Annotated in this window: 48 protein-coding genes and 1 riboswitch (1 of these 49 running past the window's edge); of the genes, 29 read left to right on the top strand and 19 right to left on the bottom strand. The window is 50.5% G+C overall.

Annotated elements, in window-relative coordinates:
* From BZG72_RS02715 to BZG72_RS02730, 5 genes are all read right to left on the bottom strand, one after another.
* Positions 1-374, bottom strand: a 374-nt coding sequence (locus BZG72_RS02715; protein ID WP_077666015.1) for an Hcp family type VI secretion system effector, incomplete at its 3' end; no start/stop codon positions are given.
* Positions 375-658: 284 nt separating this feature from the next.
* Positions 659-1,012: a hypothetical protein gene (locus BZG72_RS16190; protein ID WP_131828018.1), complete on the bottom strand. Its 354-nt coding sequence runs from the start codon at positions 1,010-1,012 to the stop codon at positions 659-661.
* A gap of 9 nt (positions 1,013-1,021) precedes the next feature.
* On the bottom strand, positions 1,022-1,279 hold the full coding sequence (locus BZG72_RS02720; protein ID WP_025744429.1) for a glutathione S-transferase N-terminal domain-containing protein: 258 nt from the start codon (positions 1,277-1,279) through the stop codon (positions 1,022-1,024).
* Between the two features lie 185 nt (positions 1,280-1,464).
* Positions 1,465-1,983, bottom strand: a complete 519-nt coding sequence (locus BZG72_RS02725) for a GNAT family N-acetyltransferase (RefSeq protein WP_077666016.1) — start codon at positions 1,981-1,983, stop codon at positions 1,465-1,467.
* Positions 1,984-1,995: 12 nt separating this feature from the next.
* Entirely contained in the window at positions 1,996-2,397 is a 402-nt protein-coding gene (locus BZG72_RS02730; RefSeq protein WP_077666017.1) for a GFA family protein, read from the bottom strand.
* Positions 2,398-2,761: 364 nt separating this feature from the next.
* Here BZG72_RS02730 and BZG72_RS02735 point away from each other — a divergent pair, with 364 nt between their 5' ends.
* From BZG72_RS02735 to BZG72_RS02750, 4 genes are all read left to right on the top strand, one after another.
* Complete coding sequence (locus BZG72_RS02735; protein WP_077666018.1) at positions 2,762-3,442, top strand: hypothetical protein; 681 nt, start codon at positions 2,762-2,764, stop codon at positions 3,440-3,442.
* A 92-nt stretch (positions 3,443-3,534) separates the two neighbouring features.
* The gene (locus BZG72_RS02740) at positions 3,535-3,867 is read left to right on the top strand and encodes a hypothetical protein (protein ID WP_077666019.1); all 333 of its coding nucleotides are present in this window, start codon (positions 3,535-3,537) and stop codon (positions 3,865-3,867) included.
* Positions 3,868-4,004: 137 nt separating this feature from the next.
* On the top strand, positions 4,005-4,469 hold the full coding sequence (locus tag BZG72_RS02745; RefSeq protein WP_108743013.1) for a CreA family protein: 465 nt from the start codon (positions 4,005-4,007) through the stop codon (positions 4,467-4,469).
* A 50-nt stretch (positions 4,470-4,519) separates the two neighbouring features.
* Complete coding sequence (locus BZG72_RS02750) at positions 4,520-5,074, top strand: DUF1415 domain-containing protein (protein ID WP_077666021.1); 555 nt, start codon at positions 4,520-4,522, stop codon at positions 5,072-5,074.
* Here the strand turns inward: BZG72_RS02750 and BZG72_RS02755 are convergent.
* On the bottom strand, positions 5,035-5,730 hold the full coding sequence (locus BZG72_RS02755) for a fumarylacetoacetate hydrolase family protein (RefSeq protein ID WP_077666022.1): 696 nt from the start codon (positions 5,728-5,730) through the stop codon (positions 5,035-5,037). The two genes, BZG72_RS02750 and BZG72_RS02755, sit on opposite strands and share 40 nt — an antisense overlap.
* Positions 5,731-5,884: 154 nt before the next feature.
* Between BZG72_RS02755 and BZG72_RS02760 the strand changes: the two genes are divergently transcribed.
* Positions 5,885-6,577: an HAD-IA family hydrolase gene (locus BZG72_RS02760; RefSeq protein WP_077666023.1), complete on the top strand. Its 693-nt coding sequence runs from the start codon at positions 5,885-5,887 to the stop codon at positions 6,575-6,577.
* Here the strand turns inward: BZG72_RS02760 and BZG72_RS02765 are convergent.
* Positions 6,533-7,252, bottom strand: coding sequence for a GntR family transcriptional regulator (locus tag BZG72_RS02765; RefSeq protein WP_077666024.1), 720 nt, complete (start codon positions 7,250-7,252; stop codon positions 6,533-6,535). The genes BZG72_RS02760 and BZG72_RS02765 overlap by 45 nt on opposite strands.
* A gap of 269 nt (positions 7,253-7,521) precedes the next feature.
* On the opposite strand from BZG72_RS02765, the gene BZG72_RS02770 reads away from it, so the two are divergent.
* Positions 7,522-10,368, top strand: coding sequence for a ligand-binding sensor domain-containing protein (locus BZG72_RS02770; RefSeq protein WP_158075437.1), 2,847 nt, complete (start codon positions 7,522-7,524; stop codon positions 10,366-10,368).
* Between the two features lie 78 nt (positions 10,369-10,446).
* On the opposite strand, the gene putP is transcribed toward BZG72_RS02770, so the two are convergent.
* The 4 genes from putP to BZG72_RS02790 all read right to left on the bottom strand — a co-directional run bounded on the left by putP (position 10,447) and on the right by BZG72_RS02790 (position 16,854).
* Positions 10,447-11,943 carry a sodium/proline symporter PutP gene (gene putP, locus BZG72_RS02775; RefSeq protein WP_046075580.1) on the bottom strand — a complete coding sequence of 499 codons (1,497 nt, stop codon included), beginning with the start codon at positions 11,941-11,943 and terminating at the stop codon, positions 10,447-10,449.
* 47 nt (positions 11,944-11,990) lie between these two features.
* Positions 11,991-12,701: an aldehyde dehydrogenase family protein gene (locus BZG72_RS02780; RefSeq protein WP_046075581.1), complete on the bottom strand. Its 711-nt coding sequence runs from the start codon at positions 12,699-12,701 to the stop codon at positions 11,991-11,993.
* Positions 12,702-12,732: 31 nt separating this feature from the next.
* Positions 12,733-15,846, bottom strand: a complete 3,114-nt coding sequence (putA, locus tag BZG72_RS02785) for a bifunctional proline dehydrogenase/L-glutamate gamma-semialdehyde dehydrogenase PutA (RefSeq protein WP_077666026.1) — start codon at positions 15,844-15,846, stop codon at positions 12,733-12,735.
* A 231-nt stretch (positions 15,847-16,077) separates the two neighbouring features.
* Positions 16,078-16,854, bottom strand: a complete 777-nt coding sequence (locus BZG72_RS02790) for a helix-turn-helix transcriptional regulator (protein WP_077606648.1) — start codon at positions 16,852-16,854, stop codon at positions 16,078-16,080.
* Between the two features lie 582 nt (positions 16,855-17,436).
* Between BZG72_RS02790 and BZG72_RS02795 the strand changes: the two genes are divergently transcribed.
* Positions 17,437-19,290 carry an SUMF1/EgtB/PvdO family nonheme iron enzyme gene (locus tag BZG72_RS02795; RefSeq protein ID WP_046075584.1) on the top strand — a complete coding sequence of 618 codons (1,854 nt, stop codon included), beginning with the start codon at positions 17,437-17,439 and terminating at the stop codon, positions 19,288-19,290.
* A gap of 516 nt (positions 19,291-19,806) precedes the next feature.
* Positions 19,807-20,505, top strand: a complete 699-nt coding sequence (locus BZG72_RS02800; RefSeq protein WP_077666027.1) for a helix-turn-helix transcriptional regulator — start codon at positions 19,807-19,809, stop codon at positions 20,503-20,505.
* Between the two features lie 96 nt (positions 20,506-20,601).
* Here the strand turns inward: BZG72_RS02800 and pdxH are convergent, their stop codons facing one another.
* Complete coding sequence (gene pdxH, locus BZG72_RS02805; RefSeq protein WP_046075586.1) at positions 20,602-21,240, bottom strand: pyridoxamine 5'-phosphate oxidase; 639 nt, start codon at positions 21,238-21,240, stop codon at positions 20,602-20,604.
* A 244-nt stretch (positions 21,241-21,484) separates the two neighbouring features.
* Here pdxH and BZG72_RS02810 point away from each other — a divergent pair, with 244 nt between their 5' ends.
* The 6 genes from BZG72_RS02810 to BZG72_RS02835 are packed head-to-tail and all read left to right on the top strand — an operon-like array spanning position 21,485 to position 29,565.
* Positions 21,485-22,885, top strand: a complete 1,401-nt coding sequence (locus BZG72_RS02810) for an HlyD family type I secretion periplasmic adaptor subunit (protein WP_077579440.1) — start codon at positions 21,485-21,487, stop codon at positions 22,883-22,885.
* Positions 22,886-22,901: 16 nt separating this feature from the next.
* Entirely contained in the window at positions 22,902-24,230 is a 1,329-nt protein-coding gene (locus BZG72_RS02815; RefSeq protein ID WP_077666028.1) for a TolC family outer membrane protein, read from the top strand.
* On the top strand, positions 24,227-24,835 hold the full coding sequence (locus tag BZG72_RS02820; protein WP_077666029.1) for an OmpA family protein: 609 nt from the start codon (positions 24,227-24,229) through the stop codon (positions 24,833-24,835). Before BZG72_RS02815 ends, BZG72_RS02820 begins: the two co-directional genes overlap by 4 nt.
* Before the next feature lie 13 nt (positions 24,836-24,848).
* Entirely contained in the window at positions 24,849-25,514 is a 666-nt protein-coding gene (locus tag BZG72_RS02825) for a transglutaminase-like cysteine peptidase (protein WP_046075590.1), read from the top strand.
* A gap of 6 nt (positions 25,515-25,520) precedes the next feature.
* Positions 25,521-27,455, top strand: coding sequence for an EAL domain-containing protein (locus BZG72_RS02830; RefSeq protein ID WP_077666030.1), 1,935 nt, complete (start codon positions 25,521-25,523; stop codon positions 27,453-27,455).
* Positions 27,448-29,565, top strand: coding sequence for a type I secretion system permease/ATPase (locus tag BZG72_RS02835; protein WP_046075592.1), 2,118 nt, complete (start codon positions 27,448-27,450; stop codon positions 29,563-29,565). Before BZG72_RS02830 ends, BZG72_RS02835 begins: the two co-directional genes overlap by 8 nt.
* A gap of 22 nt (positions 29,566-29,587) precedes the next feature.
* On the opposite strand, the gene BZG72_RS02840 is transcribed toward BZG72_RS02835, so the two are convergent.
* From BZG72_RS02840 to BZG72_RS02855, 4 genes are all read right to left on the bottom strand, one after another.
* Positions 29,588-31,252, bottom strand: a complete 1,665-nt coding sequence (locus BZG72_RS02840) for a DUF342 domain-containing protein (RefSeq protein WP_077579445.1) — start codon at positions 31,250-31,252, stop codon at positions 29,588-29,590.
* A gap of 364 nt (positions 31,253-31,616) precedes the next feature.
* Positions 31,617-33,644, bottom strand: coding sequence for a GNAT family N-acetyltransferase (locus BZG72_RS02845; protein WP_077666031.1), 2,028 nt, complete (start codon positions 33,642-33,644; stop codon positions 31,617-31,619).
* Between the two features lie 101 nt (positions 33,645-33,745).
* A complete protein-coding gene (locus tag BZG72_RS02850) occupies positions 33,746-34,717 on the bottom strand; it encodes a ParB/RepB/Spo0J family partition protein (protein ID WP_046075595.1) in 972 nt (323 codons plus the stop codon).
* 9 nt (positions 34,718-34,726) lie between these two features.
* Positions 34,727-35,935: a ParA family protein gene (locus BZG72_RS02855; protein ID WP_046076018.1), complete on the bottom strand. Its 1,209-nt coding sequence runs from the start codon at positions 35,933-35,935 to the stop codon at positions 34,727-34,729.
* 1,357 nt (positions 35,936-37,292) lie between these two features.
* Here BZG72_RS02855 and BZG72_RS02860 point away from each other — a divergent pair.
* The 3 genes from BZG72_RS02860 to BZG72_RS02870 all read left to right on the top strand — a co-directional run bounded on the left by BZG72_RS02860 (position 37,293) and on the right by BZG72_RS02870 (position 41,212).
* Positions 37,293-39,272, top strand: a complete 1,980-nt coding sequence (locus tag BZG72_RS02860; RefSeq protein WP_077666032.1) for a replication initiator protein RctB domain-containing protein — start codon at positions 37,293-37,295, stop codon at positions 39,270-39,272.
* 278 nt (positions 39,273-39,550) lie between these two features.
* Positions 39,551-40,423 carry a DMT family transporter gene (locus BZG72_RS02865; protein WP_046075597.1) on the top strand — a complete coding sequence of 291 codons (873 nt, stop codon included), beginning with the start codon at positions 39,551-39,553 and terminating at the stop codon, positions 40,421-40,423.
* Between the two features lie 159 nt (positions 40,424-40,582).
* The gene (locus BZG72_RS02870) at positions 40,583-41,212 is read left to right on the top strand and encodes a GNAT family N-acetyltransferase (RefSeq protein WP_077666033.1); all 630 of its coding nucleotides are present in this window, start codon (positions 40,583-40,585) and stop codon (positions 41,210-41,212) included.
* Here BZG72_RS02870 and BZG72_RS02875 read toward each other — a convergent pair.
* Positions 41,180-43,438 (bottom strand): bifunctional diguanylate cyclase/phosphodiesterase, encoded by a 2,259-nt coding sequence (locus tag BZG72_RS02875; protein ID WP_052708109.1) that lies wholly within the window; start codon positions 43,436-43,438, stop codon positions 41,180-41,182. The two genes, BZG72_RS02870 and BZG72_RS02875, sit on opposite strands and share 33 nt — an antisense overlap.
* Before the next feature lie 478 nt (positions 43,439-43,916).
* Between BZG72_RS02875 and BZG72_RS02880 the strand changes: the two genes are divergently transcribed.
* The 5 genes from BZG72_RS02880 to thiD all read left to right on the top strand — a co-directional run bounded on the left by BZG72_RS02880 (position 43,917) and on the right by thiD (position 49,772).
* Entirely contained in the window at positions 43,917-44,699 is a 783-nt protein-coding gene (locus BZG72_RS02880) for an HAD-IA family hydrolase (protein ID WP_052708110.1), read from the top strand.
* A gap of 18 nt (positions 44,700-44,717) precedes the next feature.
* Positions 44,718-44,981, top strand: a complete 264-nt coding sequence (locus BZG72_RS02885) for a DUF3081 domain-containing protein (protein ID WP_046075599.1) — start codon at positions 44,718-44,720, stop codon at positions 44,979-44,981.
* Positions 44,982-45,057: 76 nt separating this feature from the next.
* Positions 45,058-46,947 (top strand): sensor histidine kinase, encoded by a 1,890-nt coding sequence (locus BZG72_RS02890; RefSeq protein ID WP_077666034.1) that lies wholly within the window; start codon positions 45,058-45,060, stop codon positions 46,945-46,947.
* A complete protein-coding gene (locus tag BZG72_RS02895) occupies positions 46,944-48,701 on the top strand; it encodes a putative bifunctional diguanylate cyclase/phosphodiesterase (RefSeq protein WP_077666035.1) in 1,758 nt (585 codons plus the stop codon). Before BZG72_RS02890 ends, BZG72_RS02895 begins: the two co-directional genes overlap by 4 nt.
* Positions 48,702-48,755: 54 nt before the next feature.
* A riboswitch (TPP riboswitch) is annotated at positions 48,756-48,856 on the top strand.
* A 61-nt stretch (positions 48,857-48,917) separates the two neighbouring features.
* A complete protein-coding gene (gene thiD / locus BZG72_RS02900; RefSeq protein ID WP_077579453.1) occupies positions 48,918-49,772 on the top strand; it encodes a bifunctional hydroxymethylpyrimidine kinase/phosphomethylpyrimidine kinase in 855 nt (284 codons plus the stop codon).
* 115 nt (positions 49,773-49,887) lie between these two features.
* Here the strand turns inward: thiD and BZG72_RS02905 are convergent, their stop codons facing one another.
* Positions 49,888-50,913, bottom strand: coding sequence for a potassium channel family protein (locus BZG72_RS02905; RefSeq protein ID WP_077666036.1), 1,026 nt, complete (start codon positions 50,911-50,913; stop codon positions 49,888-49,890).
* Between the two features lie 174 nt (positions 50,914-51,087).
* Between BZG72_RS02905 and BZG72_RS16505 the strand changes: the two genes are divergently transcribed.
* On the top strand, positions 51,088-52,188 hold the full coding sequence (locus BZG72_RS16505; protein ID WP_274532473.1) for a methyl-accepting chemotaxis protein: 1,101 nt from the start codon (positions 51,088-51,090) through the stop codon (positions 52,186-52,188).
* 80 nt (positions 52,189-52,268) lie between these two features.
* Positions 52,269-53,171: a homocysteine S-methyltransferase family protein gene (locus BZG72_RS02915; RefSeq protein WP_077666038.1), complete on the top strand. Its 903-nt coding sequence runs from the start codon at positions 52,269-52,271 to the stop codon at positions 53,169-53,171.
* Positions 53,172-53,270: 99 nt separating this feature from the next.
* Here the strand turns inward: BZG72_RS02915 and BZG72_RS02920 are convergent, their stop codons facing one another.
* Positions 53,271-54,059, bottom strand: coding sequence for an alpha/beta fold hydrolase (locus tag BZG72_RS02920; RefSeq protein ID WP_077666039.1), 789 nt, complete (start codon positions 54,057-54,059; stop codon positions 53,271-53,273).
* 363 nt (positions 54,060-54,422) lie between these two features.
* Between BZG72_RS02920 and BZG72_RS02925 the strand changes: the two genes are divergently transcribed.
* The 5 genes in view from BZG72_RS02925 to BZG72_RS02945 are tightly spaced (each overlapping or abutting the next) and all read left to right on the top strand, a layout consistent with a single transcriptional unit that may run on beyond the window.
* On the top strand, positions 54,423-55,190 hold the full coding sequence (locus tag BZG72_RS02925; RefSeq protein ID WP_197075778.1) for a DUF3450 domain-containing protein: 768 nt from the start codon (positions 54,423-54,425) through the stop codon (positions 55,188-55,190).
* Positions 55,187-56,536, top strand: coding sequence for a MotA/TolQ/ExbB proton channel family protein (locus BZG72_RS02930; protein WP_077666040.1), 1,350 nt, complete (start codon positions 55,187-55,189; stop codon positions 56,534-56,536). Before BZG72_RS02925 ends, BZG72_RS02930 begins: the two co-directional genes overlap by 4 nt.
* Positions 56,533-57,081: a MotA/TolQ/ExbB proton channel family protein gene (locus BZG72_RS02935; protein WP_077666041.1), complete on the top strand. Its 549-nt coding sequence runs from the start codon at positions 56,533-56,535 to the stop codon at positions 57,079-57,081. Before BZG72_RS02930 ends, BZG72_RS02935 begins: the two co-directional genes overlap by 4 nt.
* On the top strand, positions 57,081-57,485 hold the full coding sequence (locus BZG72_RS02940) for an ExbD/TolR family protein (protein WP_046075609.1): 405 nt from the start codon (positions 57,081-57,083) through the stop codon (positions 57,483-57,485). The genes BZG72_RS02935 and BZG72_RS02940 overlap by 1 nt, the downstream gene beginning before the upstream one ends.
* Positions 57,485-57,671 carry the start of an energy transducer TonB gene (locus tag BZG72_RS02945; RefSeq protein ID WP_077666042.1) on the top strand. It continues 446 nt past the right edge of the window, so 187 of the gene's 633 nt are visible here — the first part of the coding sequence; it begins with the start codon at positions 57,485-57,487; its stop codon lies beyond the right edge, outside the window. Before BZG72_RS02940 ends, BZG72_RS02945 begins: the two co-directional genes overlap by 1 nt.

Consider the following 57,671-nt stretch of genomic DNA (forward strand, 5'->3'; position numbering starts at 1 on the left):
CAGTGAATGTCCACAATCGAGGCGCTTTCCAGCTTGGTGGTAAAGAAGTTTTCTTGTTTGCCTTCAATCGAGGTGCGGTACCACTTCAGCTCGACCGTTGACATCTTCTCACCTGACGCCAGTGCGTTATAAAGCAATGGCACCGCTTTGTTGAGCGCAACGGTAAATTGGAAAGGCTTGTGCACACGTTGGCCTGATGGCTGACCTGACTGTGGGTCCGTCGGCACGGTCACGTTGTGGTTAAACTGTTGTACCAGCATCTCGTCTTCGTGCCCTTCCACAAACGCATCACCGATAGAATCGGCGGTGCAGGCACCGGCAGTAATCAAACCCTGAGTTTCACCTTCAATCGAGATATAACATGGCGTTGGCATAATCGCTCCTTTGTATGTCATGGAAGACACATCGCCACCGTGGCGGTGTGCCTGCTCGCTGTCTTATCTTGCGAAATGCATGCCAAGTTTTTTATCGCTATAAATCAGCACTTTAGAATATAGCTGACCAATTTTTTGCACGTGCCAAGCAACTTCTTGCCAAGCCAAGCAAAAAGTTGCTTAGCCAGCAGGCTAACGAGTTGGTATTTGTGTTGTCATTTTCATCGCTATTTTTTTGAACCCACTTGGCATTGTTAGTGGGTCATCGCACACTTATTACTTCGTTACGATCGCTGTTTGCGTGCCCAGTGGATGTAGTTTTGGATCACAGGCTCAGCGAGTAAAAGGTCGAGGCTGTGTAATACGCGACCCAGGTGTTTTTCACTGAATTGGCGATGAATAAAAGCATGGCAAGGCCGACATACCCAAATACCGTGCTCACGCATGTAAGGTCGGGAAAAGCGCTTGGTGAACCATTTGTTGTTATGACAAGTTTTGGGGATCAAGTGATGGAAGGTCAGCGGCCTTGAGTGCTGACACAGTGCACAGGGCGTTGAAGAAGGCGGAGAGGCAGGCATACAGGTAATAATACTTAAAAAGAAGGTCGCATCGATAACTGCGACCCTCGTAACCAGCATCTGGTTCAATTACGCGAAGTTGTCACGCAAGTATTCAATAATGTCGTCCGATTCATACATCCACTGTGTTTCGCCGCCTTGGTCAATACGCAGACAAGGCACCATGCCTTTGCCGCCTTCGGTCTGTAGGCGTTGCCATTCTTCGGCGTTAGCGTTCATATCCACCAGCGGAATATCTAACTTGAGCTCTGTCATGACTGCACGCACTTTATGGCAAAATGGGCAGTGCTCTTTGTGATACAAGCTTAGTCCGTTCAAATCAGCCATTATGTTTCCTTTTGGGTCATCAGGGCGGATTTTCAAATGCCGCCATATGTGTGAATTCATTCCACGTAATGATGGCATTGAACTTGGTCCCAACGCTAGTCGTTAGCCTGTTTTATTGGCACCAAATAAGCAACCGAGTGCATAATGGAGATTAACCCATCACCTCAAGGTCGCTTGCTCATCACTCAAACACTGGATAATGTGTTCCGGTAACAAAGACAGTCAATCACTTCGCCAGCCACGTGTGCCACGTTGAATTTTTTATCGCATAGGTTAAAACCATTCCGCTCTAACACCGTTTGTGATGCAATGTTGGTCGTAGACGCCATGGCGTTGAGTGTCACAAGTCCGTGCTCGCGCGCGATCTCTAACGCATACTTTACCGCTCGAGAGGCAACCCCCTTCCGGGTATGTTGCTCTGCAATGCGATATCCTAACGAACCTGATGCAGATACCGCATCAATTTGGCTAATATTAACCCGCCCCAAAAGTTGCCCCTCGGCATCCGTGATCAACATCGGTACGTGTTGTCCTTTCTGATGTAAGGCAAGTAATTCGCAGATGTGATCATAAACGCCTGTTCGGCGATAAAACGCCTCACCGCGCGATTCAATATAGGTTTCAAAATAAGCACGGTTTTGTTGTTCAAAATGGAACAACAAGTCCGTATCAGCCAGGATAAGAGGGCGGATCAGTAACTGCATCACACGACCGAATTAATCCGGCCCATGTTCAAACTGTTTTAATGACTCATTGGGCGTATGCCATGGTGCCTTCGACGCCGTGTGAATGTGAAAATTTGGCGCGCATTGTGGGGCGGTATCCAAAATTCCCAGACGAATATTGAACACTCCCTTATTGATTTTATGAGAGAAAAGGCTCGACCCACATTGCCCACAAAACGCGAGAACCGTTTCGGCACTCTTTTCATAATAGCGAAGATGATCTTGGCCCGCGGTAACGGCCACTTTTTCAGCCTCAATACCACCGACTGACGAATAATCTGCCCCGGTGAATTTACGACATTCAGAGCAATGGCAATTACCCATATAAAGGAAGGTATCTGGCAATGTAAGACGGACACCACCACATAGGCAGCTAGCAGAGAGCGTGGACATGAGCATATCCCTATCTAAAGTATCAGACTTCATTGTCTACTCTTGCCTAGTAAAAAACAATTAAAATGTTTGATTTCATAGGCATAACTGTCAGTTAATCTGCGCCAAAGATGTTTCCTTATCTCGTCGTCAAAGTATTTACAGTGTAAATACTTTGACACTGCGTCGATCCAACTAGACGCTTGACGAGCAAACGCTCACAATCCTGACGCCACCCTGAACATATAGTGACATTAGTCACATAAATTATTGCAGTTTATGAAAGCGCCCCGTAATATCATTGTCATAAAATTTGGGATAAAGATCACATATACGTGACGAGATCTACGGACGGGCTGATCGTTTTTATCAAGTTGAGGGTGATATGACACTACCACGATCTTCATGTGCTGCTCGTGCCGTGCTCAAAGGGGCAGGCAAGTTTTTTGCTGTCGCGTGCTATCTCGCCGGTATTGCCGGCATTATTCATTACAGTGTGGCCGCGCATAATGTCGCATCAGAGTCTTCACTTATTGAGCTCTCACAGTTGCTCCTGCTGATCCTCACCGTATTCACGTTTCGCCGCGTCGCCAAGTTCAACCCTACGCTTTGTCACGCAGCAAAGCTTATGAGTGGTTTTTTCTTAGTGCTGATGATCCGTGAGCTCGATGCCACACTCGATATCGTAATGCATGGTTTCTGGAAGGTACCCGCATTGTTGGTCACCGGATTAACTCTTTGGCCAGCGATCAAACACGGCCGTGACACATTCACCAGCCTTGCCCATGCGCTGAGTGCCAAAAGCAGTACGATGCTGATTGTGGCATTGGGGCTACTGCTGGTTTACTCACGCTTATTTGGAATGGGCGAGCTGTGGGAGCAAGCCATGGGAGCCATGTATGTGCGAGACGTTAAAAATATCGCCGAGGAAAGCACAGAATTAGTGGCATACTCACTCATTTGGCTCTCGGCACTGGGTTATTGGTTAGAGTCGGTAAAGCCAGGCCATATTGCCACTCCCGCCTCACTCACGCACTCGGCGGAGCATGATTTACCCGCTCAGTAACGCTTCAATTTCGTTCACAATTGTTCGGCGTCGCCAGTAGGCGGCGTCGTGGCTTGATGCTATCATTGGGGGAAAGAGCAGCAGGAGCCAAGATGATGGCGCGGACGTTTGTTTTCCTTTTAATTGTTTTTTCTACGTTTTCTCATGCAAACTCGGTTGACTCATCTCAATCCGACAAAGTCATAACCCACAAAAACGAGAAGATTTGCAAATCGACCTTTAGCCAAGAAATGATTAGCCAGCAAATGACGTTTAGTAATCAAGCTAATGCGCAAGACGTTAGGCGCATTGCCGAGCGTAAAATTGCTGCAGCCCGAAAAAAATTCGCCGATACCGGCAGCTACTGCGATGCCGCCCAAGTATTAATGACGTTCGAGCCTAAATCCCTAGCAGGTCAAGACGGAGATGCGCAGTTTCGCGAGTAATAGCGAACAGCCTGCCATTGACTTACATCTTTTTGTCGGCGACCAACAATCATAGGCCTTCTTGGTCAACGCACACTTTTCCTCCTCCCGCCTAGGCTGTGATACACTCCCGCCACGGATAAACAAGGGCTTTGATGATGAAAAAAATGCTATTTGCAGTCGCGCTCGCCGCGGCGCTGGCTGGTTGTGACAACGATGAAGTTGGGGACGTAAGCTTGGGGATGTTTACCATGAAAGACATCAAGCTTAACCATCTTGTCGATCCTGTGGTGAGCGGGGTAACGTGCCATGTCGCCTCTGTTGAAGCTGACTTAAGCTTTTCTGATCCCAGTGATAGTGCCATCTCTTGTCGTCAAACCGGTGAAATTACGCCAGAGATGATTGCCAATATCGATAAAAGCGCATCGGGCGAAGTGGTATTTAGAAAATCAAAAAGTATTTTCTTCAAGTCGATGAAGATTCGTCGGATCTTTGATGTAAAAAATCAAACCTTGATGTATCTCTCTTACTCAACAAAAGAAACATCCGGCAGCTTTAAGCATAGCTTGTCCACGGTTCCTCTTTGGGGCACCAAAGCCTATCAATCACAGTCACAACAATAATCGTCGCTGCGTGCCTTTTAGGTGCATGTGCTGATTTAGGCAACAACTCGATGAATACAGTAGAAACACACATAAACGCGTGGCTAGATGACGTGGTGATCGGGCTAAATCTTTGCCCTTTCGCTGCTAAGCCCCGTCGCAAACAACAAATTCATATTGATATTTGTGACGCCCAAGATGATACCGAGATTTTAACCGCGATTTATCAGGCTTTAGTCCATCTTGATCACACCGATCCTGCCATCACTGATACCACGGTGGTCGTGGTGCCCAACGCACTCGCTGACTTTGATCACTACCTCGACTTAGTCGATGCTACCGAGGCGATGATTGACCACTACCACTGGCGGGGAGTTTTCCAAGTTGCCAGTTTTCATCCCGACTACTGTTTTGAAGGCTGCGCCCCTGAAGATAGCGAGAACTTAACCAATCGCTCACCCTATCCATGCTTTCACTTAATCCGTGAGGCCAGTATGTCGCGCGCGCTCGCCCATTATGGCCAAGACCCAGAACAGATCCCCGCGCGTAACATTGCCCGTGTTTCAGCGCTGACCCACGAAGAGCGTCAAGCACTCTTTCCTTGGGTAAAAGCCTCATCAGACTGAACCACTACCTGGGTTTGAGCAAGGAGTTGCCCTTCAAGCGACAGCGATAAAAGGTCGCCGTTTTCCAGCACACCAACCCCTTCGGGGGTGCCCGTCAACACAATGTCGCCTGGGTTCAACCAAAATGTTTGGCTTATATGCTGAATAAGCGTGATCACGGGCATTAACATGGTCGCGCTATTTCCCTGCTGCCGCATCTCGCCATTGATGGACAATGAAAAGGCCACCTCACGCCAATCATCAGGCACCGCCACAAAACGTCCAACCGCTGCGCTCCCCGCGAACGCTTTCGCCCGCTCCCAAGGTAACCCTTTTTGTTTTAAGCGGCTTTGCGTTTCACGACGGGTCAAGTCCAGCGCCAGTGTCATCCCGCCCAAGGCGTCTTCAACGGCTTGCTTAGTGGCATGAAATAAAGGTTTGGTGATCAGCACCGCCAACTCGGTTTCGTAGTGAACGGGGGCAAATGACGCCACTATCGCCAGCTTGTCATCCAGAGGTTGGATTGCACTCGGCGGTTTCATAAACAGAACCGGCTCATCCGGAATAGGATTGTTAAGCTCTCGCGCATGGGCAGCATAATTACGTCCTACACACACCACCTGTCCAACGGGCAAATCGATCGCCCCACTCTTTAACCATTGATGTTGATAACGCATCGGTTTTGCCCTTGCTAATGAAAAGTCGATCCCTGACTAATTTTGATAACGAAAAAGGCAAGAATGCAAGACACAGTTGGCATTTCCCGTGTCACTGACTTGTTGATTTTTCTATCTCGTCCAAGGATACAAAGAGAGATTGAAGGGAGCACCTATGCCGCAACATCCATTTGATCCCCCCATTCATTGCGTCATTTTTGATTGCGAGGGAACCTTAGTTGACTCAGAGAGATTATCCCACCAAGCCTTGGTAGAAACCTTCTCTACCTTTGGTGTGCGTGTTGACCTGCAAGACTCGCTCGATCATTTTGAGGGCGGAAAACTGACCGATGTCCTCCAGCAAACCTGCGAGCGAAGCGGCGCACATATTCCTATTGATCAACTCGAGCCACGTTTTCGCCACTTATGTCGTCAGTATTTCGAGGCTGAGTTAGCGCCAGTAAAGGGCATCGAAACCGTCTTACAGGCGCTTGAACAGCAAGGGATTGATGTTTGTGTCGCATCAAATAGTCCGGTAGAAAAAATGGCCCATGCACTTCAACTCACCAAGCTGTTGCCCTATTTTGAGCATCGCTTATTCAGTGCCTTTGATACTAACAGCTGGAAGCCGGCCCCAGATCTTCTTCACTACGCTGCGATGAATATGGCATGCCCCACTGCCCAGTGTGTGTTCATCGATGACACCAACAAGGGCATACAAGCGGGGATCAATGCCGAGATGCGTACCATCCACTTTAACCCCAACCCCAATGTACCCACTACGGTGCACCCTTTGGTGACGCGGCTGTTTAAAAGTGAAGACTTACTCTCGTTTTTTCACAGGGCCAGCCTGAGCATCACGCGCTGAGCAACCACAGAGTGTCACCGCATGCTGCCGCCACCACTCCGTATCAATCCGGATAGTCTGACCCCCGTGGGCGTGCTGGATGTGCCACTCTCGGGTCACCATTAACACTGGCGTACCAGCAGGCACGGCCAATACACTAGCACGATCACTGTCTAGCGCTTCCCATGTGCTCGACCAATACACATCCGCATCGGCTGGCGTGTTTAACAACGTTGCTTGGTCGCCAGTTTGCCAGATGCTGGGGAAATAATCAGGATGGAGATACGTACGCACAAAGCCAACAGGGAGCTGTGCGATCTGAATCAGTCCCTCTCCCTCGAAGACCTGAGCAAATGGAGGCAGTTGCATCTGATCACTCACCGACGCCGACGCCATGGGCGTCTTTTGCGATAGCCAAGCAAATTGGCCACCGTGTTGAGAGAAATTGTGCTGCCAATCGACGAGTTGGCTGGGATCATACGCACAAGGGGTGGGCGCCACAAACCAGCCACGTCGCTCTCGCCGATATATGCGTCCTTCCGCCTCAAGCACTGCAAGTGCCTCTCGCAAGGTGACACGGGTAGTGGAAAAGGTGTCTGCAAGCTGGCGCTCACCTGGGAGTTTTTTGTCCGGCGCCAATAAACCGCGATCAATTTGCGCTAATAACTGCTGGCGAATCACCATAAATTGCATCATGAGCTGTCAGGCCTGCGTGATCTTTGTATCGCTAGTGTGATCTTTCTCAATTTGCTGTCAAAACCTGTCCATTATGTCCAAGAAATAAACAGTGATTAAGATAGAATCGCCAGTCTACTCGGAATCGGAGCAAAGAACAAAAGATGCACTTAAGGAACACGCTGAGACATATTTCCCCACAACTAGGCCGACGTCTCGTGTGTATTACGCTTTTTTGTTGGTTAGGTTTGGCAGGGCATATCACGCCCAGTTATGCCAAGGATAACCAATTGTCTGATTATTTTATTGAAACCTGGACCTCTGCCAACGGATTGCCGCATAACAGCATCAATGCCATTGCCCAAACCTCGGATGGCTACTTGTGGTTTGCCACCTGGGAGGGCGTGGCACGTTATAACGGTTTAGAGTTTGTGCGCTTTGACCGCGGCCCTGACACACAAATGAAAGATTCAGGGACGCGCGCCCTGGCGACAGGGCCTGACAATCAACTTTATGCCGGAGGGGCACGAGGCAGCTTAGTGATGCGACAAGGCTTTTCGTGGCAGGGCCTTCCCACAGCCCCCAGTCTCATTAATGATGCGCTTCATGACCAAACAGGTGGCTTGTGGTTAGCCGTAGAGGGAATGGGGATTGCTTACTACGCCCCTGAACAGCTCTCGCAACCCGATCCCACCCCACAGACATTTATCGATACCCTCAGTAGCTATCACTTGACCCAGACCGCCGATGGTCAAGTCTATGCGGCCACCGAAAAAGGGGTCTACCAACTGTCTTTGCAAAACGGCGCGACGCCTCTCTCTTTTCACAACCTGTTTCGCAAAGCCTTTTATGTCTCGAGTGGTCAGGATGGGAGCCTCCTAGTCGGCTCCGAAAATGGCGCTTGGCGCTATAAAAACAGTCGCTGGACGCCACTGGCGAGTGAGCTACTCCACCAAGCGATTACCATGGTTGAACAAGACAGCCGTGGCGCCTATTGGTTCGGGACCCTTAGCCACGGTATTGCTCACATGAAAGACCAACATATTGATTTTCTCGACGATCACCGCGGCCTGCCCAACAACCGGATATTATCCTGGTTTGAAGACAATGAGGGCAGCATTTGGATAGGCACTAACGGCGGTGCAATGCGGCTTAGATACGCACCTTTTGTGACGCTGACTAAAGACAATGGGCTAGCCGGTGACTATGTGCGCACCGTACTTGCTGACGATAAAAATACGGTGTGGGCAGGGGCCAGTGAGGGGTTAAGCCAAATTGATATCGTACAAGGTAATGCCAAAGTACTCGCCAAGGACATATCGGTGCTCAGTCTCGCGCCTCGAGCACAAGGTGGGGTATGGGTGGGGACCTACCAACAAGGCCTCTACTACTGGCACCAAGGCGCGCTCACTCCCGCCGAAACACTGAACGATCAATTGCCTGACAATGAAGTCAGGGCGATTGTCGAACGTGATGGTGCATTATGGGTGGGCACACCACGTGGCTTGGTCACGTTTTCGTCTCTCCCAGGCAGTCAATCCGCGCACTCGTCAACCGTTTATCAAAAGCGTGCACGCTACAATAGTCAAAATAGTGCCCTACCCGGTAACTATGTTATGTCGTTAACGTTCGATGAAACGGGCAAGCTATGGATAGGCACCGGCAGCGGAGCCGGGTATCTGATCAATGAGACCATCACGCCGCTCGATTTCACCGATCAAGAGCAAGCGCAGTATGTTTTTGGCTTTTTTCACGAGCCTGGCTACGTATGGATGGCCACTGATCGGGGTATTGTCCGTTATCGACAATCTGATAGCCAACTCGCGTTAGTCGGCCGACCACATGGTCTACCGATTGATAAGTTCTTTCAAATCATCAAAGGCGATGACCAAAGTTTTTGGTTGTCCAGTAACCGAGGGATCTGGCGGGTCAACTATCATCACGCGCATCAAGTGGCGGATAAAACCCGCGCGCGTATTGACTTTGAGCATTATGATCAAAGCGATGGCATGCTGAATAGTCAGGCTAACGGCGGCTCTAATCCTGCGGCGACAAAAACCGCGGCAGGCGACATTATCTTCGCCACCGCTCAAGGCGTGACGAGTGTTAAACCAGCGCGATTGTCACAGATGCTCAGCCAGCCCTTGCCGATCGTGATGCAGAACGTGCACTTTGATGGCCAAGCGATTAACCCAGAGGCGAGCAACAGAGCCCCTGCTGGTACCAATCGCGTCTCCTTTTCCTATGCTGCGCTTGGCTATACCATGCCAGAACAAATCCAGTACCGCACCCAACTAGAGGGCTTTGAGTCTGAATGGGCCTACCGTCACGAAAACCATATTGCCGAATATACGAATTTACCACCGGGTGACTACACCTTTAAAGTCAGTGCTCGCTACCCCTATAGCAACTGGAGTGATGATGTGCTTAGCTATCGCTTCAGTGTGACTCCCTCGCTTTGGCAACGGTCAGATATACGTGCGCTGGGGTTCTTGGCCTTAGTCACCCTCGCCTACGGCGCCTTTATGTGGCGAATCCGCCGAATGCAACAAAAAGAGGCGCAGCTAAAAGCGCTGGTGGAAGAGAAAACACACGCGCTACAAGCGCAAGCTGACGATTTTGAACGTATGTCGAAAGAGGATGCATTAACCGGCCTTGCGAATCGACGCGCCTTTGACGAATACTGGCACCTGGCCTTTGATGAAGCCAACCAGTCGGGGCAGCCCTTGCAAGTAGCGATTCTAGATATTGATCATTTTAAGCGCATCAACGATCAGCATTCACACCTGGTTGGCGACCAGATTATCCAACGAATCGGAAGCTTTTTAGATAAAGAACGCGAGCACTTAAGTCATATCGCCCGCTGGGGCGGCGAGGAATTTACGTTACTGTTTGCAGGGACACCGGCCGATGGTTATCGCTACTTTGATGGATTACGCCGTCGTATCGCGGCATTGACCCTTGACGACATTGCGCCGTCATTAAAAGTGACGGTCAGCATTGGTGTGGCTGGCAATCATCAGGCTACCGATTATGTCGATGGCCTCAAGCAAGCTGACCAAGCCTTGTACCGTGCCAAGCGTGACGGACGGAACTGTGTGCGCCAACGTAGCGGACACGAGTCACAGCCATCCTAAACGTGAACGCCAAAGAAAAAAGGAGCGCGAATGCGCTCCTTTATACGATGCTTTGAATAGAGGCTTTATGGCCAAGGCTTAGGCCATGGTTTCTAAGCTCTTTTCATAAGACTCGTATTGTTTTGATACCGACTCGCTTGGGCCACCGGTTGCTTTACTCACCACAATCGCGCCCAATCCCGCAAAGATAAAGCCAGGAACAATTTCATACAAATCGAAAATACCGCCTGAAAGCTGTTTCCATACCACAACTGTCACGCCGCCGACCAAAATCGCCGTCAGTGCACCGTTACGGTTCATGTCACGCCAGAACAGACTGAGCAGCAGTGCTGGGCCAAAGGCAGCCCCAAAGCCTGCCCATGCATAAGACACGAGGCCGAGGACTGAGCTTTCTGGATCCATCGCTAAGCCAAGCGCAATCGCCGAGAGTAAGATAACAGCGCCGCGACCCACCATCACCACTTCTTGCGTAGAAGCATCAGGACGGAACACTTGCTTATAGAAATCTTCCGCTAACGCAGACGACGAAACCAGTAGCTGTGAATCCGCGGTACTCATGATCGCAGCCAAAATGGCGGCAAGCAGGATACCTGCGATAACAGGGTGGAATGCCGCGTTAACGAGAAGCATGAAGATTTTCTCGCCATCCTTCAGATCGGCTGTCATGTCGTTTTGTACGTACAAAATGCCCACCAGCCCGATAAGCACCGCACCAAACATTGACAGCGCAGACCAACCAACGGCAATACGGCGCGCGGTAGTGATGTCTTTGTTTGAACGGGTGGCTTGGAAACGTGCCAAAATATGTGGCTGTCCAAAGTAACCCAGTCCCCATGCGGCCAGCGATACAATGCCGATCCAAGATAGCGGCTCGCCCTCAACATCACGCCAAAGCGTCATCAACTCAGGGTTAACAGCCGCCACATCGCTGCCAAGCTTAAAGATGCTCCCGTCCATGATCACGAAAGGCACAATCAGCAGGGCTGCCGCCATCAACAAACCTTGTACCAAGTCAGTCCAAGATACCGCCAAGAAGCCGCCGAACAAGGTGTAAGACACAACACAGATGGTGCCAATGACCACCGCAGTGGTGTAATCAAACCCAAACACCGTGGTGAAGAGTTTGCCGCCTGCAACCAAGCCGGAGCTGGTGTAGAAAAGGAAGAAAAGCAAAATGAAGAAAGCAGAGATGGTTTGCAGCAGTTTTGATTTATCTTCAAAACGGCGGGCAAAAAACTCCGGTAACGTCAATGCGTTATCTGCTTCAATACTGTATGTACGCAGGCGTTTGGCACAAATTAACCAGTTCAGGTAAGTCCCTAACAGCAAACCGCCTGCTAACCAAAGTGATTCCATTCCCGCAGCGTAGGCATAGCCAGGAAGGCCAAGCAGCAACCAACCACTCATATCTGATGCACCCGCTGACAATGCAGCAGGCCATGGGCCTAAAGAACGCCCCCCGAGGAAGTAGTCTTCGGAGTTGGATGTGCGTTTGTAGGCATATACACCAATGGCAAGCATCATGATGAGATATGCCAGAAAGGTTGCACTGATGGCATAGCTATTGTCTATCATATCTGTCCCTCAATTACATGGCCCCAACCGGGGCCATTTCTGGAAAGTTAATGTTCACCACTGCCGAGTTCCAGAAGCGTGGCATTACCACCTACAGCAGTGATATTTATGGTTCGGGTGCATTCGGTCACAAAACGCAACACATAGTCAGGCGTGCCGATCACGGGATAGTCAGCCGTGTCAGTTTCCGCAACCAGTGTGGCAATCACACCCTTACGTTGTGCGAGCTGGCGATTGACATGCCGCACATGTGCGTCCTCCCCTGTCGTTGCCAACCCGACGATATGCGGATGAACCAGCAGATCGCTGAGCGCGTCAATACCAACGCGAACCGCCACACGGTCTGGGCATCCGGCTTTAATGAGGTCGGCCAGTACAGCGTCGACCATATCAGCGTGAGTGCCCTCAACACTCACTACCACACAATTACCAGCGACCAAGGCGGCGGCTAACTGGCCACATAAGGCAACGGACGTCAGCGAGGCATCGCCCGTCACCGCGACGGTGCCACGCCCGGCGGTATAGAGCTCGTTAGTTTCCCCCGTTGGCCCTGGTAATTCATGTACTTTGTTGAGCAGCCGCTCTGCGCTGTCGCACTGAAAACGGATCATGCTCGCCGCTTGGGCAAAGTCATCGCCCCGTGCGGCAACGGTTTCAGACCACCGCTGTAGTAAAGTGATGCGGCCAGCAACGGTTTGATCGTTCCAGTCTTCCCATACCGCGTCACACTGCTCTAAAACGTTATTTAATTGCTCCATCACGCTTCTCCTGATCTTGATACCAACCGACTTATTGAACGTTTACTGACGCTTGTGTAAAGCGGTAGAGATAATGTGGTCCGCCCGCTTTCGGGCCGGTGCCTGACAGGCCACGGCCACCAAATGGCTGAACCCCAACTACCGCGCCGACTTGATCGCGGTTTACATAGCAGTTACCCACGCGCGCTCGGTGCTCAATATGAGCACATGTGGTTTCATTACGGCTATGCACACCCATTGTCAGACCAAAACCAGTGCGGTTGATATCATCAATCACTTTGTCGAGTTCGTTTGCGCGATAACGAACAATGTGCAAAATCGGACCAAAGTGCTCTTCGCTCAGCTGGTCAATGCTGCGAATTTCAAAGGCCGTTGGCGGGACAAAGGTGCCTTTATCACACTCAGACGAGAGCGGGACTTGGGTGACCAATTTGCCGCTGCGCTTCATTTGTTCAATGTGAGCAAGCAATTTGTCTTTCGCGGTTTGATCAATCACCGGACCGACATCGGTAGAAAGGCGCTCTGGTCGCCCCACCGACAACTCAGCCATTGCGCCTTTAATCAGGCTAATCACACGGTCTGCGATATCCTCTTGAATGTATAGAACACGCAGGGCTGAACAACGCTGACCCGCGGACGCAAACGCTGAGCGCAATACATCACGCACCACTTGCTCAGGTAATGCGGTACTGTCGACCAGCATGGCGTTTTGTCCGCCGGTTTCTGCCACCACAGGCACAGGATCAGCGTCACGCTCAGCCAATGTACGTGTGATACGCTGAGCAGTGGGCGTTGACCCTGTGAATGCCACACCGGCAATGCGGCTGTCTTCGGTCAATGGCGCACCCACCACAGGTCCACTGCCCGGGAGCAGTTGGATGACGCCAGCTGGGATCCCGGTTTCAAGTAGCAACTCAATCGCGCGATAAGCGATAATGGAGGTTTGCTCTGCCGGTTTTGCCACCACGGTATTGCCAGCTACCAGCGCCGCACTGACTTGCCCCAAGAAGATAGCCAATGGGAAGTTCCACGGGCTAATACAGGTAAATACGCCACGACCTTGATAGCTCACGGACTGTATCTGGCCGTCAAAGCCTGTGTATGAAAGCGGCTCGCCCTGCAACGCTTCGGCCTGCTCGGGGTAGTAACGCAAAAAGTCGACCGCTTCACGCACTTCATCAATGCTGTCGTGAATCGTTTTACCGGCTTCGCGATGACAAATCGCCACCAATTCACCCAAATTCGCTTCGAGTTTATCAGCCAGGTCAAGTAAGTACTTACCACGCTCACTAACCGCTGTTTTCGACCACTCTGGGTAAGCATTCGCGGCAATATCGAGTGCATTGTTCACCTGATCAGACGTCGCCCAGTCAACTTGGCCGACAGGCTCCTCGCGATCATAAGGCGCAGCGATAGGATGCGTATCGCCAGCCAGACGCTGGCCATTGACAATGGGGCCGGCCTGCCATTGGTACGCGCCCATAAAAGGCGCAACGCTTGCAGTGAATGGTTGCCATTCTGAGTCGATATCAGTGGCTACGCCTTGAGAGTTCTTACGCGACGCGCCAAAGATATCTAACGGCAGGGGGATACGATCGTTATGCAGTGTTTGATTGGCACGCAATGTATCGACAGGATCGGCGATAAGATCATCAATCGGGCAACGCGCGTCGACCAAACGGTGAACGAACGAGCTATTTGCGCCATTTTCCAGTAAGCGACGCACCAAATAAGGGAGCAAGTCTTTGTGGCTGCCCACTGGGGCATAAATGCGCACCTCGGTATTAAATAAGGCTTTTGCATGGTTATACAGCGCGTCACCCATGCCATGAAGGCGCTGGAATTCAAAGTCTTGATGGGATGCCATCGAGGCTATCGCGGCGATGGTATGGGCGTTATGACTGGCAAATTGCGGATAAATGAGGCCGCGGACATGCTCGCTCAACAGAAAACGGGCACAGGCGAGATAAGAGACATCAGTCGCCTCTTTACGGGTGAATACCGGATAGCCATGGTGTCCACCTTGCTGACACAGTTTAATCTCGCTATCCCAGTACGCCCCTTTTACCAAGCGCATTGGGATCACATCACCTTGCTCTTTTGCTAACGCCGCTAACCAGGTAATCACAGGGAGCGCGCGTTTTGAATAGGCTTGCACCACCAAACCAAATTTACCCCAGCCCTGAACCACAGGATCGCGATATAGCTTTTCAAATAGGGCTAGCGAGAGTTCTAGACGATCCGCTTCTTCAGCATCAATGGTGATCGCCACATCTTTTTCACGGGCACGCTTGAGCAGTACCAACACAGTGTCGAACATTTCGTTCATCATGCGATCGTAGTTGGCAGCTTCATAGCGCGGATGCAAAGCCGACAGCTTAATCGACACCGACGGCGATGGACCTTGGTAGCTAGATTTGGCTTCGCCCACAGATTCAATGGCTTGTAAGTAGTCCGCTAAGTAGGCTTTAGCATCTTCTTGAGTGAGTGCCGCTTCCCCTAACATATCGAATGAGTAGGTAAAGCCGTTATTGCGGGGGCCTTCACCGTTCTTTTGCGCCTCATCAATATCACGGCCAAGCACGAACTGGTGGCCCATGATTTTCATCGCCTGATGCATGGCTTGGCGAATCACCGGCTCGGACATTTTGTTAACAAGACGGTTTATAACAGAGGCTGGTTTCCCTTCGGTGCTTTCATCCAAGGTCACCACTTTTCCGGTGAGCATCAGTCCCCACGTTGAGGCATTAACAAACAGGGAGTCGGAGTGGCGCAAATGGGCCTTCCAGTCAGCAACACTCAGCTTATCGCGGATAAGTGCATCGGCCGTGTGCGAATCAGGGATGCGCATCAGCGCTTCAGCCAGACACATCAACAAAATCCCTTCACGGGTATCTAGGCTGTACTCAAGCAAGAGCGCATCAATCATTTGAACGGCTTTTTTATCCGCCCGCACCTGCTCAATCAACTGCGTGGCTTGACGACGTGTTTGCTCACGCTCACTGTCAGTGGCTTCCGCTAAGGGAATTAACTGTTGAAGCCATAGGCTTTCGTCAACGCAATACAGCGGAGAGATTTCAGACCAGATCTGCGCTAGTGGGCGCTCGATAAACGAGGGCTGCATAGCATCGATGGCTTTAAACATAGTGGTATCCTCACTCACGTCCTCCCAAACTCGGGCAGGAAAAATGTTACGTCATTGTTACTTTGCGATCGATTCTATGCGTGGTCTATCAGCAGGGTCTTACAAAATACACCGGCATTATTGCAAAATCCTCCGATGATTAACAAATAAAGCTGTCGATCGCCATAATGGCATAACAAATGAAGTGCATATTATTGATGCCTGAGACGGCGAAAGCATATTGGGCCAAGCTTAAACCGAGCCCTTAAACTTGGCAGGCGAGAGGCCAAAATAGCGAGAAAATGCATTAGTGAAACCGCTTTGGCTAGAGAAACCGCAGCTATCGGCAATTTGTGCCATGGTCAATTCACTTTCTTTAATCAGTTGTTTCGCTAAGGCAAAGCGTTTTTCAAGCACATATTGATGTGGCGTGGTGCCCACCTGCTCTTTAAATAACTGGTGGAATTGGCTTTCAGCCAGAAAAACACTGCCCGCTAACTGCGCCACCGAGATTTTGCGGCTGATGTGCTGATGAATATAACGGTCAATGATATCCATGTTTAAACGGTGACCATCACGTCGGGGAGAAACATGGTCACGGAAATGGCGATGTAACACGCACATCAGCGTATCCGCACAAGCGCGGCTAAGCAGCAAATCAGACGGGTTGGCGATCATCTCTGCGGTCAGCGCCTTGATCAGCATTTGCGCGTGAGTGTCGAGTTGGAAGTAAGGCTCGCGACTAAACAAACGCGCAATGTTGTCATGCATGGACGCATGCCCCACCCATTCTTGGTATGGAAGATTAATCACCAGAATTTCATTACGTCCAACCCCGGTAAATGCATGCTCGTGTGATTCCTCCACCAAACAGCCTTGGCCTGGGCCAACCAGACTGCCACGCCCATCAACATCGAATTCCGTTTGCCCTTGCAGACCAATCACGACCTGCTTGTACTCATGGCTATGGTGAAGCTGTTGCCGAGGCAAGGCGATCACTTCAGAGACTTTGGGTGTTTTCACCACCATGGCTATCCCTCTCGGTGCGGATTACGGGTTTGCCGCCAACATTCAAGTACCTTTTCCTCATTCTGGCACGCTTATCACCCGTGTGCGACTGGATTCTATGTGCTTATTCTCAACTTTACGGAACAATGATCAAGTAGTGCATTTTTTACGGCCTCTGTCATTTTGACGCTAAAAATGCGAAGGATCCCTCATGTATTTCTTGTTGATCGGATGAAATCCGGATGTAACGCGATAAAAAAACCACCACAAAAATAGATAAAAAATATAAAATTCAAACATTTAAACCTTGTTCGATGAAAACCTCACTGACTTGATCATTGTTTCGAGGCGATCAAAGGGGATCAACACCTTGATCATTCTTCCGTTTTATCGTGTCTTCACGCAATCTTATTTGAAGCAAGCCACCGCTTAAGGTAATCTCGCATAAACATAAAAACCATGAGCACAGTTGCACCGATCACGTCGCAGAATGCTGACTGCCGTCAAATAATTAGCACGGTTTGCGTGGCAACGCGGGTTTCCGTGATAGTCTACTTTTTGGACATAGGTATTATTATTGCGACATGCGTAAGCAAGGGAACTATGACAACGAAATATATAAAAGCGTTATGCTTAGCGCTCCCTCCCCTACTGCTAACCGAGTTGGCGTTCGCTGAAAACGCGTCTTCCGCTGATAATCTCGATCCGGTCAGTGAGTTGGTTGAGAAACTCCGCGATAAAGAAGATACGTTGGAGGCTCGAAACGATGAACTGGCTTTGCAGCAGGCGAAATTGGATGACCTTTTGGTCAAGCGCGCGACGTTAGAAGATGAGCTGAGCAACCTGAAACGCAAACGCAGTAATGCTAAAGCAGAGCTGGATGCGAAATTTCAGGATTTAATTGCCGATCCGAGCACAGATATCAGCCCGTATCAGCAGGCCTACCAACAAGCATGGCAGCAGGTGAACAACCACCAGCAAACACAAGCTGCCAACGAGTCCGCCATTATCGAGCAGAAGAAACGACTGGCGAAACTTGAACGAGAACAAGCACTATTGGCAACAACCCTTGAGAATTTACATGAGGCCATGCGCGAAGCACGCGCGGAACGTCTACGTAAAGAGCTCACCCAAAAAGACACTATTGAAGTTGTCCATAGCTTGACCTGTTCGCCCAACATGACATTGTCGGCGTGCGCGAACCAAGGTGAGACGCTGACCATGCAAAAAGCGATTCGTGACTTCCGAGGCCAGGTAACGGACTTTGTCACCGAATCCAATGCAGTGAAGCAAAACATCGATAAAGTCGCGTTTAATATCCACGTCACTAACAGTGAAGTCGTTGACGCAGGCTTTACCGGTGGCATGGACTACACAACGCGTATTAAAGCGGAGCTGGTAAGCCGTCCTGATAAAACGGCGGCATGTCGACTGCTTGATCTTGAAGACAGATACTGTGTTGAAACCACCCAAGCACAGCAGCAAGCCAATCGTAAACAGCAGGCGAAACGCTGGGTTAACGTGACAATACGGTCTAATCGTTACGATGACAGTGTGACCATTAATGATGTGTCATACGGAAGTACGCCCGTAGAACTCATGCTGCCAGTGGGCAATCATGACTTAACGGTCACTAAACCTGGTTTTGTGCCTTATGATCGCGAAGTCTACCTCGGTAAAGATCAAGTGGTGTGGGCCAAACTGAAAGAGCAGCCTAATCAGCCGCCAAGCCCAGGTAAAAAGTTCACTGACCCTGTTGCCAACAATCTCGAAGCACCGCAAATGGTGGTGATCGGCGCTGGCGAATACAAAGTAGGGCCAGATGCACGTGAAAATGTGGCTATTCAGCAATCATTTGCGATGGGCGCAACGCCCGTCACGGTGGAGCAATTTGACGCCTTTGTGACAGCCTCCGGTTATGTCACCGCGGCTGAACAAGGCAATGGCTGCAATATGCTGGTGAATGGCGAGATCAACCAAAGCCTAGAGACAGATTGGCGTCAACCCGGCTTTGATCAAGCGGCTGACTCTCCGGTCGTTTGTGTGAATAAAGATGATGCCGAGGCTTACACCAAGTGGCTAAGCCAACAAACGGGGCAGCGCTACGCACTTCCAAACGATGTTGAGTGGGAAGTGGCCGCCCGTGGTGGCACGGAAAGCGATTACTGGTGGGGCAATGAAATCGGTGTCGGCAACGCCAATACAGGCTGGAGCGGCACAGTATGGTCAAACGACCGCACCTCACCGGTTAAAAGCTTTCCGCCTAACCCATTCGGTGTTTATGACACCGCGGGGAATGTTTGGGAGTGGGTGAGCAATGATACGCCTGTCGCTCGTGGCGGTGCGTGGAACTTTTCACCTCAACGCTCACGCGTTTCCGAGCGTTTGGAGTTAGGCGAAAACACCAGCGCTAACTACCTTGGGTTCCGCGTGGTGCGAGATATCAAAACCCCTTAATCTCGTCACACTGAGCCTCATCACCATGGTAGAAACAAACGCCGCTATCCGTAGCGGCGTTTTTTGTTTGGGGGCAAGCCATTTTGTCTTGATGCTTTTGACCCTAGACACCGACACAACCTAAACAAGATCAAGCCTGCTTGAACGGGCGAAAACCAACAATCTTTATATTAAGTTGCTTGATTCGATGTCAATAGGTCAAATCCCCCCTACCCAACGTCTAGTCTTCTGGATATAGTAAACCCCGTAAACGCGATTTGTCCCGATGAATGCGTTTATAGCAGTTCCTAACACTGTTAGGTGCAGTCAGATACCAGCGTCGTCACTTACCCTCAGACATCCGCTTGGTATCTCGATAACCTCTTCTACACGTCGTACAGGATATGTCCTGAAAGGGAAATCTTGTCTTTGCCGGCTTTATGCCGGCTTTTTTTTATGCTCCAATAGCTTGTCCGTTTTTCTATATCTTGATGGGCGCTTGCGTCCAATAATAATAACAATGAATGGGTAAGCAATATGAGTCACGTTCCCCCTGCTCTGTCTATGCTAGAGCAATTACCTGGCTGCTGGGGCTGCAAAGATACTCAGTCGGTGTTTGTCTACGCCAATAGTGAATACTGCCGCCTCATGGGCCTTACACAACCGCAAGACTGCATAGGCAAAACCGACCATGATATGCCCTGCCCCACCACGCGTTGCGCCGATCAATTTCAAGCGCAAGACCAATATGTGATGAAAACAGGCAAGCGACTCCGTGTGCTCGATATTCATCCTTATGCCAATGGCCGTTGGCATGCGCACCTGTTTACCAAAACGCCTTGGTTCAATGAAAAGGGGCATATTTGTGGGGTCATGTTCTGTGGCCAGGAGCTCAGTGATACCGCTATTTTAGAAGTCGGGCATTGGGTGTGCCGTGCCGTCACTCACCCTGAACAAGCCTTGTGCGATCATCACCATAGTGACTCTCAGGTACACCTGACGTCACGAGAGCGGGAGGTCCTTTTCCTTCATCTGCATGGTAAGAAACCGCAATTGATCGCACAGACATTGTCGGTGTCCGTCAAAACCATTGAGAACCACTTTGCGCATTTACGCGAAAAGTTCGATGTCGACTCCAAAGCAGGTTTATTAGAGCATGCGCTCGCGCAAGGGTTTGGCTCCGCGATTCCCGAAAGCTTATTAACCCAACAATTGTCTGTGGTGCTGCGAGATTAAACAAGCAGCCCCCCAACTCAACCATGCGCCATCTCGCCGTCATTCTGGGAGGACGAGATGGCGTCTCCCACCGCTATCGTCAAGGCGCGTCACAAGCTACGGCGCTAGGCGCTCAATCGCCCAGCGATCACCCTCTTGGCGCTGATATAAGAAACGGTCGTGCAAGCGGTGCTCGCCACCTTGCCAAAACTCAATACTTTGGGGCTTGATTCGATAGCCGCCCCAGAATGTAGGGACAGGCACTTCCCCTTTCTCGAACTGCTTTTTCAGCTCTAAAAACTTGCCTTCTAACGCCGAGCGTGCTGATAAGCGTTCGCTTTGCTTGCTTGCCCATGCCGCGATCTGACTTTCTTTGGGGCGGGAAGTGAAATACTTAAATACCTCTTTTTTACTCAGAGGCTCCGCCTCACCCATAATATGGACTTGTCGCTCAATAAAATGCCAAGGAAAGTGCAAACTAATCTTGCTGTTTTTTTTCAAATGTAGCGCTTTGCGACTCCCCAAGTTGGTGTAAAAAACAAACCCCTCTTGATTAAAGTCTTTAAGCAAAACGATGCGCTGAAAAGGTTGCCCATCTTCATCGACAGTGGCGACAGTCATTGCGGTTGGATCAGGCACTTGGGTATCAATGGCTTGTTGTAACCACTGGCCAAATAAATCCATGGGCGCGTCGGGTAAATCGTCACGACGCAATCCCCCTTGGGTGTATTCTCTTCGAATATCTGACAACTCCATTGCTTTCTCCAATTCGTTTATTTTCAGCTATTTTGCGCAGGTACCTAACGATACACAAGTGCAATTTATTACCGTGGCGACAGAAACAGGGATCAATGACCCCAACGCTTTTCATTGCTCAGGCTTGGCGACGTGAGCGGTCTATATTTTCATCGCGCTGGCCCACTCGGAGAGTGAGAAAGTCTGCAAAAAATCAGCACCATAGACTAAGCTTGAAGGAAGTGAAACACCCGATGGGGGTCAGATGGCGATACGTGATAAATCTCGCGCGAGCTTGCCCCGAGATGAGCACCTCGATTACATCGATGACAAGACGGCCGCACTTTTGCTCAACACGCCGAAAAGTGCTCGCGTTTTGCTATGGACTATCGTGCTATTTTTGATTGTCGCCACGGCCTGGGCATCACAAGCACAGCTCGATAAAGTGACCGTCGGACAAGGAAAAGTGATCCCCTCTTCACAGCTTCAAGTCGTGCAAAACCTTGAGGGGGGCTTGGTCAAAGCGCTCTTAGTACAAGAAGGCGACAAAGTGAATAAAGGGCAACGGCTTATCCTCATTGACGATACCCTCTTTCGCGCCAATTTCCGAGAGAGGGAACAAGAGTTGCTCGGTCTACGCGCAGATAGGTTGCGCCTGCAAGCGTTGCTCGCCGCTATTCGTGTCGATGAAACCGTGCCTTTTGAGCAATGGCGAGAAAGTATCCTGCTTGAGCGCCAACCACTCTTGTTTCCGGACGTCTTTACCACGACACGCCCAAACTTGATCACGCAGACACAAGCGCGATATCAAGAACAGCTTTCTAATATTCAAAATCAGCTCTATGTCACCGCGCAAAAAATCCGACAAAAGGAACAAGAGCTTGTCGAATTGGAGTCTCGAATCGCGAATCTCGAACAAAGCCAAGCATTCGCGCAAGAGGAGCTCGATATCACACGCCCGCTTGCCGATGAAGGCGTTGTCCCCAAAATCGACTTACTCAAGCTCCAGCGCCAATTAAATGATACTCAGCGTGAGTTATCCTCAGCGCAGCTTTCTCTCCCTTCCGTGGTCTCCTCATTGCGCGAAGCTGTTTTCCAACGTATTGATGTTGCATTAACGTTTCGCACCGACCAGCAAGAGCGACTCAACCAAGTAGAGAAGCAAATTGCCGCAATGTCTGAAGGGCGTGTTGGATTACAGGATAAAGTCTCACGCACCGTCGTAACCTCGCCTGTCAATGGAACGGTTAAAAAGCTGCACGTCAACACAGTAGGCGGTGTCATCCAACCAGGTATGGACATTATAGAAATCGTACCGTCCGAGGATAACCTCTTGATTGAGGCAAAAATTGCCCCTCAAGATATTGCTTTTTTACGTCCAGGCCTTAATGCCGTGGTCAAATTCAGCGCCTACGATTTTACCGTCTATGGCGGACTGGATGGCAAGCTTGAAACCATCAGTGCTGATACCATCGAAGACGAAGAAGGAAACAGTTTTTATCTCGCCAAAATACGTGCCGAAAAAGACAGCTTGGGCACAGAAAAAAGCTTACCCATAATTCCAGGCATGACAGCCTCCGTCGACATTATCACGGGTAAACGCACGGTTTTGGATTACTTACTTAATCCCATTACGCGCGCGCAAAAAACAGCATTGCGCGAATAAAGAGGCAACAGGCTTTATGGCTTACCACTTTCCTTGGCAACCATTTTGGTTCATCGCCCTTACAATTGGATTAGTCGCCCCGGCTCATAGCCAGTCCCTTGAGCAAGCCGTAGTGACAACGCTGGCCACGGATCCTGAGTTGCGTGGCGCATTTCATCAGCTGCAAAGCCTTCATGAGAGAACAAAGGCCAGTGAGGGCGACTATCTACCCGACGTTGATTTGAATGCGGGGATTGGCTACGAACGCATCGATAACGATACAACACAAGCGCAAGATGACCTCGATTTTGCGAGAAAAGATGCCACCCTCAACGTTCGGCAATTAGTGTGGGATGGACAAACACACAACAACATTGCTCGTAATCGTTATGAGACTGAGAGCCAGCGCTTTCAACTGCGTTCCGATGCCTCCGATAAAGCACTCCAGGTTGCAGAAGTGTATCTTGAGATACTTAAAGCCCAGCAGGTGCTAGATCTCTCTAGCGCGAACATGACGGTACATGAGGAGATTCTGTCTGATATTCGTCGCCGAGCAGATACGGGGATCGGCTCAACGGCCGATCTCTCCCAAGTCCAAGCGCGTGTTGCACGGGCCCGAGCCAACCTCTTATCCGCTGAAACCAATCTAGAGGATGCCTTTACCGCATTTTTTCGCGTGGTTGGCGAGCCGGCAAACAATCCTGTCCAACCCGTTATTGATGACGCTCGCCTCCCAACCTCACTGGAGAGTGCCCTTGAACAAGCCGTCAAACGTAACCCGCTACTCAAGCTGGCGCGTTACGATATTGAAGCGGCAAAATCACAGTATCAACAATTTAAAGGGGCGCACCACCCAAACATCAGTCTAGAAGTCAGCCAAACTTGGGCGGATGAAGTCAGCGGCGTGGATGATTTTAGTGATGAATTTAGCGCCATGCTACGCGTGCGTTACCAACTGTTTAATGGCGGTAGCGATCAAGCCGATATCCGACGAGGCGCCTACGAGTTAAATCGAACCAGAGATATCTTTGATAACGCTTATCGGCAATTGGAAGAAAGCACCCGGTTAGCTTGGAGTGCGTTTCAGCTCACTGAGCAACAAAAAGTCCTTTTGCAGCAGCAAGTTGATGCCGCTTCGGATACAGTGCAAGCGTATGAAAAACAATTTAGAATTGGACGACGAACGCTGCTCGACCTGCTAAATACTGAAAACGAGTTACTAGAGGCGAGGCGCGCTTACCTAAACGCAAACTATGATCATTTGCTTGCACAGTATCGTTTACTCAACAATACCGGTCATTTATTGGAAGCGTTGAGAGTATCCTTACCCGAACAGTGGCAAGGGACAGAAGGAGAAGCGGAATGAAAGTATTCGGACTGAGCCTCATTCTTGTGCTCGTAACCGGATGTACGGTGGCACTCTCTCCGCCCCCTACGGCCAAGCAAATTCATGACGTGACCGACAGTGATCAAGATGGCGTGATCAACGCCCGTGATAGATGCACCAATACGCCACGCGGCGCCGTCGTTGATAATCAAGGCTGTCCCAATTACATTCAACCTACCAGCGAGCACCCGTCACCCACCGCATCAGCACGACAAATCGATGTGTTCTTTGCCCTCGATACCGCAAAAGTGACGACCGACGCTATAACCGATATCGACGCTATGGCAAACTTTCTCATGAATTACCCTGATACTGAGCTCCGTTTAACCGGTCACGCCAGTGCGGACGGTTCGACATCCTACAATCACGCGCTCTCTTATCGTCGAGCAATGACTGTTAAACGTGCGCTTATCGATCGTGGCATTACACCACAACGAATCGACGTGGTTGCCAAAGGAGAGACGGACGCTAAGCATGGTAGTGAATCGGCCGATAAGTATCGGCGAGTCAGTGGTGAAGTATTGAATTTTAAAGGGGATGTCGAGAAAGCATGGACCATCTTCACGCGTCGACCTCAGTCTTAAAGCGAAAATATTTATGAAGCAATGGCATATTGCCGGGTTATGTTTGTTGCTCTCTCTCAGCGCGATGAGCCTGACCACCAAAGAGTCACGCTGGGTGGGGCAAGTGTCGAGTTTTTATGGTGAACGCGCGGGTAAGCGTGTCACGGCGTGGCGCAACATGGTGGAAAATACGCAAGGCGTGTCAGAGCAAGAAAAGCTGCGCAAAGTGAACGATTTTTTTAATCAGCTGTATTTTGTCGATGATATCGACTTATGGGGAAAAAAAGACTATTGGGCAACGCCCTTAGAGTTTCTTGGCGCAGCGGCCGGTGATTGTGAAGACTTTAGTATTGCAAAATATTTTTCTCTTCGCGAATTAGGCATTGATGATAAAAAACTGCGCCTGGTGTACGTAAAAGCAATCCGTCTCGACCAATTTCATATGGTCGTTGCGTATTACCCAACGCCATCATCCGAGCCGGTGCTACTCGATAACTTAGATCCAACAATTAAACGTGCGTCGTTACGACGCGATCTACTGCCAATATATAGCTTCAATGGTAGCCGACTATGGTTAATGAAAGAACGCGGCCAAGGCGAGCTTGCAGGCAACGCTTCCCGGCTTGGCCTTTGGAACGATTTACGTAGCCGTATCGACACCTTAAAGATGCAAAAACCGATTAGACAATTTGATAGGTAAACACCGATGACGTTATTCAATCAAATATTCTCGTGGATGCTAGTGATTTTCTTCTGCATAGTGCTGGCCGTCTTCGGTATCGAGCTGAATACCACACGCAACTTTTTACTCAATCAGCAAACCTCTGATGTCAACAACACGGTCAATTCGATGGGGCTAGCCTTAGCACCCTACTTAGAATCGGATGATAAAGTCGCCGCCGAGTCGGTGATCAATGCGTTTTTTGATGGCGGTTTTTACCGCGAAGTTAATCTGACCTTGCTGTCAGATAGCAGTGAGATTGTTCGCGAGTATCCCGTACAAATCCAGGGTGTGCCCCAGTGGTTTATCGACCTCGATGTTTTCCCTGTGATCACCGAAAAACAAACCATCACCAGTGGTTGGATGCAACTTGCCGAAGTCGAAGTGGTCGCGCATCCAGGTTATGCGTATAAGCAACTGTGGAAATCATTTGTCCAGTTAGGGACAATTTTGGCAATCATCTTTTTGGTCGCGTCCGTGATCATTGGTTGGCAATTACAGCGATCGCTGAGACCCCTTGCCCGTATTACGGCTAAAGCAGGCGAAATCGCCAAAAACAAGTTTGGTGATCCCATTCCGCTCCCTCCCACGACAGAGCTAAAAACCGTGGTCAGTGCCATTAATGTCATGACCGATCAGCTCAAACACTACTTTGAACAACAGGCAAAAGAAGCCGATAGGTTACGTAAAACCGCCTACCGAGATGCGGTATCTGGCCTTGGCAACCGCAGCTTCTATGTTGGCCAGCTTAAATCTTGGTTAACTGAATCGGGTGTTGGCGGTATGGTCTTAATCAAAGTAGATCTCATTGGAGAGGCCTATAAAAACCAAGGCTTCGAATCTGGGGATCGTATTGTTGAGCAATTTGCGAATAACCTCACCACCACGATTATCAGCGACGATAGCATGACAGCAGCGCGCTTGAGCAAAGATGAATTTGTGATCCTAGCGCCTAACTCAGACCCCGATGACTTGCGCTTACTCGGCGAGAGTGTGCTCGCCATGGTAGTAGACATGCAAGCGGATCCGACCGGCCTCACTCCGCCTAAGGTAGCAGTGGGGTTAGCCATCAACGGCGGCGGAAATCAGGATGCCAGTGTGCTGCTGTCACAAGCGGATAACGCCTTGTCACAGGCACGCAATACGCCGGAGCACCCTGTCGTACTGATTGACCAATCTATCGGTGACGCTGCAATGGGTAAACAGCAATGGAAAGCACTGCTGCATGAAGCCGTGGCCAAAGAGCTGTTTGTGTTCAAATACCAACCCGCCACAGACAGCGAATCAAACCGGTTGCATCAAGAGGTCTTTTCCGCGATAGAAAAGGACGAGCACTATTATGGCGCTGGCCACTTTTTAGGGGCGGTAGAGCAGCTCCAACTGGGTGAAACCCTCGATAAATATGTCATCACTCACGTGATTAAAACCTTGTCTCAAGACGCTAGCGTCGGCCCATTGGCGGTTAACCTCACCTTAAGTAGTGTGACCAATGCGTCATTTATTCGGTGGTTGGGGACAACCTTGTACCAGCACCGCAAACTGGCAGGCCAACTGTTATTTGAGATCCCAGAGGTCGCTTTTGTCCGTCACGCTGACCACACTGGCTTGTTGACCGATCAAATCCGTCAAGCAGGCTTCCAATTTGGGGTCGATAATTATGGCCGTAACTTCCAGTCTTTGGATTACTTACAACGCTTTAAGCCCGATTACGTAAAAATAGACTTTGCCTATACCAGTCATATAGAAGACGACGCCCAAGGGCATGTTTTGGCATCCATTTGTCGTACCGCGCATAACTTAAACATCACCACTATCGCGACACGCGTGGAAACAGAAGCACAGCTTGCGCGCCTTTCCGAGCTGTTCGTCAATGGTTTCCAAGGCTATATCTTCAATAATACTCAGGACAGCCATGGTTAAAGATCCGCTTCTGCAATCATTGATTTATGTATCGCGTTACTTCGGTAACGCGAACTCCCCCGATGCCCTTGTGTCTGGGCTCCCTATCTCCGACGGCTACCTGTCACCTTTTTTACTGCCCCGCGCGGCTGAACGTGCGGGGATTGTCGCGAAAGAAGAAGCGATGCCACTCGAGCGCCTCTCTTCGCTGCTCTGCCCGGCTATTTTGCTAATGAAAGATAACGACGCGTGCGTCGTACTAGAAATGGATGCGAAAAAGGGGCGTGCGGAAATCGTTTTGCCGCATGCGGATATGACACCGCGTTGGGTGATGCTTGATGATCTTAACGATGCGTATCTGGGGCGCCTTTTTTTGCTGAAAAAGCAATATCGCTTTGATGAACGCGCGCCAACAGCACAGGTGAAGGATGAGGGCCATTGGTTTTGGGGCACGCTCTGGCAATCACGTCATATTTATCGGGATGTCTTAATCGCCTCACTCTTTATCAATGTCTTTGCGATTAGTGTGCCGCTATTTTCTCGCCTCGTTTACGACAAAATCGTGCCTAACTTGGCCTTCGATTCACTGTGGGTGCTCGCGAGTGGGATTTTGGTCATTTTTGTCTTCGACTTACTCCTTAAATTGCTGCGCAGTTACTTTATTGATATTGCAGGTAAGAAAACAGATTTACTCATTTCTTCACGCATATATGCCAAAGTCATAGGGGTAAGAATGGACGCCAAGCCCCCTTCAGTCGGGGCCTTTGCACGGCATATGCAAGAATTTGAATCCATCCGCGAGTTTTTTACCTCGGCGTCTATATCCACCCTCATCGACCTCCCCTTTGCCATCATCTTCTTGCTCGTGATTTGGTTTGTCGCCGGTCCTTTAGTAATCGTGCCTATCATTGCGGTCACGTTATTGGTCATCCATGCATGGCTAATTCAAAAGCCCCTGCGGCGCACAATTGAGGAAGGGACACGTCTTTCTTCACAAAAGAACGCCAACCTCATAGAAAGCCTGTCAGGGCTTGAGACCATTAAAATATTCGGGGCGGAGAGTCAGTTTCAGTATCGCTGGGAAGAAGCGGTGGCCCATATGGCAAACTGGAGCATCAAAACACGCCGTCTCACAGACTCAGTCCATAACTCGGCCAGTTTTGTTCAGCAGTTTGTCATCGTCAGTATGATTGTATTTGGTGTTTACCAAATAGCCGCGGGCGAACTGACAATGGGGGGATTGATTGCGGCAAGTATGCTGAGCTCAAGAGCAGTAGCGCCCTTGGTTCAATTGTCTTTGCTCTCGACACGCTATCACCAAGCAAAATCAGCACTCGATATCATCGACCAACTGATGGCATTGCCATCAGAACAAACCGAAGGTAAGCGTTATCTACATCGCCCGATGCTGCGTGGCAAAATTGAGCTCGATAAGGTTGACTTTCATTACCCTAACACCACTGCCCTCGCCTTACGGCAAGTGTCCTTTCGCATTTATCCCGGCGAAAAAGTCGGTATTATTGGCCGAGTGGGCTCAGGAAAAACAACGCTTGCCCGCCTGATAGTCGGCCTTTATTCTCCCACCCAAGGCTCGGTTGCCATCGATGATACCGATATCTCTCAACTTCATTATATCGACGTTCGTCGCAATGTCGGTTTTGTCCCTCAAGAGCCGACGCTATTCTTTGGCTCAATCAGAGAGAATATGACCCTCGGCCAGCCACTTGCCGATGATATTGATATTATGGACGCCGCTGCCCGCTCGGGCGTGTTAAGTTTTACCCAATACCATGCCTCAGGACTAGAAAGACAAGTTGGTGAAGGTGGCGTCTTATTGTCTGGGGGACAGCGACAAGCCGTTGCAATTGCTCGCGCCTTTTTAGGCCGCCCACCTGTGATTTTACTCGATGAGCCAACCAGTCAGATGGATAACCGCACAGAGCAGTTCATTAAAACGCAGCTAAAAGATTTACGCAGAGAGGAGACACTCATTCTCAGTACCCACAAAACCAGCATGCTGGATGTGGTTGACCGTCTTATTGTGATGGAGGAAGGATGTGTGGTCGCAGATGGACCGAAAAAGGCAGTGCTTCAGGCCTTAAAAGAAGGAAAAATCCGTAAAGTTGGCTAACAGTTTACACTGTAAACCAGTATCAACCATTGGCTTGATACGGTTTTAATTCAATCGCGGCATTATCGTAAAATAGATGTGATGGGCCGTGTTCTGAGTGAACCAAGTGCTTTTCTTCGCCGATAGTACAGTGAACACGACTAAGTAGCGACTTAGTCGCAATGATACTGGCCGTTTGGTATCCGCTCTCTATCGCTGCGTCTGTTTCTTCTACCATGGTTTCTATTTCACTTAGCGCGGTAGAAAGGTGCTCGCGTGTCGAGCTTATTCTTTCAACCATGGCCGCGTCACGCTTCTCTTCTGGGACCGCTTCAAGTTTTTTCTCTGCCGCCTGGATCTTATCCAATTGGGCACTCTTCTCTTCCCAGCTTTTGTTTAAATTGACGAGTTCCCGTTTAAGTATTGGCAGACGCGGAAAGCAATGTATATACGTATGCGCCCCTGCGCTCGCGCCGATAATCACCGCCTGGACTTTTTCGCCCACTTCATGCTTACCGCCCGCCAACGTGCCTTTGCGCTTGGTGGCATCACTAATAACGATTGACTGCCCTACATGCGTTTTGCAATGCATCGCATGCAAGGTAAGTTCTAGGTTTTGATTGGCACAGAGTGTGGCATATTGCGCGAACTTGGCGACGATATTGCCCTCCGCAACCAGGGTGCAGTTGATGTCAGAGTCTGCTGCGACTTGTCGACCAATGATCCCATTTTGGACAATAATGTCTGCGCCAGCGGTAATGGTCGCTGATTCCACTACCCCTCCCACGGTGACCGTTCCCGATGCTGTTACCTTCATACCCACTTCAACATCACCTTTAATCACCACACTGCCTTCAAAGTTGACATGCCCGGTGCCGACATCAACCGCATCTAAGCTCAATGCATCATCGACCGCCACGCCGTCTTTTTGTAACCGTGGGATCCCAGCCATGGTCGCCACTAGAATATTAGGGTCTTTGTTACTTAACTCGCTGCCTGGGTGCGCGGTCAATGTCATTGGCTTACCGGAAGATGTCGATAACACCGACCCAGTTACAGTAAAGCCCTCATAGCCCGATGTTTCAGGGATCAGTTTAGCTAAAGGCTGTCCTTGCTTAACCATCACCATTTCACCCAAATCACGCATGTCAACGGTTCCATCCTCACGCTGTTTGGGACGGCGAACACGCTCGGCAGGATCTTCAATGAGATAGACAAGGTGCGCATCTTCGCCCGCAACCGGCTGCCGACCGAATGCGACGGGAACATCAAGGTATTCACCAGGTTTGAGCTTTCCTGACGCGGAGAGAAGTTTTTGCAGGGTCGGCTTTTTTATCCCTCGAACGATATTGGCATCACGCAGCGTCGAGAGAATGTCATCGGCTTTCAGTCCACGCCCGCCACACGCGCCGTTAACGATCAAATAGGCCGTCATTTTATCGTCGGCGATGCGCGCTTCGATGGTTGCATCACGGCGTTCTGCAATAATGAAGTCTTCCGACTCAGCATCATCCGGCGACGCGTTTAACTTGGTTAATGCTGACTCTATCGTATCATCAAAACAAAAAAAGCCCTCGACTTGGTTGCTCACCAACCAGTCCTTGATTTGTTTTTTCTCTATCGGTTGGCCATTGGTATGCTCGACTTTCCCTGCCGATAAGTATACACGCTGACCATCCTGAGAGACGCGGAGGATATCGTCTAGCATCTCGCTTCCTGCCTATCTAATCCCTGTGGCGGCCTTATTAGCCAGATAAACCACTTGGCAATGCGCTTGCTCCATCATCTCGAGGAGCCTTGCACTCGACTGTTGTCACTGATTAGATTAGTCCAAATCTAATGCAAGTGCGCGCAATTGTCTCATTTATAATAAATTATACAGGTTTATCCCGCTTGGGAGCAGGATCACTGATAAAAACGTGACCAGGATAGGATTAATTCAGTCGCCCTCAGCACGACCCCCATAATGAAGGGTAGTAGACCGATTTACAGTGTAAATAAACGTAATAAGCGACAGCGTTTACACTGTAAACCAAGCCACTGCCACGTGTTTAGTTTACAGTGTAAATGGGTCATGTCGTCATGTGTATTTGAATATAATTCCGTATCCGGGATTCCGCATCCCTCTTTCCTGCCAGCTGATACCTGGTGCAGACAACAGACCAAGGCAACCCTAACAAAATACGGCTAACCAGAATGGGTAACGTGGCATTTTCGTCGTCTTTCTGGACGCGACCTATATGATGATATAACCAAGCCTGTAAGCTTGAGAGGGCAGCATCGACCCCCACCCCTCCGGCAACAAATCCATCAATTTGTTGTCTTACTTCCTCCGATAGCGGTGCGGTTGGTAACCCAGCAATGATAGAGGCAGCGATGTCAGTTTCCATCCGTTGATGGCTCGTGAGCATCTGAATGGGAAGGTTTTGCCTAAATAAGCGTAACGCCTGATCACACCATTTCAAAGGCTGGATAGGCTTAAGCATTTGCAGCGAATAGCACCCACTGGCTTGATCGCGTTTTAATCCCAATTTAACCGGCTTAAATCCTTGCTTAAACCAAAACGGCGTCAGCACTGCGGTTGCACCGAAGCTAACACCGACCCCGACCACTGAGGCTTCAGCCGCGTGTTTATTCACGGTCGCGAGCAACCGTTGACCGACGCCTTGCTGTCGAAAAGGCTCAGACACGGCAATGCGTTGGACTCGCCAGAGCCTGTCGTGCAGAACCTCCGCGAGCCCCAAATGCGCGGCGACCGATTGGCTAAACAGATGCCCTCTTATCCGGCGTTGTCCTGCGACCACCGCGTGACAAGTTTGCCAATCTAATCCTCCTTCTTGGCTCACCACACACGCGGCAACCAATTTATTATTGAGCCAGCCAGCAAAAATTAAGACGGCGTCATCGTCCAGAAGACGGGCTAAGTCGTTAGGCGATGTTTGATAATGGGCCGCGATCAGTAATGTGAATAACTGCCGTAAACACGCCTCATCTCGATACAACTGCTGACGGCTAAGCGGCTCAATCACCATATCGTTCACCCACCCTGTTTCGAGCATATCGGCCTGATCGCTGCCTACGTCGTCGTCGCCATTCAGTAAAAAGAGGGCGTTCAACGTGCGCTCAACCGGATCATCGTCAGCCCATCTCATAGGCGCCGTGAGTTTCAATGTGCGCCACTGCGGCTGCTCGACGTCCAACATTTGCTTGAGTCGGAGCGTAAAAGCACGTCCTGTCCCTTCATAGCCATGCTCGGTCGTTGCAATCGCAACGCGACTGTATTGATTCAGCCATTGGCTGATTATCGGAAGTGGGATTGCGGCCGCTTCATCAACCAATAACAAGTCTGCTGCTGGCGCGTCTTGTAGCAGCGCATCAGGGGCAATAAAGCGTATCTGGCTTCCTTGATAGTCGATATGTTGGCCAGCATCATCGACCTGAAGGGTAGCTTTCAGATGATGAAAAAGCGTTGATGCATGGGCTGGGGAAGGCGATGACACAATGATGCGTCTTGGTTTTTTCATCATCAAGTTAGCCGCGGCCATCCCTAATGCGGCTGATTTCCCCCGACCGCGGTCAGCGGTTAGCAGCAGGGGACGGCGCCGATGTCCAGTCACGACTTTTTCCACGGCAGCAATCGCATCATCCTGAGTCACTGAATGCGTTTGATGTTTCGCTGGACGTGGCTGAGGTAAACGATGCAGCCAATGACAATTAAATGCGACGCTATCATCTTCACTCAAACAGCGAAGAAGGCGTTGTACGGACGGAGGCATTTCGTTATCGAGGGCGGCAATTCGGAGTACAATGAGTGCACCCGCGCGGCAACAACCGACTATGGCGCAAAAGGCTTCCGCATTAAATTGCGCATTCACCTCCACCACGATATGACCACATTCTTGTCCCAGCTTTTGATGTGCTTGGCGCCAACTCAAACCATATTCTGTGTTTCCCACAATCAGCGGGGGCTGAGTCTCACCAAAGCCGGCCAGTACAGTCGCCAAGTCCTGATCGACACAAACCAGTTGACGGTGGGAGTAGTGCGCTGCACGTAAGATCAGTGGCTCAAAAAAGTCTTCCAATGTGGGTAATGTCATCATGTTTCCATAAGGCTTTTACCAAGCGGATAGGAGATGATAACACGCAAAAAAAAACGACACGCTAGGCATGTCGTTTTTAACGCTGGGGCATGTGCAAAATATTAGTTTTCTAGCGCTTGTTTAATCAGTGCCAGAATTCGGTCTGCGTCCTCATCACTGACTTTCTTTAAACTAATATTCAGGTTATTTCCTTTGCGACGATAAGACGCACGTCCGTCCAACAAGGTTTTGGCTTGCTCTCGTTCACTCGATGTCGGCTCGACAAGTTCATCTTTAAACTGCTCAATCAACTGGGTGACTTCTCGCGTAATACGCGTCACTCCTTGCGCCTCTACCTGTTGCCATAAAGGCGTGTCACCAAGCTTGGCAACCAGCTTTTGTTGCAGGGACGCATCAAGGCTAAAATATAAGCGATGCAACTTCACAATGGTTGGCCGTCCCAGCTCAGACACACTGGGGTAGGCTTGCAGTAGTGGTAAGGGCAGGGCCGCGGCTTTTAAGGCACCGCTGACCAAGGCTTCGCTACACTGACACGCACTCGCCAATGCTTTTTGATCACTCACTTCGCCACTGTCTAACATTGCCTGCATCTCTTTACCGCGTTCATAAAGCGATAACGGTTTGTGGGCATTGGCGACATCGGACAAGAATTTAGCATGGCGTGTACTGATGCCTTTCGCCACGTAGACTAAGAAATCTTGTTCTGCAATCAGACACGACATGCGGCGTCGGCTACCGTCGAGGACTTCAATACGACCATCGTCAAGCCAACGACCCACAGCAGGGTACTGCTGGCCATGTGCTTTTAACGTTACCAAAATATCGGATAACGCGAGTTCATTCAGAAATGACTGCTCTCGCGCATTCTTATCAAAAACGGTCGTTTTATCTCGGATCTCACTGGCAGGGACTTTTACCAGCTCAAATTCAACCGTGTGTTCACCAGCGACCGCAAGTTCAATGACTGCCGCTTTCTCACTCGCTGCACTCTGAGCTTCTTGCGTTGTCGTTGCTCGTCGCTTGTCTGCTTTGGCAAACAAACGCGCATTTAAATCAGAGGTCTTAATGGCCATTTTTTGTGATTACTCCTGATTGAGCTGAGACCAGTGGCTGTGCAGCACACGCTCTAGTTCTAAACCGACACGATGGACGGCATCTTGGGCTGTCGACAAGGTCTTCTTACCGCCTTCAAAATCTTGAGAGGTAAGATCAAAGACTGTGCTGTAAGTGTCGGCACAGGTCTCAAACGCGCGACTTCTTGGAATGGTCGCCATCATTACTTGTTCACCCAAAAGATAATTCATTTCCGTTAAGACCGAAATCTGTTTTTTGTTGTCATCTTCAAACATAGTCGGCATTAAACGAACAAACTCAAGGCCATGCCAGTCTTCAGGGAACATCTCATAGACTTGTGGCAGATGCTGGAAAAAGTTCACCGTCGACGCCCAATCGAGGCGTTTTGCCGCACAAGGGATCACTAACGAGTTCGAGGCGTACATCGCATTCCACACCAGCGGATCGATATGCGGGCCTGTATCTATCATGATAATGTCAAACTCATCACTGATTGGGTCGATGACTTTTTCTTGCAGCAACTCAACCACGTTCAGAGACTGGCTAGTCGCCAGTGCTTGCCATGCCTCAGCATTAAACATCGCGTCTTCTGGAAAGGCCGCCATGGTTTTTAAGTTTGGATACTGTGTCGGCAGTAAGACATTACGCATCATGAAGTCTTTGTCTGCAGGCTGGGGCGTATTATCCAGCATGACGTCAACGGCGGAGTAAATCCCCTCTTGCTCGGTCAAACTAATTTGTGGATTGAGGAACAGTCGCAATGAGCCTTGTGGATCCAAGTCGATTAAGCAAATGCGATAACGCTTTTCCAAGTTGAGGGCCATACATGCCGCTAAGTGCACCGCACTCATGGATTTACCCGTTCCGCCTTTCTGGTTCTGGATGTTTACCACCCAAGGCTTATGGGTTTTTCCTTTACGCTCATGGAAAGTCGGCACGTTCGCCGCATCCATGATTTGGTGCGCCTCATCGAGTGTAATCGAATAATGGTTAGCATTGTTTTTAGTGAACTGATGTCCCTCTTGCTCCATGCGAGAGATCGCTTCATCGAGCTTTCGCCGCGTTAACCCCGAACGCGTTTCCATTAATGCTTTTGACATCGGTGGAAAGAGTTGGTCGTGGCGTTCTTCCATTACAATCTCGACCCGATCAGACTGAACCTGTTTCGTCTGCGCGGCGATATTGCGGAGGTTTTCAATCGTCTTTTCCCTATCCATATTCTTTTTCGCCTTAACGAGAAATAATTGCCGATTGTACAGCACATTCTATTCAAAACAATAAAAAGGTGAACAAAAGCCAATCAAATAAAGATCCTGCTCACAATTGTTATCATGGATGATTGATGAAAACATCGACGAATAGTTGGTTATACTCACTTCGACAAACCATGCGATAAATTCCTCACATTTAAAATGTCACAGCGTCACTTATTTACAATGTAAACAGTTGATAGAGTCGGAAGCCTATCTTTGAATGGCTAATTTACGGTACCCGATCGTTGAACCGAATTTATCGCCTTTTACCCCTTAAGAGGGGAGAGCGGTTAACAATCTCACCCATTAGCCGTTCATGCGATGGCTTACCGCGGTTTTGATCATTTTTCCCGTAACGATGATCAAGGTGTTCGGCCTTAATGGATGCTAATACTTGATCATGCTTTCGAGAGTAAAGGCGCTGTTGGGGAAGCATGATCAAGCAGAATTATGGGTTAAATCATCGGCAAATCTGCGCGATGTGTCTCTGTATATTACGGAACAATGATCAAGACTGGCTGTAAAGACTACCAGCCTGTGCGGTTGTTCGGAACGATATAGTCGAACCGCCAAATTACGGATAACGTCAGGTGTAACAAGGGATCGAGAAGGATCCGGGCATTCCATCCATATCACGTGGACTAAACAACGGTTTACATCAAGATGATCGAACAGCACGATCTCATACATGATCATTGTTCCACTAACCGGACACATACATTCCTATGGCAGTTATACTGTCAATGTCATTTCGATTTGGAGGATGAGAGTGAAATAGTCGCTAGCCTTATCGGCAACATGCACGCTTTTTCATCAAATCAGCTAAAAAAGCGCTGTCTTGATCATTGTTCCTAAGCCTCATTAGCCTGATTAACCACCGAATCCAATAACGTCATCATCCGCGACATCCTATAGCTGTGGATAAGATGTGTATCACGCTTGATCATTGTTTCAGTTATTATCTGATCATTAATGCGGTAAGGTGTTGATCATTGATGCAGGCCTCACTTGATCATCGTTGGTGCATGATGTTGATCATGCCTCCAAGACATTGATGATCATGCTTTCGAGAGGGATGAAATTATAATTCATAAAAATCATGGTGTTATAACAAACTAGCCACTCGGATCATAAGATCAGATCATCAAATTAGATCAGAATAATCATAAAGATCAGTTAAAAAGCGCAATAAAAAAGATCTTTCTTTTTGGGTCTTTTTTTATTAGTCTTTCCCTGGAAGAGTGATCGATTTACGGTTTCCGTCACCTCAATTTAAAAAAATGCGCGTTGAGTATGCCCGTGACAAAGGATTTAAGCTGACATGAGTGCCAGTAAACCCGGAAAAATCTTGATAAAAGCCCCTCGCTCCCACAAAGACGGGCATTTGTTCGCCGTACACGATCAGTTGATTGATTGGCTTGCACAGTATGAGCACTTTAAAGGGGTAACCAAAAGTATTCTAGAGCTACTGAACTTAATTTCAGTACGCGGTTTTGCCTCTCAAGACGGGTATGTATCCACCACAGAATTGGTTGACGCAACAGACGGGCAACTCACTCGCGCAGCCATCCAACAACGACTCCGTGCCGCTGTCCAGTTAGGACTGTTCATTCAGCAACCCGTGCGGTTTGAAGAAGGACTCGCAGGCAAAACCATGCTGCATCAGTTTGTTAATCCCAGCCGATTGATTTCATCACTCGGCAGTGCAGGCTTGATGACAGAAAAAAGTCGCGATGCCGTCAAGCAAAAACGGTCGAAAGCGTTAGCGCAAACGCAAGTTAATCGACAATTGCTCAGTGAACATGGACTAGGCACCCCTCCGATGATGCCTGGTGAAAAAGATCAGATTTTGGTCTCACCGACCAGTTGGGCTGGGATCATTGATCAAGCGCTTGCTCCACCGCGAACCAAAAAGGGTTATCAGAAGTCGATGGTGGCGATCAGCGGCACTAAGGCGATCATTGAAACGCGATCGGCCAAGTCGATCATGACGGTTGATGATCTGATGACACTGTTCGCCCTGTTCACCCTCACGGTGCAGTATCATGATCATCATTTACCCAATTACGAGTTACAGACCCAATCTATAGGCAACAAAACACCGATCTATATCACTGATATCCTGCAGTTACGGGGTAAAAAAGACAGTGGTCCTGCGCGTGATGCCATCCGCGAGAGCATTGATAGAATCGAGTTTACTGACTTTCAGCTTCATGAACTAACGGGTCGTTGGCTGAGTGAAAACATGCCAGAAGGGTTCAAAAGTGACCGATTCCGGTTCTTAGCCAGAACCATTACCGCTTCCGAGGAAGCGCCCAAAGAGGGTGAAGATGGTGAGGTCAGGATCAAGCCCAACCTTTATATCTTGGTATGGGAGCCTTCGTTCTTTGAAGAATTGATGACGCGTGATTACTTCTTTTTATTTCCACCAGAAATATTGCGTCAGCATACCTTGGTGTTTCAACTCTATTCGCTCTTCAGAAGCCGTATGTCGCGTCGACTCGAAGATACCATGCTACTTAGCGAGCTGAACCAAAAAATGGCCCGTAATATCGAATGGCGCCGTTTTTCCAGTGATTTAACCCGGGAGCTCAGAAAGCTGGCTGAAGGTAAGGTGACAGAGTCTGTCTTTGCGGTGAACTTGTGGGGATATCACTTAACGTTAACGCGCGAAGATGAAGAGAAAAAATATCCTGACTATCGCATGGATATAAAGTGCAACGTCGACGAAGTGATCCGCTACTCTCGTGCCAAAATGTATAACGAGGGCAAGCGCTCGTTGGCTCCCACTATGCCCAATCCGCTGAGAAATGAGATCCTTCCTAGCCAAGACCTTGATCAGCTTTCCGGGATCATTGATGGCGAGTTTGAACCGATCCAGCGCAAAGAGAAGAGCAGTGGCCGGTTAGGGCGTCGTGTGAAACAACGCAAGCACTTGGTTGAGATTAATGCGGATGAGCTGACCATTGTGCTCTCAAAGTATACGTCTGAGGAGGCGTTGCAACGCAGCATTACCGCGCTGTCGGCGATGACAGGCCATCCTTCCTCCGTGATTACCGAAGAATGTCAGGGTTATCTCGAAAAACTGGATTGGTTGCGGGTCGGTGATCAGGTCGTCTCCTATGAAACGCTCAGCCGTACGATTGAGTTTTACAATCAACAACAGCTCGATAGACATCTTTCTATTGAAAAGTTGATATCTGGGTTAGCCGTGCGAAGAAAAGTCTGTCAGCGCGTGTTTGAGGGCCATCTCGATGGGCAAGTGCTCAAGGCCTTGGATGACATAGCGATGGGAGGGTAGTGACCGATTTTGCAGGTTGTTGACGTGGTAATGACACAACCTTTGATGAGCGGCGTAAACTACTCACTGATAGATACCTTTGTCCTATTGGGTGCCTTGATGGCACCATTTGGCTAATCACTTGCCGAGCGGGCTTTGCCCGCTTTTTTCTTCCTTGCCAACGATGATGCGTTTCCCCTCTTTGTCGTGGGGTCACGTCAGCTATTGGTTTTATTCTGCGTTTTACAGTGTAAACTGCCTACTTTCTTCCACGCTATATTGGGCTTTGCGAGGCCATGATGCCATTTCTCTTGCCATTGGCGGCGGTGCTCATTTGGTCGGTCAACACGATTGTAAACAAGATGTCTGTCACTGTGATTGCACCGGGTGCGATGGCATTCTATCGGTGGTTTTTTGCCATTTTGGTATTAACGCCGTTTTGTTTACCGACATTATGGCGCCAACGACGTGCGGTGCGTTGCTATGCACCACGTCTTGCCATTCTAGCGCTGTTAGGCATGGTCACTAACCAATCCGTTGCCTATTTTGCTGCGCAAACCACGACGGCGACCAATATGGCGCTGATTATGTCGTTGGTGCCCATGTTGAGCTTGTTGATCAGTGTGCCTGTGCTGTCACAGCCGTTGACGATGCGTGCGATCCTCGGGGCCGTGTTATCCTTCGCTGGCTTGGTGTATATGCTAACGCTGGGCAAACCGCTTTCTCTTTTTCACGCAGGCGCGTCGGTGGGAGACGGGCTAATGCTGGTATGTGCGTCCTCGTATGCGCTGTATTGCGTTTTACTTAAACGTTGGTCGATGGCGCTGTCCAATTGGGTGTCTGTGTATGTACAAGCTGTATTTGCGGTGGTGATGTTGTTGCCCGTTCTGTGGATGGCGCCCAGTCCTGCCATCCCCGCTGACGCCTATCCGCTAGTGGGGTTTGCCGCCTTAGGCGCTTCCGTGCTTGCGCCTGCGATTTGGCTAAACGCTATCGCGCTCAATGGGGCGAGTCGAACGGCGATGTACATGAACCTTTTACCCGTGATGACAGCGGCTATTGCAGTGGCGGTACTGGGAGAAATACTGACTCAGTATCACATCCTCGGTGGAGGGCTTGTGATGCTGGGCGTTGCCATATCACAGCAATCAAGGCAGCCGTCCTGTCAGTAACCGTCTACACTCAATTAAGTGGGTTCTTTGACGGAGGTCGCCAATGTGGTGGTTAATTGAGTTAGACTGGGTACCCTTGTGGGTCATACCGACAAGCGGTCGCGCTGAGCGGACAGCGTCGTCGCCCATCATTTGGTAAAGAGAGAGCAATAATCTTACATGGATGTGGATGTATCTGAATGTTGCGTCGTCACCATTCGGCCTGCGCAGCGCAACGAAGCGCGCTACTTTTGGCGTAATATATATTATTCCCGTGCTTGGAAGCAGTATGATGCGCCGTATACACCGATAGATCCGGTGTCGTTTTGGTCGTTTCGTTTTGGTCTTTTTCGTCGTTTCATCGTGGGTGACACGGCGCAGGTGATTTGTGTGGACAATAAGCCTGTGGGTTATGTCACCCTGTATTGGGAAGACAAGCGCACGCGTTGGTTGGAAGTGGGGATCACTATTTTCGATCCTGTCCACTGGGGCAAAGGTATCGGCCGACGTGCTCTGACGCAGTGGATTGACCAATTATTTATTCGCCACCAAGTCAACCGAATCGGCTTGACCACTTGGTCGGGGAACACGGGGATGATGCGCTGTGCTAAAGCACTAGGGATGCGCGAAGAGGGGCGCTTACGCGCCGTCCGTTATTATCAAGGTGAGTACTATGACTCACTCCGTTATGGGGTATTGCGCGATGAGTGGTTGCAGCAAGCTGCGCCAGTGCGTCAAAACGGTCCCTCGTCCGCCAAGACCCTGGCCGCTGTCGCCTCAACCATGCACCAAGACCATTCGCTGGTTTGATTGCGGCAGTAACCAATCTTCAAGTGCTGTCCGTTCAATCGGCCGAGAGAGCACATACCCTTGCAAGTAGTCACATTGGTGTTGGCGAAGCCAGCATAGCTGCTGTTTCGTCTCGACGCCTTCTGCTACTACGGTTAAACCGACGGCATGTGCCATGGCAATCATTCCTCGACAAAGGGGCGCCGCTTTACCGTTAGGCTGATCGATATCCATAATAAAACTGCGATCCATCTTAATCACGCTAAACGGATATTGGCGCAGCAGCGAGAGTGATGAATACCCGGTGCCAAAGTCATCGAGGTACAGTTTTATTCCCAGTGCGTGAAGCTGACGCAAGTTCCTCCCCACCGTTTCTGAGTGCTCAAGTAAGGCCGTCTCCGTCATTTCTAACCCCAGACACTGAGGCGCAAATTGGTGCCTGGCGATCAGTGAGGCGACGTCATCGGCGAAGGTGGCTGACTGACACTGCTTGGCGGACACATTCACGGTGATAGAAGGGCATTGATTGGCAGGGAAGCGGGTGTGCCAGTTATCCAATACGTCGGCGACTTGCTCGAGCACCCAGTCGCCAAGCTCGATAATATAACCGGTTTCTTCTGCGATTGGGATGAACTCTGCGGGCGAGATCCGCCCTAGCGTCGGATGCTGCCACCGGAGCAGTGCCTCTGCATGGCTGAGTGTTTCTTGTTCGCCATCAAAAATAGGTTGAAACATCAGATGAAACTGCTGCTGTGCCAACCCTTTTTTTAAGTCTTGTTCGACAATAAAACGTTGCTGGACTTTGGCAAGCATGGCCGGCTGGAAAATCGCGAGGCGATCACGGGTTTGCTTGGCGTGATACATGGCAATATCCGCCTGCTGAATAATATCCGTTACCGACGCATTGGCTTTGTTCACCGAGGCAATGCCAATACTGGCGGACAGGTTAATCATATGCTCGTCCACCTTGTAAGGTGTGCTAAGCGCTTGAAGTAGGTGCTTGGCCTTAGTTTGTGCCAATGCCAGTGAACTGTCGGCTTTAAGCAAAATGATGAATTCGTCGCCACCAAAGCGAAACACGCGCTCGCCACTGACGGATTGGTTCAGGCGTTTGGCTACCTGCTTAAGAAGCTTGTCACCCGTCACATGACCGAGAGAGTCGTTAACCACTTTAAACCGATCGAGATCGATAAACAGCAAGGTAAAATGCTCGCTGTATTGGGCGCTCACTTGCTGGAGTGCGCCCTCCAAGGCATTGTCGAGCGCCGCTCGGTTTGCCAGCCCCGTTAAACTGTCGTGCTGTGCTTGGTGGGTGAGCTGGCGGGTCTGCTTGTTGACTAAGTGTTGTGCCAATGACAGTCGGTTGGCGTAGGACCAAAAACTGGCCAGAACCGACAAGCCGAGTGACAGCACCAATAGTCCAACCAGCACCCCGTAGAGTAGCCCCGTGTGCAAGCCGCGTAGATGGGTGAACCTGACCACTAACCCTTCTTCGCTTCCGGCTATCGGAATAGTGATATCGGGTGAGTGAGTATTTCGCCATTTTTGCAATGCTTGCGTTGAGTGCGTGGTAAACATTTGCTGGTGGCCAAAGGCTTCGCGGGCGATTAGCCCCATATCGGGCGCGGGGGTGTCATCTTGCCAGAGTGTGGGTAGAAAGGTATCAAAATAAAGTGTGGTGGAGAGAAAACCGGCTAATTGGCCGTCTCGTGCAGTAATGGCCGCGAACCAACGCACCCCATGTCCTTGCTCATCGTGAATCAGTCTTGCCACCGGTTGGCGCTTAAAATAGGCACGCTCCATGGTGACGGTGTTCTCGCATTGCGCATCCGCGCGCCAACCTAAATATCCCTCTGCCGCGGCTTTGGGGGACAAGTAAAGTGCGGGAAACGTATCACCTCGCATCACCCACTGGCAGGCGTGGTTATTGAGTGGCGGAAAGGGGTGATAGTGACCTTGTTGCGCGGCAAACTGTTTTAACTCAGCGCGATTGACCCGAGGTAGCCACATGACGCTATCAAGCCCTGAGCGCTTTTGGGTATGGTTATCGATAAAGGCATGGAATTTATCACGCGTTGGGCCGCCTTCTTGTTGCAGATAAAGCTGCGCCGATAGTTGTAGCTCATAGAGCTGAGAAAACGCTTTACTGAGAGCGTGACGCTGCTTTTCAACATCGGTAGAAAATCGGCTTTGCTGACGCTGGTTTTCCAAGGTATAGACTGACCAACCTGCGATCAGCGCAATCATAATAACCGTTAGGTAACGCCATAGAGGCTGTGAGGAAAAATACCGCATATAAAGAATACATCGAGTCTCACTATCGAGAGAGACAGGGTAGAGTGCATCGATGACAATCTGTGCCTATTTAGGTTTCATTTTTGTGACAAAGCGATGGTTTTCGATCGCAGGGCGCAGTCAGCCGATCAAAACAATCGTCAAAAACGTGACGGTTTTTTATACAGGGTTAAGGTCGGTATCGGTGAGTGCGAAGATATGTAAATGTGAAATTGATCACGGTATGGTTAGGGGCTTGATTCGCCTCTGAAGTTTGGGCGCAATCGGTCAGTTATACAATTTTGTCTCGGTGATTCGATACATTCTGCCTGCGGTTTTGGTAGGACGCGTTCTCGTTCTCTGCTAACTTTCAAAGACTCGTTGGATAGCAAGTCCGATCCACCGTTCCCTTTCCTTTCTGTCGATAACACACTGATTGTGGAGGCGTTCCATGAAAAAATTGGAGAATATCTCTGCGATATGCTTTGACTTAGACGGCACGATCGCAGACCCTTTTGATGATCTTTATGACGCTGTCCTCGGCATGTTGCGAGGGTTTAATTTGCCAGAGGAAGAGCCCAGTGCGATTCGAGACTGGATTGGTGATGGTGCGGATTTATTGATCCATCGGGTGCTCACGCGACACATTGATGGACGGGTTTCAACCACAGTGTTGAATCAAGCCCGTGCGTTGTTCCTGTCCTCATACTTAGGCAAAAAACCGCCAAAAACTCGACTCTATCCAGGGGTACTTGCTTGCCTTGAAGGACTCTCTCAGCGCCAGTTCCCGATGATATGTACCACGGACATGCAAACGGCGCATGCGAACAGCCTTCTTAGAGCGCTTGGGGTCAGCCACTTTTTTACCCGTATCTTAGGAACGGATGCGATCGCGGCCGGAAAGCCGGATCCCGATAGTATTTTTGAGTCGGCGGCGATTTTAGCGGTTCCGCCATCAGAATTGCTGGTGGTTGGCGATGCGGTGAATGATGTTCATGCGGCAAGGGCGGCGGGCTCTCCTGTCGTCTGTGTTGATTATGGCTATAATTATGGAACAGCGATTCAAAAAACGGGACCAGACACCACCCTTGATACATTGGCAACCTTGCCCAATATTATTTCTAAGCCAAGCCGGATTAAGGTGTCAGGGCATGTGTTGACCACGCCACCGGTATTGGCCGGCCCACTTTATGGTCGTGGATCACGGCCGGGAGGTGGGGCACAGTTTCGCTAACACTGCCAGGAGGGAAGCGTGAAAAACGAACTCGATCCGACCCACCTACTACGCGCCTTTGAGATAGTGACAGAGTATGGTGAAGAAATTGAAGATGGACACCGCCTAGATGGCATCGACGCTTTCTCAGATTATGACGGCTATACCATTTATTTAGCGGGCAATGGCGTACAGTTACGTGTGGGGTTCCACAATACCTATGATCTCGACTATGAGCACGAAAACCTAAAAGAGCAGTTCCTGAAAAAGGTGGATGCTTTGGTCAAAAACTACAAAAAATGACTACGATATCAACTCGTTAGGTCCGTGGTAGACGCCCCAATATAGCTGGGGCGTTTTTGTTAGAGGCGGGAACACGATGACGGATCAATCTACCATGGATGGGTGGCGCACGGGCGGCTCGCAGGCTCACTACAAAGCGCTGGTTGACAGTGCGGCCGCCGCCATTTTAGTCATTGATGACCAAGGTATTATCCTTGATGCTAATCCTTTCACGCACACGCTACTTGGCTACGAGCAACAGCAGCTTATCGGTCAGGATGTGGCGTGTTTAATGCCTCCCGAGCATCGAGGCAAGCACGGCCAATACGTAGAAAACTACCTTGCAACCGGTCAGCCTAATGTTATTGGCACAGGGCGGCGTGTGAGCGCGCGGCACCGTGATGGGCGCCTGATCCCCATCCATTTGGCGGTGAGCGAAGTGTGGATCGATGAACGACGAGAGTTTATCGGCATTATGTCGGATTTAAGCGCACTCACGCATGCCCAAGCCACTGTTCAGCACGAGCGAAATCGGCTAAAAACCATCATCGATGCCATCGGTAATCCGGTATTTGTTAGAGAATTAGGTGGCCAATATGCGTTGGCAAACCGAGCCTGTTTACAAGCGGTGGCAGCGGACCATGTGAGCCAACTGGCCGACGCATTTGGTCGCGCGCTCCCTGACGGCATGCGCGATACCCTCAATGCACTCGATCACCAATTAACGGTCGACGGTGAGCCTGTACATATTGATGTGACTTTGCGTGACGGCCGGACGTTTAAGTTGGCGAAAACACTGATCCACCATCTTGCCGGTGAGCCTTACGCGATTGTAACGGTGGCGTACGATGCCACACCGCTATTGCAAGCGATGCAAGAGGCCGAGCGCGCCAACCAAGCAAAAAGTGACTTCCTATCTGCTATGAGTCACGAGCTACGTACGCCTTTAAACAGTGTGTTGGGGTACGCGCAACTACTACTCAAATCTCCCACTCAGATGCTGGCCGATCATCAGCGCCAGTACGTTGATCATATCCACCAAAGTGGGCGCCATTTGCTGGCACTGATCAATGACGTGCTCGATCTGGCCAAAATAGAGGCCGGACAAACAGTGCTTCATCTCACCTGGTACCCTGTTAGCGCATTGATCAATGATGCCATTCAAACCTTATCGCCGCTGGCAGAGCGACAGAACGTTAGCTTGCAAAATTGTTTGCCTACGGAGCAAGAGGGTGAGCTTTATGTGGATCCAACGCGGTTTAAGCAAATCTTAATTAACTTACTCAGCAATGCAGTGAAATATAACCATCCACAAGGCAGGGTTTGGGTGGATGCGCACACGCATCACGATAGTCTGACCATGACGGTGAATGATACAGGCATTGGCATTGCCGACGACCAGCTCGACGGCCTTTTCGAGTCCTTTAACCGTTTAGTGGCAGAAGACTCATTGATAGAAGGCGCGGGGGTTGGGCTGGCCGTCACCTATCAACTGGTGACTCAGATGCAAGGAGAGATCAGGGTCGCGAGTCAACAGGGCAAGGGCAGTGCCTTCTCGGTGACCTTCCCTTATCGCACTAAGCCACACTCCTCTGAGCCCCTGGTTGCAGAAGCCTCTGACGCGAATATACGCCTCACTCAGCCACACCGTGTGCTTTATATTGACCAAGGCAGTCACCAGCAACGGCTGGTCTCTGATTGCTTTGAGGACTGGCCGCTGTTGACCTTGCACCATGCGCACGATTTTTCGTTGGCTGAAGCGATGACACATACCCTCGCCCCATCACTTTTTATCATCCATGGTAATGACTTAGCGCGAATGCCCGCACACTGGACGAGCCTGGTGGAGCATAAACCGCTGATCATCCTTGGGGCGGAAGGGCAAGCCCATTGCAGCGCCGCCACACCACACCTACGACTACAGCAGCCCGTATCGTCAACTGCGCTCGCCGCGGCTATTCAATCGTTATTAGAGGACAGGGAATGATAAAGTCACCATCACAAGCGACCATTTTGATCATTGACGATCGCGCGGAAAACATTGACTTACTCACCGCGATGCTTGACCAAGCGGGGTACGTGCATCTGATTGGGCTAACGGACCCCTGTGCTGTGCACGACCACTTGTCGCCGGTGCCCGATCTTATCTTGCTTGATATGCGCATGCCACGGCGCTCGGGACTCATGGTGCTGGATGATCTGAACCAAGCATTGGGAGACCATTGTCCACCCGTCATGGTGCTCACTGCGGATAATGATGTGGGGTTACGTAATCAAGCGCTATGCCGAGGGGCGATAGATTATATCAGCAAGCCGTTTGATTATGACGAAGTGCTTCAGCGTATTCACAACCTACTGCAGTTACAGCTTAAAACATTGAAAGAGCGTGACCAAGCTGCGCGTTTGCAAATGTTGGTGAACAAACAAACCGCCACGTTACGCGCTCTTTCTCTTACCCACCCATTGACAGGTCTCCCCAATCGCCGAGCCTTATTGGATGCAGCGGAGCGACAATTGATGCGAGGGCCGGTGACGGTGTTGATGATTGCGCTTGATGGGATGGAAGCGGTGACGCAGCATCAAGGGCATTTAATGACCGAAGCCCTGTATAAGCACATTGCTGAGCTGCTGGCGAACAGTGCGGTGGCGCGATCGCATCGAGTGGGGGTTTGGGACAGCTCGAGATTGGTGATGCTGATAGAGGGAGACGGTAAAGAGGCGGCGAAAAAAGCAGCGAGGATTCACCGACTCATCAGTGGTCATCATACCCTCGAAGGGCGACTGATGTTCTTGCATTGCCATATAGGGATCAGCCGTGCTGACTCGGAAAGCGCCGATGTGCCGCAGTTGTTTCGCCAAGCGATCCTGGCTATTCCGACCGATGATCAGGCTGTCGGTGAGTATCAGCCCGAGCTAGACAGTAAAGCGCAGCGAGAGCACTTGATCCGTACTGAGCTTGGCTCGGCCTTGCAAAGCAATCATCTCTCCTTGGTCTATCAACCTAAATGGCGGCTTGATGGGGGCCTGCTGGTGGGCGCAGAAGCACTACTGCGCTGGCAGCATCCAGCCCTAGGGGCGATAAGTCCCGCCGAATTTATTCCCATTGCCGAGCGCAGCGCCGATATGATGCAACTTGGCGATAAAGTACTGGCGATGGCACTGGAGGCGGTGGCGCAATGGCGCGTAAAGGGCCTGACTGATGAGCACTTTCATCTGTCAATCAATGTCTCTGCCCAGCAACTCCGGCATGGTTTTGCCGAGAGTGTGCTGGCTCGCTGCCATGCGACAAACACGCCGCCGGCGATTATTCAATTGGAAGTCACGGAATCGGCACTGATTCAGCAAATCTCGGTGGCATTGCGCGAGCTACAACAGCTGCGGGATGCCGGGATGCATATCGCGTTGGATGACTTTGGCACTGGTTACAGCTCGTTAAGTTACCTTAAGCAACTGCCAGTAGACTGGGTTAAACTCGACCGCAGTTTTATTCAAGATTTGGCCACCAACGCCAGTGACAAACACTTGGTGGGTAGCGTGATTGAGTTAGCCCATGGCTTTGGTCATGGCGTGGTTGCCGAAGGGGTGGAAGAAGTCAGCCAGCAGCAGGTGCTACAGACAATTGGCTGCGACCAAGTGCAGGGGTTTTTATATGCGCGGCCGCTTATCCAAGATGGATTCGAACAACTGCTTAAAACCGCCCAACAAGGCAATACGACCATTAACCATTACGAGAATGTGTAAACGCGCCATCAGAAACATCAGACTTGCGCTTTATCATTAAGGTTTATATTCTGACCGTGTTAGTCGGGGAGCAAGTGATTGCTGAGACTGCGAAAGCAGGACCCGTAGAACCTGATCCAGTTAGCACTGGCGGAGGGAACTGACACGTTCAGCACACGAAGTGGCGCATTCTGGCTCGCTTTGTCTCCTTCCGCCCCTGATGATTAAGGGGCCATTATGAACCTATCTCCACCTGTTATTCTTACCATCGCCGGCTCAGACAGCGGTGGCGGTGCTGGCATTCAAGCCGATATCAAAGCGATTTCAGCCACCGGCGGTTATGCGTGCTCGGTGATCACCGCGTTAACCGCGCAAAACACCTGTGGCGTTGAGGCCGTCTCGGCGGTTGATCCTGGTTTTGTCCGTGCCCAGTTAGAGGCCGTTTTGTATGATATGCCGGTGCGTGCAGTGAAAATTGGTATGCTCGCCAACCAAGCGGTTATTCGCGAAGTGGCCGCCGTGCTGGCGCGATCGCCTCACTTACCGGTGATTTTAGATCCCGTGATGGTAGCCACCAGCGGCGATCCTTTGTTGGATGAACACGCCATGACAGCGCTGATTGAAGCGCTGATCCCGCGAGCAACCGTGCTCACCCCCAACCTGCCTGAGGCGGCGCGATTAACCGGTCAGCCTGTCCCCACCTCCATTGAGCAAATGCATGCGTTAGTTCCAGCCCTACGTCGGCTAGGCTGTCCTTATGTGATGCTCAAAGGCGGGCATTTACATCACGCCCCTGAAAGCGTGGATGTGTGGATTAGTCAAGATACCTGTCAAACCCTGAGCGCCCGTCGGGTTGAAACCGTTAATACACACGGCACAGGCTGTTCACTGTCTGCGGCGATGGCCTCTTATTACGCGCAGGGAATGACGCCCATTGAAGCCGGGCGGGCGGCTAAGCAGTATTTGACAGAGGCTTTAGCGCATAGTCAGCAGTTAAAGGTGGGAAGAGGCGCGGGGCCTGTGCATCATTTTTACGCCTACCCAGTCGAAGCGTGTCATTCTGATGCACAAGAAACCTCGGTGGTCGAATAGACCGTTTTTTCGCGAATAGGGCACGTAAAGCCAGTCCGCCGCCTCCATCTTGGCGGCGGCGGACTGCTCCGGAAGGGTTAATAGCCAGTGTCGCGTGTGATAAATGGTGCCCGAATCACGCCGCCGACCAATGCGGTAAACGTTCAGCGGCAATATAGAAAAGCCTATCGCCGGGGGCGACTTCGGTTTGCAAGCTGGGGTTAAGGGTAATGCCTTCACCTTTGTCGATACCAATTAAGGTTGTATCGTATTCATGCTTTAACTGATTGAACAAGGTACCCACATCCGTCTTGCTCGCGTTAGTCGGGTAGCGCGCACAATACTGTGTCATCCCTTGTGCGGTACTCAACAACTCGTGATGCAACTGGCTGGAACCCGGATCAACAGCGGCTTTCGCCAGCATTTCTACGGAAACAGACGGTACACATTCTGCGTGTGGATAGTGTTGTTTGAGTATTTGGCTCAGCGCGTCGTCTTGAAAGTAGGCGAGCAGATGCGCTGACGGATTTTTATGCGCGCAGAACAGGGCCGCAGATAGGGTAATATCGTCTTCTGGGTTGTCGATAATAATGCTCGAAGCACTATCAATCCCCGCACGCGCAATTCCCTCTGCATCGGTAAAGCTGGTGACGCGCACAAATTCCACCTCGCCGGGGAGCGGATTTTCCATTTCGGGACGTACGCAAAGCACAATTGGACGATCGCCATGCACACCGCTTTGTAGTAGACGAATGAGCTGAATGGTGCGTTGACCATTCCAGCCCAACACCAGAATATGATTTTTCACAGTAAGACTCCGTTTTCCTTGTAATCCACGTCGCCAATAATCCACTAAGGCACTGGTCACATGCCCAATCACAACGGCGAACAGCCCTAGCCCACCGGGAATAATCCAAAAGGCGGTAATCCACTGTCCTGCTTCTGTTGCGGGCGAATAATCGCCATAGCCGACAGTGGACGCGGTGACCATCAAGTAATAGACATAGCGGCCGAGTGACTGGGTCATCTCTGTTTCACCGGCGCCGTGTAAAAGTAGCCAGCCAATCCCGCCATAGGCGAGTACCACCAACCCCAAAATACGCCCGTTTAAATGCGCGAAGTGGCTGATAATCCAACGTTTAAAAAGCAACCAAAAGGTCATAGCGTTTCGCTCATTTGCTGCAGAAGGGTCAGTATGGCGGGAATTTTTATAGGTTTACAGTGTAAATCAAACGATTGGCGCAAAATGGATCACATTTCGCTTGGCTCATCATACATCGCCAATATTAAGCGTTAAAATATTATAAAAAGCTTAATTACTTAATTGGGAGTCAGCGTGTTTATATCTCGTCGTCAACTTGAACAAGAGCAGCAAAAACAAGTCGCTTTGCAGCAAAAAATCGAGCAGATTAACCATACCATCGACGCGCTGAATGCAGAGAAAGAGGCATTGCAGGAAGAGTTAGCCACCGTAGAGAAAAAACGCCAAACGGGAAAAGCCATCGACGCCAACTTGTGCCACTTCGGTGACTCAATCAATGCGACGCAATCGTCTCTGGCCACCTTGGCAGACACCATCAACGGTGAAAAAGAACGGGTAACGGACGTGAGCCATCAGGCGGCGTCGTGTGCCGAGCAAGTCAATGATCTTGCGCGTCACGTGCAGTCCTTATCCGCGCAATGTCAGCAATCGTCAGAAGCAATTCGTGCGCTCGACCAGCATGCCCAAGAGGTGAGCGGTATTGTGAAGTTGATTCGCGATGTCGCCGATCAAACTAACCTCTTAGCCTTAAACGCAGCGATTGAAGCGGCACGCGCCGGTGAGCAAGGTCGAGGGTTTGCGGTGGTCGCCGATGAAGTGCGTAGCTTATCGGAACGCACAGCCAGCGCTACGCAAGATATCACCCAGCTGGTCGAGAAGATTCGCGCTGGGAGTGGGCATGCTTGCACACTCACCGATCAGCTTGCCAGTGACGCGATTGAATATAGCGAGCAAGGCCAACAGGTGGCCGATGCGATGGCCACGCAGAGTGAGCAAGCACAGCATAGCCGTACCACTATTAAAGCCTCTGCGCTGCGTGCTTTTTGTGAACTGGCGAAACTTGACCATATTAGCTTTAAATTTGCGATATACCGCGTCGTGCTGGGTGAAGACAGCATGACCGCGGACGATATCACCGATCACACCCAATGCCGCCTCGGCCAATGGTATGAACAGGGTGAAGGCCAGCAGTATTTCGCGCAGTTGCAAACGTTTAAAGCCATTGCCGCGCCTCACGAGCAAGTGCATACCCACGCGAAAGCAGCGGTGGCAGCGTTTCATGCTCAGCAACCCGAGCAAATGGTCACTGCATTAAAAGAGATGGAAAGCGCCAGTATGACGGTGATTGATAAGCTTGAACATCTCGCGATTGAGGGCAGTGAAGAGGTAGCGTAACAACGGGGTGTTAAATCGATGAGCACATGGTAACCTCAAACTAAACCAAGGATAAATGGCCGAAGGAGGCTGAAGTTACCATGACATCGATAGCGTTACTCGATGGCGGCCTAGGACAAGAAATTTATCAACGTGGGCCGGATGTGAGCTCGAAGCTTTGGTCGGTCGCGGTGATGTTAAAACATGCCAATATTGTTAAAGACGTGCACAAAGACTTTATTCGTGCCGGTGCGAAAACGCATACCCTGAATACCTACCCAGCGACCCCCACGCGTCTGGCCAAAGCGGGATTGAGCGACAAAATAGACATTATTTACCAAAAAGCCTTCGAAGCGCTGCAGCAAGCGGTGGATGAGACAAGCGCCGATATCGATATTGCCGGCTGTTTGCCGCCGCTGGTGGGCAGTTATCTCGGTCAGCCGCAACGCAGCTTTGAAGACATGAAAGCGGAATTTTCGCACATCGCCCGCTTGCAACCTCACGTGGATGTGTTTTTAATCGAAACCATGACCAACACCCTTGAAGCGCGTGCAGCGTGCGCCGCCGCCCGTGAGCAAGGTAAACCGTTTGGGGTTGCGTTTCGGTTAGAGCCTAATGGCGCACTCCGCTCTGGCGAGTCGCTAGAACAAGCCATGCACGCGGTCACTGAATATGCACCGACAGCGGTGATGCTCAATTGCTGCGACCCAGAAGTGCTTACCACGGCGATGCCAAAGATGGCGACTCAGGCCGACATTGTGGGCGGCTATGCCAACGCGTTTAAATCGGTAGAAGACATGGCCAAAGGCAGCAAAGCCGATGCCCTGCAAGCGCGGGAAGATCTCTCCCCCTTAGTCCACACCGAACGCGTGCAACAATGGATTGCCGACGGTGCCCTGGTGGTCGGTGGCTGCTGCGAAATCACCCCCGCCCATATCCAACACCTCGCGCACACCCTTGAGCAATCCCACGAGATCATCAAGTTCTCGCAGTTAGCGGATTAGGGGTTACCGACAGTCCGCTCACTTGTTCCCGCGCAGGAGCGTGGGAACGAGTAACCTCTGGGGGAAAGTACAATCGCAGAGTGACCTCCACGCATTGGTCTAATCTTGCAAAAATGTGTTAATGCGATTGACCCACGGATAAGGACTTTCAAGTTGAACGGCGTGACCGCTCGGTATTTCATCGTACTCACTGTTAGGTATTGCTGATTGTACCTCTTGGGCTCGGTAAGGCGGCACCAAGGTGTCAAAAGCCATGGCTAATACGAGCGTTGGGGCTTGAATCTTCGATAAATGCTGGCGGATGTCTAGGTCTTTGCCGAGTGCGATTCTTCGGTAAGTATCAGTCAATCCTTTTGTGGCGCATATACGCGCTATCAGTTCTGGATCCATATTAGCCAGAAATGTTGGACTCAATACATGGCTCAGTCCGAACGCAGTTGCTTGTTGAGGCGCGGTTTCCTCGAGTGTTTGCCAGGTATTAAACACCAGTTGATGGCGCGGGTCATCACCATGGCACCAAGGTGCACTTAACACTAATCGGTTAATAAAATCAGGGTGCTGCGCGGCAACGTAAGCGGCGACGGTAGCCCCGAGTGAGTGGCCAACGAGATCAACCTTCTTACGACCTCTTTCTTTAATGATGGCGATCACCTGATCGGCGAGAAAGGATACTGTCAGATCATGCTCGGGTAAGCTGGAGTCTCCACACCCCGCATAATTGGGAACGATGATTTCACGATGGTCAAATGCATCGAGAAGTGCGCYGTAACTCGCTAATCCATCACTATTGGTACCATGCAACAGGATAAGCGGATAGTCGGATTGATTAGGCTGATAAATATGATAGCTACAATGAGAATGGTTGGTCGATACGAAGACTTTATTCATGGCTGTTCAGATTGCATATCCAATGGGCCATAGAGCGTGCCACAGCAACGTCAATAAAATTGCGATAACTCTCTAAAATTATTATTTTTTCATTATCAGGTGTGATTGAGTAAAGCTAATTGGCGAATAGTGAATTATTTCCACATCGGCGCAGACCATCGTGATGAAATGCACTATCCCGCTTTATAGCACTGTCAGCTTATCGTGACTTGATATGAGTAATATTCCCGCACCTCTGGACCTGCTAGGCTAGATTTTTGTCGCTAAACTCGGTACATTGCACGCAAATAGAAACTATTCTCACTTTTATTTGTGGCAAAGCCATACCATCAAAGCATGTTTGCAGATATCACCATGATAAAATTGTCTTCATTTCGGCTCGCGCTCGGCGTTGCGTCCTGTTTGGCGCTGACCCCAGCAGTGAGTGCGGATCAACTCGAAAAGGCGCAAGCGATTGAGGGGAACACTACCCAAGAGGCCGCGCAGTCACAGTCACGGATTAATCGTCATTCTGATAGCAGCTTGGCCATGCGCCAAGAAATTGAGCAGCTACAAGCGCAGATCAGTAACCTGGAAATCTATCGCGATCACTTGCAAAATTTGGTGGTCAATCAGGATAAAGAGGCGACCAGCCTGCGGAATCAAATCGACGAGATTAAAGACACTCGCCAAGGCATCGTGCCTTTAATGTATCGCATGTTGGGTGGGCTCGAGCAGTGGCTTGCCGAGGATATTCCTCTCAAAGCCGATCAACGCCAAGCCCGTTTACAAAAACTGAAAGCCATGATGACCCGTGCTGATGTGGCGGACTCGGAGAAATTCCGTCGTATTCTCGAGGCATACCAGATTGAGCGAGACTATGGCAGCAAGCTTGATGCCTATCAAGATACCGTTGTGCTCGATGGTCGAGATCACCAGGTCGATGTCCTCCATCTTGGCCGTATGTCGCTGGTGGCGCGTAGCTTAGATGGTAAGCAGTATTGGCTGTGGAGTGCCCGCGATGATCAGTGGGTCGCATTGGATGCGAGTGTCGCGGAAGCGGTGGATAAGGCCTTTGCGGTGGCGCAAAAGCAAATGGCACCGTCATTGTTATCTCTGCCATTGAGTGCCAACCAAGGGGTGAAATCATGAGCTGGAAAACCCTGATTGTCGCAACCTGTTTTGTCGCCGTTGCGCCTTTTACCCACGCTGATGATCTTGTTGGTCAAACCCAACAGGCGCATCAACAGGCGAGTGAGCATAACCAAGCGCGAGAAGCACAATTCGCGATGACCGAGCGTGAGCTACGTGAGAAGCTCAATCAGCTCAAAGCCACGCGCAACGCGTTAGAGGCGGAAACCGAGAAGCTCAGTGACACCTTCAGCGATAACGAGCAACAACTGGCGTCGTTAGAAGATAAACTGCGTTTGGAGTCGGGCAGTTTGGGTGAGCTGTTTGGTGTGGTGCGCCAGGCAAGTAAAACCATTCAGACCGACGGGGCGTCGAGCTATGTGGCGATCACTCAACCTGCGTTTAATCAAACGGTGGCGGATATTGTTGCCGCCGATACTTTACCCTCGCTCAAGCAGCTTAATCGCCTGTGGCAGGGCATGCTCACGCAAATGCAAACCAGTGGCGAGCTGCAAGCCCTTTCTCTACCTGTGGTGAATGCGCAAGGTGTGTCGGCGGAACAGTCGGTGGTGCGAGTGGGTAACCTAGGCTTGGTGAATGAGCAAGGGTATTTAAACTGGCAATCGGCGCGACAAGTGGCCGTTCCCTACCGCGCCCAACCGGATGACACGTTAACATCCGCAAAGCTTGAACAAGCCATCGGCAACGTGGGTGAGACCGTGCTTGTCGATCCATCACGGGGCTTTTTACTCGGACAGCTTGAAAATGCGCCAAGCTTGAGTGACCGCTTTGCGCAGGGTGGCTTCGTCGCCAAAGTGATCGCGGCCTTATTGACTGTCGGCTTGTTAATTGCTCTTTATCGCGGTGCTGTCTTGCTCTCGATTCACGCCAAAATGCATCGCCAGCTTAAACATCCTGAGTCGCCAGAGGATAATCCGCTTGGCCGTGTGCTAAAGGTCTATCATGATGCACCAAAGCGTGATGTGGAATCACTGGAGCTGCGTTTATTGGAAGCGGTGGTGGATGAGCAACAAGGCTGCGAAAAAGGCCTCTCGATGCTAAAACTGCTTGCCGCGTTAGCACCGATGCTCGGCTTGCTGGGGACGGTGACCGGGATGATAGAAACCTTCCAAGTGATCACCCAGTTTGGCAATGGCGACCCGAAAGTGATGGCAGATGGCATCTCGATGGCGTTGGTGACCACAGTGCTTGGCTTGATTGCGGCCATTCCGTTACTGTTAGCGCATAACATCCTCAGTGGGCAAGCTGATCACATTCGCGGCATGCTGGAAAAGCAAAGCATTAGTTTGGTGGCTGAACAAGCTGAAAACAGTGATCAGCGAGCGGAAACCGGACAAGCGGCATGATAGACGTCGAGTTATTCTCACTGCTTGGCCAGCAAGATATTTGGAGCACCTTGCGTCATTTTATGGCGCAAGGTGGGCCCGTGCTTTGGTGGCTCGGTGTGGTGGTATTGGTGTGCTGGGTGTTGGTGATTGAACGCCTGCTATACCTGTATTCACGGTTCCCCGCACAACGTCGTGCGTGGATTGCGGCGTGGCAAGCGCGTACCGATCACCATTCTTGGCATGCACGCGCCATTCGCCAAGGCTGGTTGTTTCAAGCCCAACAGGATCTCGGCCGTTATCTTGGCTTTATTAAAGCCCTGGTGGCGATTTGTCCGATGTTGGGGCTGTTAGGCACGGTCACGGGGATGATTTCTGTGTTTGATGTCATGGCCAGTCAAGGCACCAGTGAGCCCCGCTTAATGGCCTCAGGTATTTCAATGGCCACCTTACCCACCATGGCAGGTATGGTAGCTGCCTTGGCCGGTATGTTTGCCCATGCCCGTTTAGTTAAAGCCTGTCAGCGCCGTGAAATCGCGCTGGAGCAGGCGCTTCGGAGTCAGTAATGCGATTGATTCGAGCCCAAAAACAGCGCGAAGAAGCGCAGGTTGATTTAACCTCCATGTTGGACATTGTGTTCATCATGCTGATCTTTTTTATCGTCACCAGCTCGTTTGTGCGCGAGTCTGGCGTGGAAGTAAACCGTCCGGAAGCCAGCCACTCAACCAGCCAAAAAGAGGCGGGTATTTTTGTCGCGGTCACCGCCTCGAATGAGGTGTACATTGATAAGCGTCTTGTCGATGTGGAACGTGTGGAAGCGACCCTTGAACACCTGTTGCTCGATAAGCCTGACGCTTCGCTGGTGATTCAAGCCGATGAGCTGGCCTACAATGGCACCGTGGTTGAAGTCATGGACGCGGCGAAAGGTGCCGGCATTGGTAGCATTGCGTTGGCCACGGAGTCGCCGTAATGAAGCGATGGCTAATCTCATTGCCGGCGGCGTTGGTCTTTACGCTTGGCCTGTTTATGTTGATGGCGTTGATGGTCGGACAGTCGTCTCAGCGTCCTCAGGAGACGCCTTCCTCGGTAAGCATTGATATTTTCATGCAAGAGCCGGATACCGAGGTACAACGCCGCCAACGCAGTGTGCCGGAGC

The organism is Salinivibrio sp. PR6 (assembly GCF_001995955.1).
Taxonomy (GTDB): Bacteria; Pseudomonadota; Gammaproteobacteria; order Enterobacterales; family Vibrionaceae; genus Salinivibrio; species Salinivibrio siamensis.

What these genes read in the sequence shown, in the direction of transcription:
- putA (WP_077666026.1), bottom strand. Translation starts at nt 15,846, where the DNA reads ATGTTTAAAGCCATCGATGCTATGCAGCCCTCGTTTATCGAGCGCCCA.
- BZG72_RS02875 (WP_052708109.1), bottom strand. Translation starts at nt 43,438, where the DNA reads ATGATTGCGCTGATCGCAGGTTGGTCAGTCTATACCTTGGAAAACCAG.
- BZG72_RS02845 (WP_077666031.1), bottom strand. Translation starts at nt 33,644, where the DNA reads ATGATGACATTACCCACATTGGAAGACTTTTTTGAGCCACTGATCTTA.
- BZG72_RS02855 (WP_046076018.1), bottom strand. Translation starts at nt 35,935, where the DNA reads ATGGATAGGGAAAAGACGATTGAAAACCTCCGCAATATCGCCGCGCAG.
- BZG72_RS02880 (WP_052708110.1), top strand. Translation starts at nt 43,917, where the DNA reads ATGAAAAAATTGGAGAATATCTCTGCGATATGCTTTGACTTAGACGGC.
- BZG72_RS02780 (WP_046075581.1), bottom strand. Translation starts at nt 12,701, where the DNA reads ATGGAGCAATTAAATAACGTTTTAGAGCAGTGTGACGCGGTATGGGAA.
- BZG72_RS02765 (WP_077666024.1), bottom strand. Translation starts at nt 7,252, where the DNA reads ATGATGCAATTTATGGTGATTCGCCAGCAGTTATTAGCGCAAATTGAT.
- BZG72_RS02930 (WP_077666040.1), top strand. Translation starts at nt 55,187, where the DNA reads ATGAGCTGGAAAACCCTGATTGTCGCAACCTGTTTTGTCGCCGTTGCG.
- BZG72_RS02760 (WP_077666023.1), top strand. Translation starts at nt 5,885, where the DNA reads ATGCCGCAACATCCATTTGATCCCCCCATTCATTGCGTCATTTTTGAT.
- BZG72_RS02720 (WP_025744429.1), bottom strand. Translation starts at nt 1,279, where the DNA reads ATGGCTGATTTGAACGGACTAAGCTTGTATCACAAAGAGCACTGCCCA.
- BZG72_RS02725 (WP_077666016.1), bottom strand. Translation starts at nt 1,983, where the DNA reads ATGCAGTTACTGATCCGCCCTCTTATCCTGGCTGATACGGACTTGTTG.
- BZG72_RS02740 (WP_077666019.1), top strand. Translation starts at nt 3,535, where the DNA reads ATGATGGCGCGGACGTTTGTTTTCCTTTTAATTGTTTTTTCTACGTTT.
- BZG72_RS02800 (WP_077666027.1), top strand. Translation starts at nt 19,807, where the DNA reads ATGAGTCACGTTCCCCCTGCTCTGTCTATGCTAGAGCAATTACCTGGC.
- pdxH (WP_046075586.1), bottom strand. Translation starts at nt 21,240, where the DNA reads ATGGAGTTGTCAGATATTCGAAGAGAATACACCCAAGGGGGATTGCGT.
- BZG72_RS02905 (WP_077666036.1), bottom strand. Translation starts at nt 50,913, where the DNA reads ATGACCTTTTGGTTGCTTTTTAAACGTTGGATTATCAGCCACTTCGCG.
- BZG72_RS02790 (WP_077606648.1), bottom strand. Translation starts at nt 16,854, where the DNA reads ATGGTGGTGAAAACACCCAAAGTCTCTGAAGTGATCGCCTTGCCTCGG.
- BZG72_RS02940 (WP_046075609.1), top strand. Translation starts at nt 57,081, where the DNA reads ATGCGATTGATTCGAGCCCAAAAACAGCGCGAAGAAGCGCAGGTTGAT.
- BZG72_RS02825 (WP_046075590.1), top strand. Translation starts at nt 24,849, where the DNA reads ATGAAGCAATGGCATATTGCCGGGTTATGTTTGTTGCTCTCTCTCAGC.
- BZG72_RS02810 (WP_077579440.1), top strand. Translation starts at nt 21,485, where the DNA reads ATGGCGATACGTGATAAATCTCGCGCGAGCTTGCCCCGAGATGAGCAC.
- BZG72_RS02750 (WP_077666021.1), top strand. Translation starts at nt 4,520, where the DNA reads ATGAATACAGTAGAAACACACATAAACGCGTGGCTAGATGACGTGGTG.
- BZG72_RS02935 (WP_077666041.1), top strand. Translation starts at nt 56,533, where the DNA reads ATGATAGACGTCGAGTTATTCTCACTGCTTGGCCAGCAAGATATTTGG.
- BZG72_RS02840 (WP_077579445.1), bottom strand. Translation starts at nt 31,252, where the DNA reads ATGCTAGACGATATCCTCCGCGTCTCTCAGGATGGTCAGCGTGTATAC.
- BZG72_RS02870 (WP_077666033.1), top strand. Translation starts at nt 40,583, where the DNA reads ATGGATGTGGATGTATCTGAATGTTGCGTCGTCACCATTCGGCCTGCG.
- BZG72_RS16190 (WP_131828018.1), bottom strand. Translation starts at nt 1,012, where the DNA reads ATGCTGGTTACGAGGGTCGCAGTTATCGATGCGACCTTCTTTTTAAGT.
- BZG72_RS02860 (WP_077666032.1), top strand. Translation starts at nt 37,293, where the DNA reads ATGAGTGCCAGTAAACCCGGAAAAATCTTGATAAAAGCCCCTCGCTCC.
- BZG72_RS02730 (WP_077666017.1), bottom strand. Translation starts at nt 2,397, where the DNA reads ATGTCCACGCTCTCTGCTAGCTGCCTATGTGGTGGTGTCCGTCTTACA.
- BZG72_RS02835 (WP_046075592.1), top strand. Translation starts at nt 27,448, where the DNA reads ATGGTTAAAGATCCGCTTCTGCAATCATTGATTTATGTATCGCGTTAC.
- BZG72_RS02915 (WP_077666038.1), top strand. Translation starts at nt 52,269, where the DNA reads ATGACATCGATAGCGTTACTCGATGGCGGCCTAGGACAAGAAATTTAT.
- BZG72_RS02795 (WP_046075584.1), top strand. Translation starts at nt 17,437, where the DNA reads ATGACAACGAAATATATAAAAGCGTTATGCTTAGCGCTCCCTCCCCTA.
- thiD (WP_077579453.1), top strand. Translation starts at nt 48,918, where the DNA reads ATGAACCTATCTCCACCTGTTATTCTTACCATCGCCGGCTCAGACAGC.
- BZG72_RS02815 (WP_077666028.1), top strand. Translation starts at nt 22,902, where the DNA reads ATGGCTTACCACTTTCCTTGGCAACCATTTTGGTTCATCGCCCTTACA.
- BZG72_RS02735 (WP_077666018.1), top strand. Translation starts at nt 2,762, where the DNA reads ATGACACTACCACGATCTTCATGTGCTGCTCGTGCCGTGCTCAAAGGG.
- BZG72_RS02850 (WP_046075595.1), bottom strand. Translation starts at nt 34,717, where the DNA reads ATGGCCATTAAGACCTCTGATTTAAATGCGCGTTTGTTTGCCAAAGCA.
- BZG72_RS02865 (WP_046075597.1), top strand. Translation starts at nt 39,551, where the DNA reads ATGCCATTTCTCTTGCCATTGGCGGCGGTGCTCATTTGGTCGGTCAAC.
- putP (WP_046075580.1), bottom strand. Translation starts at nt 11,943, where the DNA reads ATGATAGACAATAGCTATGCCATCAGTGCAACCTTTCTGGCATATCTC.
- BZG72_RS02755 (WP_077666022.1), bottom strand. Translation starts at nt 5,730, where the DNA reads ATGCGTTATCAACATCAATGGTTAAAGAGTGGGGCGATCGATTTGCCC.
- BZG72_RS02895 (WP_077666035.1), top strand. Translation starts at nt 46,944, where the DNA reads ATGATAAAGTCACCATCACAAGCGACCATTTTGATCATTGACGATCGC.
- BZG72_RS02820 (WP_077666029.1), top strand. Translation starts at nt 24,227, where the DNA reads ATGAAAGTATTCGGACTGAGCCTCATTCTTGTGCTCGTAACCGGATGT.
- BZG72_RS02830 (WP_077666030.1), top strand. Translation starts at nt 25,521, where the DNA reads ATGACGTTATTCAATCAAATATTCTCGTGGATGCTAGTGATTTTCTTC.
- BZG72_RS02745 (WP_108743013.1), top strand. Translation starts at nt 4,005, where the DNA reads ATGAAAAAAATGCTATTTGCAGTCGCGCTCGCCGCGGCGCTGGCTGGT.
- BZG72_RS02890 (WP_077666034.1), top strand. Translation starts at nt 45,058, where the DNA reads ATGACGGATCAATCTACCATGGATGGGTGGCGCACGGGCGGCTCGCAG.